This window comes from Clostridium sp. Marseille-P299 (assembly GCF_900078195.1).
Taxonomy (GTDB): Bacteria; Bacillota; Clostridia; order Lachnospirales; family Lachnospiraceae; genus Lachnoclostridium.
In genome coordinates, this window is the sequence record NZ_FJVE01000004.1 from 1 (window position 1) to 57,671 (window position 57,671).

47 protein-coding genes, 2 tRNA genes, 1 rRNA gene and 1 riboswitch (1 of these 51 running past the window's edge) are annotated in these 57,671 nt (G+C 33.1%); of the genes, 1 reads left to right on the forward strand and 49 read right to left on the reverse strand.

Annotated features, from left to right (window positions below; all coding sequences use genetic code 11):
• The 25 genes from BN4220_RS00075 to ftsH all read right to left on the reverse strand — a co-directional run.
• Positions 1-222 (reverse strand): 16S ribosomal RNA (locus BN4220_RS00075); the annotation flags it as partial.
• A 532-nt stretch (positions 223-754) separates the two neighbouring features.
• Positions 755-843, reverse strand: a tRNA-Ser gene (locus BN4220_RS00080).
• Positions 844-994: 151 nt separating this feature from the next.
• Positions 995-1,080, reverse strand: a tRNA-Ser gene (locus BN4220_RS00085).
• A gap of 89 nt (positions 1,081-1,169) precedes the next feature.
• Entirely contained in the window at positions 1,170-1,868 is a 699-nt protein-coding gene (gene ispD, locus BN4220_RS00090) for a 2-C-methyl-D-erythritol 4-phosphate cytidylyltransferase (RefSeq protein WP_347477039.1), read from the reverse strand.
• Positions 1,869-2,322: 454 nt separating this feature from the next.
• Entirely contained in the window at positions 2,323-3,345 is a 1,023-nt protein-coding gene (gene tsaD, locus BN4220_RS00095) for a tRNA (adenosine(37)-N6)-threonylcarbamoyltransferase complex transferase subunit TsaD (RefSeq protein WP_347477043.1), read from the reverse strand.
• Positions 3,346-3,445: 100 nt separating this feature from the next.
• Positions 3,446-4,033: a DUF6715 family protein gene (locus BN4220_RS00100; RefSeq protein WP_066711873.1), complete on the reverse strand. Its 588-nt coding sequence runs from the start codon at positions 4,031-4,033 to the stop codon at positions 3,446-3,448.
• A 64-nt stretch (positions 4,034-4,097) separates the two neighbouring features.
• The gene (locus BN4220_RS00105) at positions 4,098-5,012 is read right to left on the reverse strand and encodes a ribonuclease Z (protein WP_066711874.1); all 915 of its coding nucleotides are present in this window, start codon (positions 5,010-5,012) and stop codon (positions 4,098-4,100) included.
• Between the two features lie 129 nt (positions 5,013-5,141).
• On the reverse strand, positions 5,142-5,387 hold the full coding sequence (locus tag BN4220_RS00110; RefSeq protein WP_066711876.1) for a hypothetical protein: 246 nt from the start codon (positions 5,385-5,387) through the stop codon (positions 5,142-5,144).
• A 63-nt stretch (positions 5,388-5,450) separates the two neighbouring features.
• Positions 5,451-5,885: a ribosomal protein S18-alanine N-acetyltransferase gene (gene rimI / locus BN4220_RS00115; RefSeq protein WP_066711877.1), complete on the reverse strand. Its 435-nt coding sequence runs from the start codon at positions 5,883-5,885 to the stop codon at positions 5,451-5,453.
• Between the two features lie 14 nt (positions 5,886-5,899).
• Positions 5,900-6,616: a tRNA (adenosine(37)-N6)-threonylcarbamoyltransferase complex dimerization subunit type 1 TsaB gene (tsaB, locus tag BN4220_RS00120; protein ID WP_066711880.1), complete on the reverse strand. Its 717-nt coding sequence runs from the start codon at positions 6,614-6,616 to the stop codon at positions 5,900-5,902.
• Between the two features lies 1 nt (position 6,617).
• Entirely contained in the window at positions 6,618-7,052 is a 435-nt protein-coding gene (gene tsaE / locus BN4220_RS00125) for a tRNA (adenosine(37)-N6)-threonylcarbamoyltransferase complex ATPase subunit type 1 TsaE (protein WP_066711881.1), read from the reverse strand.
• A gap of 15 nt (positions 7,053-7,067) precedes the next feature.
• Positions 7,068-7,574 (reverse strand): YcxB family protein, encoded by a 507-nt coding sequence (locus BN4220_RS00130; protein ID WP_066711883.1) that lies wholly within the window; start codon positions 7,572-7,574, stop codon positions 7,068-7,070.
• A 282-nt stretch (positions 7,575-7,856) separates the two neighbouring features.
• Positions 7,857-8,618, reverse strand: coding sequence for an ECF transporter S component (locus BN4220_RS00135; protein WP_082811919.1), 762 nt, complete (start codon positions 8,616-8,618; stop codon positions 7,857-7,859).
• Between the two features lie 202 nt (positions 8,619-8,820).
• Positions 8,821-8,938: riboswitch (FMN riboswitch) on the reverse strand.
• Positions 8,939-9,244: 306 nt separating this feature from the next.
• Positions 9,245-11,605 carry a Tex family protein gene (locus tag BN4220_RS00140; protein ID WP_066711884.1) on the reverse strand — a complete coding sequence of 787 codons (2,361 nt, stop codon included), beginning with the start codon at positions 11,603-11,605 and terminating at the stop codon, positions 9,245-9,247.
• Between the two features lie 216 nt (positions 11,606-11,821).
• Positions 11,822-13,576, reverse strand: a complete 1,755-nt coding sequence (locus BN4220_RS00145; RefSeq protein WP_066711886.1) for an ABC transporter ATP-binding protein — start codon at positions 13,574-13,576, stop codon at positions 11,822-11,824.
• A gap of 67 nt (positions 13,577-13,643) precedes the next feature.
• Positions 13,644-14,633, reverse strand: a complete 990-nt coding sequence (gene pfkA, locus BN4220_RS00150) for a 6-phosphofructokinase (RefSeq protein ID WP_066711888.1) — start codon at positions 14,631-14,633, stop codon at positions 13,644-13,646.
• A 99-nt stretch (positions 14,634-14,732) separates the two neighbouring features.
• Positions 14,733-18,248, reverse strand: a complete 3,516-nt coding sequence (locus BN4220_RS00155) for a DNA polymerase III subunit alpha (RefSeq protein ID WP_066712768.1) — start codon at positions 18,246-18,248, stop codon at positions 14,733-14,735.
• A 400-nt stretch (positions 18,249-18,648) separates the two neighbouring features.
• Entirely contained in the window at positions 18,649-18,903 is a 255-nt protein-coding gene (locus BN4220_RS00160) for an HPr family phosphocarrier protein (protein ID WP_066711890.1), read from the reverse strand.
• A gap of 15 nt (positions 18,904-18,918) precedes the next feature.
• Entirely contained in the window at positions 18,919-19,860 is a 942-nt protein-coding gene (gene whiA / locus BN4220_RS00165) for a DNA-binding protein WhiA (protein ID WP_066711892.1), read from the reverse strand.
• A 6-nt stretch (positions 19,861-19,866) separates the two neighbouring features.
• Positions 19,867-20,724, reverse strand: a complete 858-nt coding sequence (gene rapZ / locus BN4220_RS00170; protein WP_066711894.1) for an RNase adapter RapZ — start codon at positions 20,722-20,724, stop codon at positions 19,867-19,869.
• Positions 20,725-20,770: 46 nt separating this feature from the next.
• Positions 20,771-21,700: a UDP-N-acetylmuramate dehydrogenase gene (murB, locus tag BN4220_RS00175; RefSeq protein ID WP_066711896.1), complete on the reverse strand. Its 930-nt coding sequence runs from the start codon at positions 21,698-21,700 to the stop codon at positions 20,771-20,773.
• A 136-nt stretch (positions 21,701-21,836) separates the two neighbouring features.
• Entirely contained in the window at positions 21,837-22,784 is a 948-nt protein-coding gene (locus BN4220_RS00180; RefSeq protein ID WP_066711898.1) for an ROK family glucokinase, read from the reverse strand.
• Between the two features lie 27 nt (positions 22,785-22,811).
• Positions 22,812-23,738: an HPr(Ser) kinase/phosphatase gene (gene hprK, locus BN4220_RS00185; RefSeq protein WP_066711901.1), complete on the reverse strand. Its 927-nt coding sequence runs from the start codon at positions 23,736-23,738 to the stop codon at positions 22,812-22,814.
• 362 nt (positions 23,739-24,100) lie between these two features.
• On the reverse strand, positions 24,101-26,005 hold the full coding sequence (gene uvrC / locus BN4220_RS00190; RefSeq protein WP_066711902.1) for an excinuclease ABC subunit UvrC: 1,905 nt from the start codon (positions 26,003-26,005) through the stop codon (positions 24,101-24,103).
• Between the two features lie 132 nt (positions 26,006-26,137).
• Positions 26,138-28,180 carry an ATP-dependent zinc metalloprotease FtsH gene (gene ftsH, locus BN4220_RS00195; protein ID WP_066711903.1) on the reverse strand — a complete coding sequence of 681 codons (2,043 nt, stop codon included), beginning with the start codon at positions 28,178-28,180 and terminating at the stop codon, positions 26,138-26,140.
• A 406-nt stretch (positions 28,181-28,586) separates the two neighbouring features.
• Between ftsH and BN4220_RS00200 the strand changes: the two genes are divergently transcribed.
• Positions 28,587-30,191 (forward strand): CTP synthase, encoded by a 1,605-nt coding sequence (locus BN4220_RS00200; protein WP_066711904.1) that lies wholly within the window; start codon positions 28,587-28,589, stop codon positions 30,189-30,191.
• 217 nt (positions 30,192-30,408) lie between these two features.
• Here BN4220_RS00200 and BN4220_RS00205 read toward each other — a convergent pair whose 3' ends face one another.
• The 24 genes from BN4220_RS00205 to flgK (BN4220_RS00320) all read right to left on the reverse strand — a co-directional run.
• Entirely contained in the window at positions 30,409-30,855 is a 447-nt protein-coding gene (locus tag BN4220_RS00205) for a signal peptidase II (RefSeq protein WP_066711905.1), read from the reverse strand.
• Between the two features lie 28 nt (positions 30,856-30,883).
• A complete protein-coding gene (locus BN4220_RS00210) occupies positions 30,884-31,324 on the reverse strand; it encodes a hypothetical protein (protein ID WP_066711907.1) in 441 nt (146 codons plus the stop codon).
• A gap of 96 nt (positions 31,325-31,420) precedes the next feature.
• Positions 31,421-32,440: a tetratricopeptide repeat-containing glycosyltransferase family 2 protein gene (locus BN4220_RS00215; protein ID WP_066711910.1), complete on the reverse strand. Its 1,020-nt coding sequence runs from the start codon at positions 32,438-32,440 to the stop codon at positions 31,421-31,423.
• Positions 32,441-32,802: 362 nt separating this feature from the next.
• Positions 32,803-34,290, reverse strand: a complete 1,488-nt coding sequence (locus BN4220_RS00220; protein WP_066711912.1) for a hypothetical protein — start codon at positions 34,288-34,290, stop codon at positions 32,803-32,805.
• 181 nt (positions 34,291-34,471) lie between these two features.
• The gene (locus BN4220_RS00225) at positions 34,472-35,281 is read right to left on the reverse strand and encodes a hypothetical protein (RefSeq protein ID WP_066711914.1); all 810 of its coding nucleotides are present in this window, start codon (positions 35,279-35,281) and stop codon (positions 34,472-34,474) included.
• Complete coding sequence (locus tag BN4220_RS00230) at positions 35,281-36,372, reverse strand: hypothetical protein (protein ID WP_066711916.1); 1,092 nt, start codon at positions 36,370-36,372, stop codon at positions 35,281-35,283. Before BN4220_RS00230 ends, BN4220_RS00225 begins: the two co-directional genes overlap by 1 nt.
• A gap of 112 nt (positions 36,373-36,484) precedes the next feature.
• On the reverse strand, positions 36,485-37,228 hold the full coding sequence (locus tag BN4220_RS00235) for a class I SAM-dependent methyltransferase (RefSeq protein ID WP_066711918.1): 744 nt from the start codon (positions 37,226-37,228) through the stop codon (positions 36,485-36,487).
• Positions 37,229-37,297: 69 nt separating this feature from the next.
• On the reverse strand, positions 37,298-39,397 hold the full coding sequence (locus tag BN4220_RS19660; protein WP_082811921.1) for a glycosyltransferase: 2,100 nt from the start codon (positions 39,395-39,397) through the stop codon (positions 37,298-37,300).
• 12 nt (positions 39,398-39,409) lie between these two features.
• A complete protein-coding gene (locus BN4220_RS00245) occupies positions 39,410-40,429 on the reverse strand; it encodes a class I SAM-dependent methyltransferase (protein ID WP_066711920.1) in 1,020 nt (339 codons plus the stop codon).
• 21 nt (positions 40,430-40,450) lie between these two features.
• Positions 40,451-41,545 carry a DegT/DnrJ/EryC1/StrS family aminotransferase gene (locus BN4220_RS00250; RefSeq protein ID WP_066711922.1) on the reverse strand — a complete coding sequence of 365 codons (1,095 nt, stop codon included), beginning with the start codon at positions 41,543-41,545 and terminating at the stop codon, positions 40,451-40,453.
• Positions 41,546-41,580: 35 nt separating this feature from the next.
• Entirely contained in the window at positions 41,581-42,633 is a 1,053-nt protein-coding gene (locus BN4220_RS00255) for a glycosyltransferase family A protein (RefSeq protein ID WP_066711923.1), read from the reverse strand.
• A gap of 19 nt (positions 42,634-42,652) precedes the next feature.
• Positions 42,653-44,950: a glycosyltransferase gene (locus tag BN4220_RS00260; protein WP_066711925.1), complete on the reverse strand. Its 2,298-nt coding sequence runs from the start codon at positions 44,948-44,950 to the stop codon at positions 42,653-42,655.
• Between the two features lie 2 nt (positions 44,951-44,952).
• On the reverse strand, positions 44,953-45,405 hold the full coding sequence (locus BN4220_RS00265) for a hypothetical protein (RefSeq protein WP_066711927.1): 453 nt from the start codon (positions 45,403-45,405) through the stop codon (positions 44,953-44,955).
• A 76-nt stretch (positions 45,406-45,481) separates the two neighbouring features.
• The gene (locus tag BN4220_RS00270) at positions 45,482-46,534 is read right to left on the reverse strand and encodes a glycosyltransferase (RefSeq protein WP_066711929.1); all 1,053 of its coding nucleotides are present in this window, start codon (positions 46,532-46,534) and stop codon (positions 45,482-45,484) included.
• A gap of 319 nt (positions 46,535-46,853) precedes the next feature.
• A complete protein-coding gene (locus tag BN4220_RS00275) occupies positions 46,854-47,666 on the reverse strand; it encodes a flagellin N-terminal helical domain-containing protein (protein WP_066711931.1) in 813 nt (270 codons plus the stop codon).
• Between the two features lie 187 nt (positions 47,667-47,853).
• Positions 47,854-48,333, reverse strand: a complete 480-nt coding sequence (flgN, locus tag BN4220_RS00280; protein ID WP_066711933.1) for a flagellar export chaperone FlgN — start codon at positions 48,331-48,333, stop codon at positions 47,854-47,856.
• 54 nt (positions 48,334-48,387) lie between these two features.
• The gene (gene fliS, locus BN4220_RS00285; RefSeq protein ID WP_066711940.1) at positions 48,388-48,756 is read right to left on the reverse strand and encodes a flagellar export chaperone FliS; all 369 of its coding nucleotides are present in this window, start codon (positions 48,754-48,756) and stop codon (positions 48,388-48,390) included.
• Positions 48,757-48,867: 111 nt separating this feature from the next.
• Positions 48,868-51,018, reverse strand: a complete 2,151-nt coding sequence (gene fliD, locus BN4220_RS00290) for a flagellar filament capping protein FliD (RefSeq protein WP_066711942.1) — start codon at positions 51,016-51,018, stop codon at positions 48,868-48,870.
• Positions 51,019-51,054: 36 nt separating this feature from the next.
• Entirely contained in the window at positions 51,055-51,468 is a 414-nt protein-coding gene (locus tag BN4220_RS00295; protein ID WP_066711948.1) for a flagellar protein FlaG, read from the reverse strand.
• A 383-nt stretch (positions 51,469-51,851) separates the two neighbouring features.
• A complete protein-coding gene (gene csrA / locus BN4220_RS00300) occupies positions 51,852-52,073 on the reverse strand; it encodes a carbon storage regulator CsrA (protein ID WP_066711949.1) in 222 nt (73 codons plus the stop codon).
• A complete protein-coding gene (locus tag BN4220_RS00305) occupies positions 52,067-52,540 on the reverse strand; it encodes a flagellar assembly protein FliW (RefSeq protein WP_066711951.1) in 474 nt (157 codons plus the stop codon). The genes csrA and BN4220_RS00305 overlap by 7 nt, the downstream gene beginning before the upstream one ends.
• A gap of 114 nt (positions 52,541-52,654) precedes the next feature.
• Entirely contained in the window at positions 52,655-54,190 is a 1,536-nt protein-coding gene (gene flgL / locus BN4220_RS00310) for a flagellar hook-associated protein FlgL (protein WP_066711953.1), read from the reverse strand.
• Positions 54,191-54,292: 102 nt separating this feature from the next.
• Positions 54,293-56,131 carry a flagellar hook-associated protein FlgK gene (gene flgK, locus BN4220_RS00315; protein WP_066711955.1) on the reverse strand — a complete coding sequence of 613 codons (1,839 nt, stop codon included), beginning with the start codon at positions 56,129-56,131 and terminating at the stop codon, positions 54,293-54,295.
• A gap of 28 nt (positions 56,132-56,159) precedes the next feature.
• On the reverse strand, positions 56,160-57,671 hold the 3' portion of the coding sequence (gene flgK, locus BN4220_RS00320; RefSeq protein ID WP_066711959.1) for a flagellar hook-associated protein FlgK. The gene runs 354 nt beyond the window's last position; only the last 1,512 of its 1,866 coding nucleotides appear in the window; its start codon lies beyond the right edge, outside the window — the gene reads right to left on this strand; its stop codon occupies positions 56,160-56,162.

Consider the following 57,671-nt stretch of genomic DNA (forward strand, 5'->3'; position numbering starts at 1 on the left):
GACAGTTGTGTCATGCGGCACTACTGTTTTATGCGGTGTTAGCAGTCGTTTCCAACTGTTATCCCCCTGTATGAGGCAGGTTACCCACGCGTTACTCACCCGTCCGCCACTAAGTCACTTAAGCTTCTCCCCGAGGGGATCCACTTAAGTGCTTCGTTCGACTTGCATGTGTTAAGCACGCCGCCAGCGTTCATCCTGAGCCAGGATCAAACTCTCAAAAAAAGTTTAATCTTTAATTCAGAACAATGCTGACAAAGTTTTATTTTCATAAAACTCACTAAAAAGTTTAGCTTGCTTCTATCTCTAGAAGCTGTCATCTTGTTTCCGTTACTGATTTTAGGGTTGTGTCAGATCTTGCGATCCTCCACAGTTCTATACCAAACATCTCTGTCTGGATTTTTATTCTCAACGAATTTCAAGGTTGTTTCACTGTTCAGTTATCAATGTTCTTTATATGAATGATCATTTTATCAACTTCTCATTCATACTTTATACTAAAGATTAGCTCTAGTATTTTATCATCATTTCAAAGGCTTGTCAAACATTTTTTTATTCATCCAAAACTTTTGAAATCTTACTGATTTAAATCAGCTTTGCAATTATATCATATCGTTTTCCGATTGTCAACTGCTTTTTTCAAAGTTTTTCGTTTTGTTTGAATTGTTTGAACTTTTGAAACAGCTTGTATATTTTAGCACGCTTTTAGCGGCTTGTCAACTACTTTTTTCATCTTTTTTCAGACTACTTAGTAGAGCGGAGAAAGAGGGATTTGAACCCTCGCGCCGCTATTAACGACCTACTCCCTTTCCAGGGGAGCCCCTTCAGCCTCTTGGGTATTTCTCCATTTTTATAATTCTAATGGCAATCTAGAATTAGTCTTTTTTTGCGTTTTGTGCAAACAAAAAACCACCTATAGTTCTCGGCGGTTAAGTTTACTTAAAACAAAACACTTCAATATAATGTTGGATAACTCACAAGGTTTTGTGAATTATAGCGGAGAATGTGGGATTCGAACCCACGGTCCCTTTCGGAATCACTGGTTTTCAAGACCAGCCCCTTAAACCACTCGGGCAACTCTCCGTTCAATGCTTGATTAGTTTAACATATACTTTTTATCCTGTCAAGCACTTTTGATCATTTTTTTTAAATTTTTATAACAATATGTCAAATTACATTTTTTTACGAAGAAAAACCTCAGCAATGCTTATATCTTCAGGCGTAGTTATCTTTATATTTTGATAGCTACTTTCAACGATTTTAATAGGTATATCAGTACATGTTTCAACTACCATAGCATCGTCTGTAACTATAATATCTGTTCTCTTTAATATCTCTTGATACGCATCCATAAGTACCCTATAAGAGAATGCCTGTGGTGTTTGAACATTGTAGACATACTTTCTTTCTGGAGTCATCAATACTTCTTTATTGGAGTTCACAAGTTTTATCGTATCTTTTGATGGTACAGCAAGTATACATGCAAATGATTCTTTTACTTTCGCAACTATTTTTGATATAAGCTCAACTGTAATTAACGGCCTTGCTCCATCGTGTATTAAAACATATTTACTATCTGTTAATGCTTTCAATCCCTCAAATACGGACAAATAACGTTCCGATCCGCCAGTTACGATTTTAGTAACTTTATGAAAACCATATTTTTCTACAATTTCAGATTTACAGTACTCCTCTTCACCATTCCCAACCACTAATACCACTTCGTCTACAACACTATTTTCAAATGCATGCAGAGAATAATAAAGCATAGGTTTCCCCAATAACTCCATATATTGTTTTGGTGTAGTGGTATTCATTCTTGTTCCTTGACCAGCAGCAAGAATAATTGCACTTACTTTCTCATTTTTCATCATTGTCCCCATTTAACACAATATTTATTAATAAATCTCTTTTAATCTATCTTCTTAACATAATTACGTTTACACAATATAATTAATTTACCTTGAACATCAGCTTTTTTAAGGTTGTACAATATTTCATACAGACTTGAACAACAGCTTATTTTGTGTTGTTCCATATTTTATACAGCCTTAGACAACATCTATTTAACGTTGTTCCATATTTTATACACTCTTAGACAACATCTATTTTGCGTTGTTCCATATTTTATACACTCTTAGACAACATCTATTTTGCGTTGTTCCATATTTTATACACTCTTAGACAACATCTATTTTGCGTTGTTCCATATTTTATACACTCTTAGACAACGTCTATTTTGCGTTGTTCCATATTTTATACAGCCTTAGACAGCGTCTATTTTGCGTTGTTCCATATTTTATACAGCCTTAGACAACGTCTTATTTAACGTTGTCCAATCTTTAAATTAGGAACTGCATTTAAATCCAGTCCACTACGTTTACCGTTTTTATAGTCATAATAAGCTGCAGTACCAATCATAGCTGCGTTATCTGTACAATACAGAGGAGAAGGATAAAATAATTTTAACCCTTCCTTATCACAAGCTGCTTTCATAGCTGCCCTTAACGCCGAATTTGATGCAACCCCTCCAGCGATAGCAACCTTATCCATGCCATATTCTTTCGCTGCTGCTATTGTTCTAGTAACTAAAACATCCACTACCGCTTCTTGAAAAGATGCTGCTATGTCTGCTTCATTTATCTCTTCCTTCTTCATTTTACACAAATTGATATGATTTAATACAGCTGATTTTAAACCACTGAAACTAAAATCAAAAGGTGAGCCTTCAATATGTGCTCTTGGAAATGCTATCGCATCTTTATTACCTTCTTTTGCTAACTTATCAATTTTAGGACCACCAGGATATCCTAGACCAATTGCTCTTGCCACTTTATCGTATGCTTCACCTGCAGCATCATCATGAGTTCTTCCTATAATTTCATAAGTACCATATTCTTTGACTAAAACTAAGTGTGTATGGCCACCTGATACGATTAAACATAAAAACGGAGGCTCTAACTCTTTATTTTCAATATAATTAGCTGAAACATGTCCTTCTATATGATGAACTCCTACAAGTGGAATGTTTGTTGCATAACTAATTGCTTTTGCCTCTGCAACTCCAACTAATAAAGCACCCACCAACCCTGGACCATAAGTTACACCAATTGCATCAATGTCTGTAAGTTTTACATTTGCATCAATAAGTGCTTGTTCTATTACTTGGTTTATCTTTTCAATATGTTTACGTGATGCAATTTCAGGCACAACTCCACCAAATAATGTATGCAAGTCTATCTGTGAAGAAATTACATTGGATAATACTTCTCTACCATTTTTAACAACTGCTGCTGCTGTTTCGTCACACGAAGATTCAATTGCTAATATTAGTACATCTTCTTCCATCATTTATTTCCTTTCTACTATCTACCATATAATTAGGGTTGTTGTATGATTTATAAAATAGTTCATCATACTACAACCCATGCTTTAGACATTATTTTAATTATTTAGGCTCGTCTGATTCTACTTCACGAAAACCTACGATTTTCCATTCAGAGTTTTCATCCTTCCTTAAAAGGAACTCTTCATACGTTTTAAAATAAGATGAACCTTCTTTTGTTGTATAGGATACACTCATCCTAGCGTAATCAATTCCATCTTCCGTCCATGTAACGGCACTATTTGAAGAATTTACTTTATAACTTGTAATTTTCCTGTCGTAAGATCGATAATCGGCAATATCTAGCTTCAAATCATACAGATATTCCTCCAACGGATTATTATCAAGTAATTCTTTATCATACATGATACGTACTTGATTTACTAACTGTTCAATCTCTTTATCATTCACATCCCCACTATACAAGCACTTTGTGTATCTGCTATATAATTTAACTACCTCTTTTGGCGTTGCAGGATATGATGTTTTTAAATCTTTACTAATTAAATGCTCCGCTTCCGTTTGATTGGCTGCCGTATTCTTTGCACTTTCTGTTACTTTTGATATAAAAAAATAACCGCCGATAACGATAATACCAACAATCATAAACGCAAGATAATTTTTCCCTGTCTTTCGTTTTTTCTTTTCCATACCATCTACCCCTTCCTATTGGTATGAAGTTTCTTACTCATCCCTCAATTCGTAAAAAACTTTATTACTCATTTTTATCAAATTCTAAAGTAATACTCTTCTTATCTTTCCCCGCTTTCGCTGCTGCAAAGATTTCTCTTGTATCCTTCATAAACTCCTCAGGATATATTAATGATGGGCTATAGTGAGTTAACCATAACTCCTTAACATTCGCTCTCTTTGCCAAATTCGCAGCTTCATAAAATGTCATATGCTTATGTTCTAGCGCTTTTACTTCTTTTCCTTTTTCTCCATACATGCCTTCGCATATAAACAAGTCCGATTCCGCAGCATTCTCAACAATTGCGTCAACAGGTCTTGTATCTGTACAATAAGTAACCTTTATTCCTTTTCTTGGAGGTCCTAAAATTAAATCTGGCGTATAAACTTGTCCATTTTTTTCTATCGTAGCACCTTTTTGTAACTTACTCCATAGTTCCTTTGGCACATTGTTTTGTTGTGCTTTTTCAGGTAAAAATCTACCTGCTCTTTTTACCAATAGACTGTAGCCATAACAAGTTACATTATGATTCACTCGAAAAGCTTCTATCACATAATCTTTTATCTCAATTGTCTCATGAGATTGTGTTAACTCTATAAATTTAAGTTCAAATGGTAATTCCGGTGCAATAACGCGAAGTGCATTTACCACACGTTCTAATCCCTTTGGACCGATAACTGTTACAGGCTCTGTTCTTTCTGCATTGCCCATTGATAATAATAATCCTGGTAATCCACTAATATGATCACCATGGTAATGAGTAAAACATATTACATCTATAGAATGAAAGCTCCATCCTTTTTCTTTGATTGCAATCTGTGTACCTTCTCCACAGTCAATCAAAAGACTACTTCCATTTAATCGTGTCATTAATGCGGTCAACCATCTTCCTGGTAACGGCATCATTCCACTCGTTCCTAACAAACATACATCAAGCATTCATTTTCTCCGCATTTTCTCTTATTTTCTATGGTCTATATTAGCATATTATGTATCGTTAAGCAAGAAATAATTCCTACCTAACAACCCTGTAAAAATGCTCTGAGGCCTTGAACATGCCAGTACATGTTACAAGACCTCTGTTTTTTTTGAAACTCTTATTGGTATTTTAAATTGTGCTATCATATGTTCATAACAAGGCTCACAAATCGTGAATTTGTGTATTTCTGTATCTCTATTCGAAAAATATCCCCACTCTTTCGTTGCTTCAAAGGCATCTTCCATTAAGATTCCTTTTTCCATCCGTAAGTTTCTTCCACATACATTACAAACTACCGTATTTTTTATTATCCGACCCTTCGCTAACCTTGGCATCACGAAACCTCCTTAGCATTATAATATCAAACTTGGTCTAACTTTCACAGTGGTAATGTTACCCTATTCCTGTAGCCACATGATAACTGCATTTTCGGTTGGCTTAGTATAGAAATCTTTTCGTCCCCCTACAGAGTTAAACCCTAGAGATTCATAGAGATGAAGGGCACTTTTATTACTTTCTCTCACTTCTAGTGTAAAAGACTCCATACCCTTTTCTCTAGCTAAGTGAATGAGTTGTGTCAACATTAACTTTCCTATTCCTTGATTTCTATTTTCCTTACGTACTGCTACATTGGTTATTTGCCCTTCCCCTGCAATCCCCCACACACCGCAATAGCCAACAACTTCATCATTATCCACTACCACTAGATAAAGATTATTTTCACTTTTCGTCTCATTTAAAAAACTTTCAGCACTCCAAGGACTAGAAAATGTATCATTTTCTATTATAACTACTTCTGGGATGTCCCTCTCTTCCATTCTACGAATTATCATAACACACCTTCTATCTAATTCCCTGACTCATTCTTTTGTTTTTCCGCTAATTCTCTCTCAGCTTGGGAAAGTCTAAGATAGGTTGGAACATGTCCCATTGCTGTTTTCATCGTATTTTCATTGTAATACTTAAAGGCAAGAGCTCCAACAGAACCCGCTCTTTGTTTTGCAACATGGCTAGGGGCAAATAAATGTGGAACTGTAACTAATTCTTTGATTTGTTCTTTATAAGCATCTACACCATCTCCGAGAAAAACAACTCTTTTTTCTAATTTATTTACCTTATCTATAATCTCTGGTAATTCTACAACACATTGCTCTTCTAAAACTGTAAACTCACCTTCTTTAAACGCATAAAGGCCAGTATAAACTTGATTTCTTCTGGCATCCATTAACGGACAAATCACAGTGTCAAGAGAAAAAACATTATATGCTAAAGCATCTAATGTAGGTATTTCTATAATTGGTTTATCAAGTGCTAAACCAAGTCCCTTTGCGGTTGCAGAACCAATTCTTAATCCTGTAAAGGACCCTGGCCCTTTGGCAATTGCTATTGCATCTATATTTTTTAGATCTATCTCTAACATTGTTACTATTTCATCTATCATAGGTAATAATGTTTGAGAATGTGTCTTTTTATAATTTACGGTATATTCAGCCAGCATAGCTTCCTCTGTCATAATAGCTACAGAGGCAACAAGACCTGAGCTATCGATTGCTAGTATTGTCATTTTAGTTTCTCCCTTCCTCTTCGATTACTATATTTCGGTAATCAAACCCTTTTGTTAAGTCTTTTTCAATTCGTATATTAGTTCGTTTCTTCGGTATCAATTCTTCGATTAATTCCGCCCATTCTATAAAACAAACACCATTTCCATAAAAATAATCTTCATATCCGATCTCATCCATTTCTGAAAGATCAGAAATACGATAGACATCAAAATGATAAAACGGTATTCTACCTTCATGATATTCTTGTACAATAGTAAATGTAGGACTACTTACTGGCTCATTTATACCAAGCCCTTTTGCGAAACCTTTTGTAAAAACGGTTTTTCCAACTCCTAAGTCCCCATCTAAACAATATATCTCACCTGGCTTTGCCTCTACTCCTAGACGAAACCCAAGCTCAAATGTTTCAGTTTCATTATAACTTTCAAAATTCATACGATCTTTTCACCTCTAATTCCTTAATTTACAATGTTTATCCGCTACGTGCTTCCTAATAAGGTCTTTCACCACTTCTACTTTATCCTCATATTGTTCTTTCGGTAAAATATAGGCTCTCGTAGGTGATAAGTAAATGTAAAAATCTTTTTTTGTCTCTATCACTTTACGTATCTGTTCCCACTCGATCGATAATTTTTCTTCTCCTTGACTAACGAAAACCCCTGGATCATTTATTTTATAATCTAACGGTTTTAAAAACATTGGTGTCAATTTTACCTGTTTTGCTGCCTTATAGTATAAATAAATAGGATTAATAATCGTAAATAGTGCTGCTACTATTAAGAGCATTCCATTACTAACCTTAGAATTACCTCCAGCACCCATTAAATATAAAACAAAGGCACCGCCGCTAATAATAAGATTAATGACACCTGAGATTCCAATATAGGCATGTCTCATAAGAAATCGGTACATATCTTTAACGTTCATCAGTATTTGAAACTTAGCTTCCTGATTCATTCAATCCTCCATGCTGCTGTTAAGCAGATTATTTTTTAGGAAAAGCAATCTTTATGCACCTTCCATATGATAGCATATATTCTTTTATATTCTATCACAATTTTTTTAAATTTTAACAGTTAAATTAAATTTTATTGAAAATACATTCCTAATATACAGTATCTTACAATATTGGCAGATTTATATATAGATAGCAAATTAATTTGGATTTAATTTACTAAAATTAAAAAAGCAGGAAATTAAGAGCCTTTTTCTGCACTCTCAAAATTCCTGCTTTTCATCTTATTTACTCTTTAAGATATAGCTTATTTTTTTATATATTATCATAGTAATAACACTTACCATTGCATATTTAAAAATATTAAATGGCGTTACTCCAAGTAATATAAACGATGACATACCGCTTATTAATTGGTTCTTTTCTGTTCCTGCATCAATAAATGTTGATATTGGAGTCCCCATCACTTCTGCATATTTTGGCAACAACATGTATGCATTTAATATTCCTCCAGCAACAGCAGCAATTAACGTACCAATTCCTAGACCTATGATTGCGTTCTTTCTAGACTTTTTTAAATAATAAACAAAAGACGCAGGTATGACAAATGCACAACCAATAATGAAGTTCGCAAATTCACCAACAAATGCTGTGTATGTTCCATTGATTAGTAGATTTAGTAATATTTTAATAAATTCAATTACAATACCAGCAACAGGTCCTAATGTAAATGCACCAATAATGACTGGTAGTTCACTAAAATCAATGGTGTAAAAAGATGGAACAAACCATAATGGAAATTTAAATAGCATTAATACCACGGAAATCGCTGCTAACATTGAAATTATGGTCATTTTTCTAACTTTTTGACCTTTCATACTGCCTTTCGTACCTGTTTTTTTCCCAATCAAGACTTCTGCTGCGTATGCCGATGCTAACAGCACTACAACTACTAAGACACTTAGTAAAAGGAAACCCACATTACTCGTTGCTACCTCTGCTAAATGGTTTAACTTCTCGCCTACAGATTCAAATACATTTTTCATACTAATATTCTCCCTTTTTTACAAAGGATTTTCCTCGATTTCGCTTTTACAAGTGTACAAAACAAAGAATTTATGTTTTATTTTCCATAAATAAAAAGCCCTAGATATACTCTAGGGCTAAATGATTCTTTCTTCATACATAACGATTATATTAAATATCCTATTAAAACATAGAATATTGATATAAGCGTTCCATGTAAAAGCGTTTCTTCTCTCATCCAGACTATACTGTCGGTTTTGGAATTTCACCAAATCAACGAATAAATTCGTTCGCGGACTATACCGCCGGTCGGGAACTACCCCCTGCCCCGAAGAATTTCCTTATTTATTTTGACACTATTTTATTCCATTCAATATGAAAAGTCAATAGCGTTTCTGTTTAAATCTATGACCATAGTTACTACCCTTAGTTATTATCTATAGCAGAAACTATGAGTTATAGCATTGCTATTACCTTTTAGCTAATAGCTGTTAACTAATAGTTGTTAGCTAATAGCTGTTAGCTATTGCTTTTCCTATTGTTATTCTATTTCTATTGCTATCGCTAGTGATAGTGATATTACTATTACTATTACTATAACTATTACTATTTCTATGAACTATAATATTATATCGTTTACTCCAAATTATAATATCATAGACAACTGAATACGTTTCTTGGCTAAATCTACACTTAATACTTTAACTTCAACAATGTCACCAACGCTTACAACATCCAGTGGATGCTTTACATATTTTTGTTTTGACATTTGTGAAATATGAACTAGACCATCTTGGTGTACCCCGATATCAACGAATGCACCAAAATCAATTACATTACGTACGGTTCCTTTTAAGATCATTCCATCTGTTAAGTCTTTCATATCTAAAACGTCTGTACGTAAAATAGGCTTTGGCATCTCTTCACGAGGATCTCTTCCTGGCTTCTCTAATTCTTTTACGATATCAAATAATGTGATTTCACCAATTCCTAATTCAGAGGCAAGCTTCTTTTTATCTTTGATCATTGTACTTAATCTAGATAATCCTTCATCTTTTACTTCATTGTTAGAAACCTCAAGTGCCTTTGGTGTCTCTTCTTGCTTTACAATAGAACCACCATCTTGGATTGCTGCTAATAAAGCTTGGCCCATTGCAGTATTGGTATTCTTTAAGCGTATTCCTTTATCATTTCTTTTTCTTTTTGGAGCTTGTTCTTTTGTCTCCTTTTTCACATCATTTGATGCTACTTTTTGTCTTGCTTGTAAAGATTTAATATCTTCTAGCTCAAATCCCAATGACTGCAATAATTTTTCTGCGGCTTCATAAGACTCTGGATGCACGCTTGTTGAATCAAGTGGATTCTCACCATCATTAATACGTAAGAAACCTGCACATTGTTCAAATGCCTTTGGTCCAAGTTTAGATACCTTAAGTAACTGCTTACGGTTCGTAAATTTACCATTTTCCTCACGATAAAGAACTATATTTTTCGCAACCGTCTTTGAAATTCCTGATATATATTCAAGTAAGGATGCAGAAGCAGTATTTAAATCTACACCTACTTTATTTACACAATCTTCTACCACACCACTTAATGCATCGCTTAATTTCTTTTGATTCATATCATGCTGATACTGTCCAACACCAATAGACTTTGGATCAATTTTTACAAGCTCTGCAAGTGGATCTTGTAATCTTCTAGCAATAGATGCAGCACTTCTTTGGCCAACATCAAAATTTGGGAACTCTTCCGTTGCAAGCTTACTAGCAGAATATACAGATGCACCAGCTTCATTTACTATGATATATTGTACTGGCTTATCTATTTCCTTTAACATCTCTACTATGATTTGCTCGGATTCACGAGATGCTGTTCCATTACCAACCGAAATTAATGTGATATTGTACTTATCAATTAAATCTTTTACGATAGCTTTTGTTTCTTCTACTTTCTTTTGAGGAGCTGTAGGATATACCACTACCGTATCCAATACTTTTCCTGTTGCATCTACTACTGCTAATTTACATCCTGTACGGAATGCAGGGTCCCAGCCTAAAACAACTTGTCCTACAATTGGAGGCTGCATTAATAACTGTGTGAGATTTTGACCAAATACTTTAATTGCGCCATCTTCTGCTTTTTCTGTTAAATCATTACGTAACTCTCTTTCAATGGCAGGACCAATTAAACGGTTATAACTATCTGCAATTACCTTTTTTAATACCTCTTCCGTATTTTCATTTTTATTGGTAATTACTTGTGCTTCTAAGTAACTTAGTATTTTATCTACAGGAGCATTTACTTTAACCGTAAGTATTTTTTCTGCCTCACCACGATTTAATGCAAGTACTCTATGCCCAGCAATCTTACTAATCTTTTCTTCAAATTCATAATACATTTCATAAACAGATTCTGTTTTCTCATCTTTTGCACTAGAACTTATACTACCTTCTTCAGAGGTTACTTTTCTAATATGAATACGATAATCTGCCGCATCTGAAATATTTTCTGCAAGAATATCCATTGCCCCAGCTAATGCTGCTTCTGCTGTTGGTACTTCTTTTTTCTCAGAAACGAATGCTAATGCTTCTTCAAGAAGTGGTTTTGTTGTCTCTTGTTTTAAAATGATTTCAGCAAGTGGTTCCAATCCCTTCTCTTTTGCTATTGTAGCTCTCGTTCTTCTCTTTGGACGATATGGACGATATAAATCTTCTACAACAACTAATGTAGTTGCGGCTAAAATTTGTTCTTTTAACTCTTCTGTAAGCTTACCTTGTTCCTCGATACTTGATATTACCTGAGTTTTCTTATCCTCTAAGTTTCTAAGGTAAGTCAAGCGATCATTTAAATCACGTAAAACCTCATCATTTAAGGAACCAGTTGCTTCCTTACGATATCTTGCAATAAAAGGGATTGTATTTCCCTCGTCAATAAGTTTCACTGCTGCTTCTACTTGTTCTAAACGTATACCAAGTTCATCTTTCAATTGATTAAGAATATCCATACTAACCTCCTACTGCCGTTAGACAGCTTAATTCTTTTAGTAAAAAGCACTCTCGGTGCTTTTTGTTGGTTGAAATACAATTTCACAGTTGAAATACAATTTCAACTTAATCTCTTTCTATTTTTTTGTCTCTATCGTCAAAAGTCTTCTAAGATTAATTTCTTAAAAGACTCTTGATTTAGAACTGTGTAATAACTTTTATTTTAATTCTTTTGTTTATTCAATAATTTCGCTTTTGCTAAAGTTCATATTATAAAGAGATGCGTAAACTCCACCCTTTTCTAATAATTCAGTGTGTGTACCTTTTTCTTTGATTCCTTCTTCTGTTAAGACAATTATATTCTGAGCATTTTTAATCGTAGATAAACGATGCGCAATAACAAAAGTGGTTCGATTCTTCGCTAAACGCTCTAAGGATTCTTGAACTACCTTTTCACTTTCATTATCAAGGGCTGATGTTGCTTCGTCAAAGATTAAGATTGGAGGATTCTTAAGGAAAACTCTTGCTATACTTAATCTTTGTTTTTGTCCACCAGATAGTTTTACTCCTCGCTGTCCGATATCTGTATTATACCCATCTGGCAATTCCATAATAAAATCATGAGCATTTGCATTTTTTGCTGCTTGTACAATTTCTTCTTCTGTAGCACCTAATTTACCATAGCCAATATTATCCGTTACAGTACCTGAGAATAAGTAAACATCTTGCTGTACAATACCAATATTTTTACGAAGTGATTTTAAAGTGATATCTCTAATATCGATACCATCGATTGTAATGTTACCACTGGATACTTCATAAAATCTTGGTATCAAACTACACATAGTTGTTTTACCAACACCAGAAGAACCTACAAGTGCCACATACTCTCCTCTTGCTACATCAAGATTAATATCTTTAAATACTTCGGATAAAGATTCATCATATTTAAAGGAAACATCATGGAAAGAAATATCACCCTTTACATCTTTTAATTCAATTGCTCCATCTTTATCAACAATGTCTGGGTTTGTCTCCATGATTTCCATGAATCTTGAGAATCCAGTAATACCATTTTGGAATTGTTCTGTAAAGTTAATTAATTTTTTAACTGGTTCGATAATGCTATTTACATAAAGTAAAAATGTGATTAAATCGCTAAGTACAATAATGTTGTCTGCAATCATTAATCCACCACCAACAATAACAGCCACATTGATTAGGTTTGTAAACAATCCAAGTCCTGAATGGAAGGTTGCCATTTGCCAATATGCATGACTCTTACTGTTAACAAAACGCATATTACCTTCACTAAACTTTTCAATTTCTCTTTCTTCATTTGAGAATGATTTAACAACACGGATACCAGATAAGTTGTCCTCAATTTGAGCATTAATATCAGCAATTCGTTCACGATTTTTACGAAATGCCCTGTTCATTCTTCCCTTCATAAAATAAGCAAAAATAAACATGAGTGGAAGGAATGTAAATAATATAAGAGTTAAAGCCCAGTTAATTTGAATTAATATGATAAATGCACCAATGAATTTGATGATAGAGATAATTAAATCCTCTGGACCATGATGACAAAGTTCTGTAATATCAAATAAGTCATTCGTAATACGTGTCATTATTTGACCAGTCTTTTGATTGTCATAATAATTAAATGATAGTTTTTGGAGATGCTCAAAGATTTCATTTCTCATGTCAAATTCCATCTTTGCGCCCATGATATGCCCTTTATAGGCAATAAAAAAGTTACAAAATAGTTCGATTAATGCTAAGCCTACCATTAAAACAGCTAGTTTAATAATTACTTGCACTGCTGTATTAATCTCGTAATTTGGTAACACCGTATTTGTGATATAACGTACAATCATAGGATATACCAAGGAAATACCTGCTGCAACTAACGCACAAAGCATATCTGCAAAAAACAGTCCCTTATACGGCTTGTAATACGATATAAATTTTTTTGCTCGATTATTCATTTCTTTTCCTTTCGCAATAAAAGAGCGTATCCCTCTCCATAAGTACCAGAGAAACACGCCCAGTTTATTATCTAGATAATTTCTTTGACATTTCGTATAGATATTGATTTAAATCTTTTGTCATTGCAAGAGCCTCATCGATATCATAATCTACGAATTCGCCATGTTTATATGCCACAACACGATTTGATCCTCCATTTGTTAAAATATCAACAGCCTTTGAACCCATAGCTGAGGCATATACTCTATCCTTACATGTTGGACTTCCACCTCGTTGAATATGACCAATAATTGTTGCCCTTGTTTCCATTCCTGTCGCTGCTTGGATACGTTTTGCCATTCCATAAGAATCGCCTACACCCTCAGCATTTACAATAATATAATGTTTCTTTCCGCTTTTTTTCTTTTCTATTATATTTTTTATAATTCTCTCTTCATCGTTGTCGAAACGTTCTGTTGTCAATATATCTTCTGCTCCATTAGCAATACCGCACCATAAAGCTATATACCCTGCTTTTCTACCCATAACCTCAATAATACTACAACGCTCATGAGAGGTTGAAGTATCACGAACCTTATCAATAGCCTCCATTGCAGTATTGACAGCAGTATCAAAGCCTACCGTATAATCTGTGCATGCAATATCAAGATCAATTGTACCTGGAACAGCTACTGTGTTGATTCCTCTTTTAGCTAATGCCTGAGCGCCTTTAAAGGAACCGTCACCTCCAATTACAACTAAACCGTCAATCCCATGCTTTTTACAGATTTCTGCCCCTTTATCTTGTCCTTCCTTAGTAACAAATTCAGGACAACGTGCTGTATATAGTATTGTTCCGCCTCTTTGAACGATATCAGCTACGGATGCACCATCCATATCTATAATATCTTCTTCTAATAAACCAGTGTACCCTCTTTGAATTCCTTTTACCTTTAATCCGTAAGACATTGCTGTACGAACTACCGCACGAATTACTGCATTCATGCCAGGGGCATCGCCTCCGCTTGTAAGTACCCCAATTGTTTTTACTGTCTTTTCCCTGTTTGCCTCTACCATAGTAATTACCTCCAGAAGAATATATTGTTAAATATTTGACATACAATTAATTAGTTACAAAATTCTACGAAAATTTTAATATTGACTATTGTAACCTTTTTACTTCCTTTTTTCAATACTCTTTTCAATAACTCGGACGCTTTCTTTTGAAAACTTCTCACCCAGCCTTGATAGTAGATCGGTATTTACTTTAATATTTTTACTCTTAGGCAATCTTTTTATAGCTTTTTCGCCTTCACAATAGATTACAACCGAATCATTTCCGTCATAATCTTCTAAAATACGATAAAGGTTTTGTTCATTTTGCATAAAGTCATTTTTATCAGCAAATCGTATCCACACTTCTTTTGGTATTTCTGAAAAAGGTATAACTTCTGTGCATATTAATTTAGCAGGTTTATCTTCCTCCATAGCAACTTTTCCCTTAATTAATAACTTTTCATCCACATCAATCATGTATTTATACTTTTCATAATCACGTGGGAAAATAATTATTTCAAGAGTTCCAAATAAGTCCTCGATCGTAATAAATGCCATAACACTATTGGTTTTAGTAGTCTTTAAGGTCTTTGATACAACCATACCACCAACTACTTCGTACTCACCATCCGATACTTTTATCTCGCCCGTTTCCTCATCCATTGCAAAGTCTAAGGTAGAAGCGGTAGTATTTTTCTTAATTAGGTTTTCAAATGCTTCTAACGGATGACCACTGATATAAATACCAAGTACTTCTTTTTCAAATGCCAATAATTCATCTTTGCCGAATTCACCAACATCCGGTAATTGGTATTCGTAGTTGATTTGTTCTTCTTCTGGTGCAAAGTCAAATAAGGTCATTTGCCCAGTCAGTGCTTTTTTCTTTTCCTGATTAACACTGTCTAATACACTTACATATACTTGCATTAATTGCTTACGTGTACCTGGAATACTATCAAACGCTCCCGATTTTATAAAGCTTTCTACCGTACGCTTATTTACTTCTTTTCCAGACAAGCGTGTTGCAAAATCACTTAAACTTTTATAATTTCCATTTTCATTGCGCTCTTTTACAAGGGCTTCAATGACTGGTCTTCCAAGTCCTTTTATCGCAGATAATCCATAGCGAATATTATTCCCTGATACGGTAAATACAGCATCTCCTTCATTGATATCCGGTGGTAAAATTTCAATTCCCATCTGTCTACATGTATAAATATACTCCGCTACCTTTGTTGGGTTATCAATTACCGATGTCATAAGTGCTGCCATAAATTCTACTGGATAATAGCACTTTAAGTATGCTGTTTGATAGGATACAACAGCATATGCTGCTGCATGTGATTTGTTAAACGCATACTTTGCAAAGTCTGTCATTTCATCAAAGATATGATTCGCTACAGTTTCTGAAATACCTTTTGCAATACAACCTGGAACGCCTTCTTCCTTGTTACCATAAACAAAGTTTTTACGTTCCTGTTCCATAACGGAGGCCTTTTTCTTAGACATTGCACGGCGAACCAAATCACTTCTACCATAACTATAACCTGCAAGATCTCGTACGATTTGCATAACCTGTTCTTGGTATACAATACATCCATAGGTTGGTTGTAAGATCGGTCTTAATTCTTCACACTCATATATAATACCGCCAGACTCATTCTTTCCTTTGATGTACTTAGGAATGAAATCCATAGGTCCTGGACGATAGAGTGAGATACCTGCGATAACATCTTCTAGACTCTGTGCTTTTAATTCCTTCATGAAACTCTTCATTCCAGCACTCTCTAACTGAAAGATTCCTTCTGTCTTACCAGAAGCAATTAATTCATAGACTTTTTTATCATCGTAGTCAATCTTATCAATGTCTAGCAATTCTATCTCATCTTCATTGGTTATACCCTTTAAGGCAGCTTTTCTTCGAATATCTTGATTAATTAGTTCCACTGCATTTTGGATTACCGTTAAAGTTCTAAGACCTAAAAAGTCCATCTTTAAAAGACCAAGTTCTTCTAAGGTCGTCATTGTAAACTGAGTTGTTATGGTATCATCGGATGCTCTTGATAATGGTACATATTCATCTGCTGGGGCATTACTGATAACTACACCTGCCGCATGCATTGATGTATGTCTTGGAAGTCCTTCTAGACGTCTTGACATATCAATTAATCGCATCACGTCATTATCTCTATCATATAGTTTTTGTAAATCAGGATTTGAAATCAAGGCTTTTTCAATTGTAATTCCAAGTTCCGTTGGAATCATTTTCGCTACGGTATCCACTTGTGCATAAGGCATATCTAGAGCTCGCCCTACATCACGAATAACTGCCCTTGCTGCCATGGTTCCAAATGTAACAATCTGAACCACACGGTCCTTACCATATTTCTTTACTACATAATCAATAACTTCTTGTCTTCGTTCAAAACAAAAGTCAATATCGATATCCGGCATTGTTAATCTCTCTGGATTTAAGAAACGCTCAAATAAAAGATTATATTTAATTGGATCGATATTGGTAATCTCTAAGCAATAGGATACGATACTACCTGCCGCACTACCTCTTCCTGGTCCAACCATAATAGAATTATCTTTTGCATATTTGATAAAATCCCATACGATTAAGAAGTAATCAACAAATCCCATACTATGAATTGTTTCAAGTTCGTATTTTAAACGCTCTTTTAATTCCACCGAAGGATTGTCATATCGTCTGTTAAGACCTTCTTCGCATAATTTGCATAAATACTCCCATGCGGTAAAACCTTCTGGCACATCATACGTTGGTAACTTATAATTTCCAAATTCTATATCCACATGACAACGCTGAGATATCTTATATGAATTTTCAAGAGCTTCTTGCGCATATGGGAAAAGCGCATACATCTCTTCTTTCGATTTCATATAGAATTGGCCACCTTCATAGCGCATGCGATCTTCATCTGTCACTTTTTTCTGTGTTTGTATACATAGCAAAATATCATGAGACTCAACGTCACTCTCGTATGTATAATGAACATCATTAGTGACAACTAGAGGTATTCCTGTCTCTTCACTTAAGCGAAGCATTCCTTGATTCACAGATTGTTGCTCTGGATAACCATGGTCTTGTAATTCCAAGAAGAAATTATTCTCTCCAAAAATATCCCGAAAGCGAAATGCTGCAACTTTTGCTTCTTCATAAAATCCTTTTCTTAAATTAACTGAAACCTCTCCTGCTAGACATGCTGATAAAGCGATAATCCCTTTTGAATACTGTCTTAATACTTCGTAATCGACTCTAGGTTTATAATAGAATCCTTCTGTAAACCCTCTTGAGACAATTTTCATTAAGTTGTTGTATCCTTCATTATTTTCTGCCAAGAGTATCAAATGGTAATAGCGATCATCCGATACACTACCTTCTTTTGAAAATCTTGAATTCGGTGCAACATAAACTTCACACCCAATGACCGGATTGATGCCTTCTGCATGGCAAGCCCGATAAAAGTCAATGACACCATACATTACTCCGTGGTCTGTAATTGCAAGACTATCCATTCCAAGTTCTTTTGCCCTTGCAACCATTTCTTTAATTTTACCGGAACCGTCTAATAAACTGAACTCTGTATGAACATGCAAATGTGTAAAATTCATAACCATCCATGCCTTTCTATAAAACATTGTATTCGCATTTAAATAATTTATCCTATATTTTTATTTTTCTTATATGCTAATACAATGAAATTCGTAAATTTATAACAGTATTCGTTGTATTCAATCATGAAAGTATACATTCATGATCTTGTTACCTTAGTCCACTTTCATTATAACATAATTCTTGTTTCATTCCTAATGTTTTTCGAAATTTCCAAACTTATGTTTGTTTTAAGGAGATATTATATCAATAATTAGATTACAAAAATCTTATTTCATGCACTATTATAGCGATTTGTATAAAAAGAAAAACTTAATGGTTAATAGCCCCTCTACTAGCTTGCTATAACCATTAAGTTTTATATATTGCAAATATCTTTCATCAAATGTAATCTAAACTTTATTCCCCACATAAATACTTTTCAATGTTCAACATTGCTACTTCTTCATCTACACCATCAACGATTACGTTAATTTCTTCTCCTGCTGGAAGTCCAAGGCTCATCATACCCATAATACTTTTGGCATTGATTTTCTTTTCCTCACATTCCACATAAACATTACTTTCATACTGACTTGCAACTTGTACCAATAGGGCAACTGGTCTTGCCTCTAATCCAGTAGGTATTTTGATAACAATCTTCTTTGATAACATAGCTTGTCTCCTCCTTTACATCCTCAAACCATCTGCAATACAACTTAGTTTCTTTAATCTATGATTTACCCCTGATTTTCCAATTGGCGGACATAACATATCCCCCAGTTCCTTTAGCGATGCCTCTGGATAAGAAATTCTAAGTTTTGCCACATCCTCTAGTCCTTCTGATAAACCTTCAAAACCTATGGTTTCCTTTATAAAATTTATATCATCAATTTGCTTGGTTGCTGCCATTACTGTCTTATTAATATTTGCCGCCTCGCAGTTCACCTGCCGATTGATGGAGTTGCGCATTTCTTTTAAGATTCTTACATTCTCAAAATTCATTAACGCATTGTGTGCCTCCATAATATTAAGTAAATCTACTATTTGTGAACCCTCTTTTATATATACAACGTGATATTTCTTTCGAACTACTACTTTTGCATCTATAAAAAAGGAATTGATAATGTCAATTAACTGATTTGCTCTTTTACTATCTGGTAAAACGATTTCTAAGTGGTACGCCTTTTCCGGGTCACTCATAGATCCTGCTGCCAAGAATGCTCCTCGTATAAATGCCCTCTTGCAACAAGTATTTTGAACAACCAAATGATCCGTGTAAAGTCCAAGTTCCTTGTTCTCTAATCTATAACAGGAAAGTTTTGTGGTCAACAATAATCGTTCTACTTCTCGGCCTTCCATACGCAAAATATATAAGTTGCTATGTTTCGCCGACATGTTTTTTCGAATTTGAATATCCGTATTAATATTAAATGTTTTTTTCACTAATGTAAAGTATTTTCTTGCAACCATTATATTTTCTGTTTGCAATACAAGAGTTTTTATTCCAAAATCATCAATGATTAATTTCCCACATACACTTAACATCGCTGCTATTTCAGCAATACAGCAATGTCTTGCATTCGAAGATTGTCTTGATAACTCTTCTTTAATAATCTTTGAAAATGTCAACTTACTCTACCCTCTCTGTATGTCCCTATGGTCAACCTTAACTCCATATTCTGTCTTAGCTAAACGCTTCATAAGTTCATTTGCTAATGTCACAGAACGGTGTTTACCTCCAGTACAACCAATGCTAACAACCAGTTGATTTTTCCCCTCTGAAATATAATTTGGTACCAAAAAAAGTAGCATATCTTCTAGTTTATCTAAAAATGTCTTAGCTTCAGGCAATTCCATGACAAAATCTCTAACCGGAGCATCATTTCCTGTCTTTTGTCTTAACTCTGGTATATAGTATGGGTTATGTAAAAACCGTACATCAAATACCAAATCTGAATCTGCTGGTATACCATATTTAAAGCCGAAGGTCAAAATGGTTATATAAAAATTGTGAAATGTTCCATTTTGAACAAATATATTATCAATCTGAAGTTTTAATTCTCGAATTAACAAGTGACTTGTATCAATAATATAGTCTGCCCTTGTCTTTAGTACCTGTAATTTTTCTCTTTCAAGTTCAATTCCTTGATCAATACGGTTTAATCCTGATAAAGGGTGAACCCTTCTTGTTTCTTTATAACGTTTTACTAATACATCTGTGCTTGCTTCTAAAAAAAGGATTTCAGATTTATAACCCAATTTATCAAGTTCTTCTAAACTGTTTGCTAAATCGCCAAAGGCTTGTCCGCTCCTAATGTCGATACCTAGCGCTACCTTATTGATATTTACACTTTCCTTTATTGTAAGTCTAGCGAAGGTTAAAATTAACGGTATTGGAAGATTGTCTACACAAAAGTATCCTGCATCCTCTAACATTTTTAATACCGAACTTTTCCCCGCTCCAGACATACCCGTTACAATAACAAAGCGCATTACAAACTCCTATCTGATGAATGTCTATCGACATGCTATCATTAATTTAATTGATAATTCGTACTTCAGGCTCTAACGTAACACCAAATTTCTCTTTTACAATTCGTATTACATCCTGTATCAATTGCTTAACATCATCTGCAGTAGCATTTCCAACATTAATGACAAATCCACAATGTTTTTCAGATACCATAGCATCTCCAACACGGTATCCACGAAGTCCAGCATCCATAATTAATTTTCCTGCAAAATACCCTTCTGGACGTTTAAATGTACTTCCTGCACTTGGATACTCAAGAGGTTGCTTGTCTTTTCTACGCTGATTTAAGTCATTGATTTTATCTATAATTTCTTCTTTGTTGCCATATTCAAATGCGAATGTGACATCCATAACAATATAGTGCTCTTCTTGGATTATGCTATGGCGATATGATAATTGTAACTCTTCTTTTGAAAGAGTTTTTATTTCACCATCTTTGGTTAACACCGTTGCACAAACGATGCAATCCTTCATTTCGCCACCATAAGCTCCAGCATTCATAAAAATTGCTCCACCAAGGCTTCCTGGTATTCCTGCTGCAAATTCAAAACCAGTCAGACTTTTTTCTGCAATTATCATTGCAAATTTTGAAAGAAGGATTCCTGCAGAACCAGTTACATAAACCATATTATCTTTTTCTACAAATTGAACGTCATCCTTACTTTCTTGTATCTTAATTACAACGCCACGATACCCAGCATCTGAAAATAATAAATCACTACCATTTCCAAGAATAAAGTATGGAACTTTATACTGATTTGCTAATAGAATAACATTCTTAATTATTTGAACATCGGAGGTACTCACAAAATAATCTGCTGGTCCACCAATTCGAAAAGTCGTATGATTTCGTAATGGCTCATCAATTGTTATTTCTATTCCTTTAATTTTCTTCAATTCATCATAGAATTGATTTAGATAATTCTTATCTTCCATGTTGAAATCCCTCTAACTCATTTCTTTATATATAGCTAATGTCTATGAAACTTAACTAAAATTCATTCTTAAAATTTTAACATCTATCTCTTAAATTCTCTTATACGAGTATATCCAATTTAATCAATTTCACAAATTACGAAACTCTACTTAATATTAACTTAGCACAACCATAAATTCCTGCATCGTTACCTAGTTCCGCAAGTCTAAATTCTTTATTCGCTAAAGCAAATATTATATTCTTGTTATAATGTTTCTTAATAGCATCGATTAATATTTCACCTGCTTTGGAAACGCCGCCCCCAATAACAAACACTTGAGGATCTACTGTTGCTGCAACATGTGATAATGCAAGACCTAGATATTTACCAAGATCATCTACCAAGGATAATGCAACTTCATCGGAAGCTTTTGCATGTTCAAAAATATCCTTTGCTGTTATTTCAGGCAAATCTGCAAGGGATGTTGGGATTTTAGTTGTCTTAATTTTCTTTTTGGCTAGTCTAACAATGCCTGTTGCCGAGGCGTATTGTTCTAAGTGTCCATGTCCACCACAACCACAAATGTCTTCTTCATTTGGATCTATTGTAATATGTCCAATTTCACCACCGGCTCCGTTACTTCCCGCAACCACTTTACCACCGATAATGACACCGCCACCAACACCAGTTCCTAAGGTAACCATAACAACATCACTGTATCCTTTGCCTCCGCCCATCCACATTTCTCCAAGAGCTGCGACATTGGCATCATTTGCTGCTGCTACCTTTAATCCTGTAACTTCCCCAAGCTTTTCATTTACATTAAAAATGTCCCAGCCAAGGTTTGCACATTTTAAAACAGTTCCATCTTCGGTAATTGGTCCTGGAACTCCAATACCAACTCCAACCACTAGTTCTTTTTCAATACCTTTTTCCTGCATTTTTGAATGAATTGTTTCAGCAATATCATAAGGAACTTGTTCGCCCTTGTTTTGGGTTCTTGTTACAATCTCCCATTTTTCAAGTAAAACTCCGCTTTCTGTGAATAGGCCACATTTAATCGTTGTTCCACCAATATCAATTCCAAAGCAATACTTCTCCATCTTCTTTAGCCCCCACTTTTTAAAGTACTATTTCTTTTTCATCATATTGTTTGTAACTCGGTTATATAACTCTTGAGCTGCATTATATCCCATTTTCTTTTGACGATAGTTTACTGCTGCTGACTCACAAATAACAGCCAAATTACGACCAGGACGGATTGGGATACTATGGCATACTACTTTATTTCCTAAAAACTCAGTATATTGTTCATCCAACCCTAAACGATCGTATTCCTTATCTTTATCCCACTCTTCTAGTTTTATTACTAAATCTATAGACTGTGTATTCTTAACGCTTTCTACACCAAATAAGGTTTTTACGTCAATAATACCAATACCCCTTAGTTCAATAAAATGTCTTGTAATATCTGGTGCTGTACCGATTAAAGTTTCATCACTTACTTTTTTAATCTCAACAACATCATCCGTTACTAGTCGATGTCCTCTTTTTATTAACTCAAGTGCAGCTTCGCTCTTACCAATGCCGCTCTCTCCCATAATTAATATTCCTTCGCCGTAAACGTCCACTAATACACCATGAATCGAAATTCTTGGTGCCAATTCAACTTTTAACCAACGAATTACTTCTCCCATGAAGGATGACGTTGTTTTTTCAGTACGGAAAATAGGTACTTCAGATTCATATGCTAGTACTTTAAATTCCTCAGATACTTCTATTCCACGGCAAAATACGATACACGGCATTTTAAAACTCATAAGTTTTTTCATAATTCCAGTACCGTGATCTTTCTCCATCTTTTGCATATATGCATGTTCTACATTTCCAATGATTTGAACACGATCAGAATCAAAATAATCAAAAAATCCAGTCAATTGTAGTGCTGGACGATTTACTTCTGGTTGAGTAATCTTTATATTACTAATATCGAGATCTGGAGTACAATTCTCTAGCTTCATCTTTTCCACTAATTTTTCTAAGTCAACTGTATACATAGCGCTCTCCTTCTCTATCCTAAAATTTCTATTATAGAAACCGAAAAATATTCAAATGTTTCTTTAATAGATATTATTAAGAAGTTCTATGAACTTCTTATCATTTAATTTGTGACGCATACAGCGCACCTTTTATTCGAAGTTAAAAAGCAACTTCTAATAACTATCCTCTAAGAAGTCCTACAAACTTCTTATCATTTGATACATGGCGTGTAAAACACGCCTTTTATACGAAGTAAGAAAGTTACTTCTGATCAGCTATCAAACAGAACAAAAAACGTTCCATTATATAGAAGCATTATTATAAACTTCATGATAACATATTCGACTTTTAGGTGCAAGTTTTTAACAATCGTGGATTGCTAAATATTCACTTCATTATTTACTTCTTTATTCTTATTTCTACTATCGATACGAAAGAAGTTATATACTTCCTCAGCAGCTAATTGATTCATTGATGGAATACTCGCTAACTCTTCAACAGTGGCAGCTTTAATTGCCTCTAGTGATTGATAATGCTTCATCAAGGCCCTTCTTCTTGTTGCACCAATTCCTTTAATATCATCTAAAATAGAGTGAACTTGTGCTTTTCCACGTAAAGAGCGGTGATATTCAATGGCAAATCTATGGGTCTCATCCTGGATTCTGGTTATTAATTTAAAGCCTTCACTATGGGTGTCGATTGGTATTTCTACGTTATTAAAGTAAAGTCCTCTAGTTCTATGGTTATCATCTTTTACCATACCACATACCGGAATGTTAAGTCCTAACTCCTCTAATACTTCTAGCGCAATATTTACTTGCCCCTTACCACCATCCATTAAAATAATATCCGGATATCTCGTAAAGCTACCATGTTCCAATCCGATATTTCTTTTCTGAAGCTCTAACGCTTCCTTTTGTCCATGAGTAAAACGTCTTGTTAGAACTTCATGCATGGAAGCATAATCATCTGCTCCTTTTACCCATTTTATTTTAAATTTACGATAATCATTTCTCTTTGGTTTTCCTTGTTCGTAAACAACCATGGAGCCTACTGATTCAAATCCATTGATATTTGAAATATCGAAGGCTTCAATACGTGAGATTGGAGAGAGATCTAACCATTCCTCTAACTGTTTCATGGCACCGATTGTTTTTGCTTCTTCTCTCATTATCTTTTCAGAATCTTGTTGTAATACCAAGGAGGCATTCTTTTCTGCTAACTCTACAAGACGCTCTTTCTCACCTTTTTTCGGCACAATAATAGAAACTTTTTGACCACGTTTTACAGTTAACCATTCTGCAATCAATGACTCATCTTCCACAGGTTCTCCAAGAATTAATTCTTTTGGAATGTATGGAGTGCCTGAATAAAACTGCTTTACAAAATTGGTCATAATATCGCTTCTTGTTTCATTTGCAACGCCTGTCAAGTGAAAATGATCTCTACCAAGCATTTTACCACTTCGAATGAAGAATACCTGAACTACAGCCTCATCTCCTGCAGTTGCAAATGCAATGATATCACGGTCCGTACCATTGGTATCCGTAGCTTTTTGTTTTTGTGATAGTTTCTCTACACTCAATAATAGATCACGATATTCTGCCGCAGTCTCAAACTCTAAGTTTGCAGATGCTTCTTTCATCTTTGCTTCCAGATTCTTCGTTACAATTGCATAATTACCATTTAAAAACTCAATTACTTCATTAATGGATTTCATGTACTCTTCACTGCTAATATACCCCTGGCAAGGAGCATCACACTGCTTTATTTGATAATATAAACATGGACGCTCCTTTCCTATGTCCTTTGGTAGATTTCGATTACAGGTTCTAATGCGATACAAACGTCTTAATAATTCCAAAATGTCCTTCACAGCACCAGCACTGGTATATGGCCCGAAATACTTAGCCTTATCTTTTTTTTGCATTCTTGCAAATAATACACGTGGAAAGTCTTCGTTTATTGTAACTTTAATATATGGATAACCCTTATCATCTTTTAGCATTGTATTATACTTTGGATGATGTTCTTTAATAAGATTACACTCTAACACCAAAGCTTCCATTTCAGAGTCTACAACGATATACTCAAAATATTTAATTTGACTTACCATCTGACGAATCTTAGGAGTTAGATTACGACTACTTTGAAAATATTGTCGTACACGATTTTTTAGACTAATGGCTTTGCCTACATAAATGATGTTATCTTTACTATCGTGCATTATATAAACCCCTGGCTTTGCAGGCAGTTTTTTTAACTCTTCTTCTATATTAAACATAATACCCTCCATGCCATTTGGCAGCTTTGTCATAGGTTTAACTATTGTTTCAACCTATCTTCTATGCCTTTTAGCGTGTAAAAGGGGCCCTGTGTTGTTATATTCACTTTTAACACAGCACCCCTTGAATTATTATAAATCTAAGTTTATTTTTTCAATTACATCTTCTTTTTTATTATTTTGTGAAATTCCATCATCTTTCATTGGGCCTTCACTTGCTTTTCCGTCGTTAATTTCGACATCAATTCTTTCTGTCTTAGAAGCGTTATCTTCTTTTTCAGAATCCAAAACTTCTTTGTTAGAACCCATTCTCTCTTCCTGAACTTCATTATAGATACTCATGAATTCTTTTCCAGTAATTGTTTCTTTTTCAACTAGGAATGCAGCAATTTTATCTAATACATCACGATTGCCAGCAAGCAATTCTTTTGCTTGTTCATAGCATTTCTTTAATAAGTCCATGACCTCTTTATCGATTTCTGCTGCAGTTGCATCGCCACAATTTAATACTGGTCTACCATCAAGGTAGCGATTTTCAACTGATTCCAAACCAATTAATCCAAAGCGATCAGACATACCATATTGAGTCACCATTGCTCTAGCAAGTTGAGTCGCTTTTTCAATATCATTGGATGCCCCAGTTGTTATAGAATTAAACACCAATTCTTCCGCAGCTCTACCACCGTATAGAGTAACGATACGTGTCATTAACTCATCTTTACTCATTAGATATTTTTCTTCCTCTGGAACTTGCATTACATATCCTAAGGAACCCATAGTTCTTGGAACAATTGTAATCTTTTGAACTGGTTCTGCATGTTTCATTAATGCTGTAACTAACGCATGACCAACTTCATGATATGCAACAATCTTTTTCTCTTCTGGTCCAAGAATGCGATCTTTCTTTTCTTTACCTGCAATAACAACTTCTACAGATTCAAATAAATCATTCTGTGTTACTACAGTTCTTCCTTCTTTAACGGCTAAAATTGCAGCTTCGTTAATGATATTTGCTAAATCAGAACCTACTGCACCACTGGTTGCAAGTCCGATTGCTTCTAAGTCAACAGAATCATGCATTAATACATTTTTCGCATGAACTTTTAAAATATCAACTCTACCTTTTAAATCTGGCTTATCTACAATGACACGACGGTCAAAACGTCCTGGACGTAAAAGCGCTTTATCAAGTACTTCTGGTCTATTTGTAGCCGCTAAAATAACAATACCTTTTGATGTATCAAAACCATCCATTTCAGATAAAAGCTGATTTAATGTCTGCTCACGTTCATCATTGCCACCACCATAGTGGTTATCTCTACTTTTACCAATTGCATCAATTTCGTCGATGAATACGATACATGGTGCTTGGCTTTGTGCTTGTTTAAATAAATCTCGAACTCTGGATGCACCTACACCAACGAACATTTCAACGAAATCGGAACCGGATAAGGAGAAGAATGGAACTTTTGCTTCACCCGCAACTGCCTTAGCAAGCAATGTCTTACCAGTACCTGGAGGTCCTACAAGCAATGCACCCTTTGGTAGTTTTGCACCAATACGTGTATATTTACCAGGGTTGTGCAAGAAGTCAACAAGCTCTGTTAAAGATTCTTTCGCCTCTTCTTGGCCTGCTACATCTTTAAAGGTTACACCGGTTTCTTTTTCTACATATACTTTAGCGTTGCTCTTACCAACGCCACCCATCATTCCGCCACTATTTTTAGTAATCATACGGAATATGAACCACATAACACCATAAATAAGTACGAAAGGTAATACATAAGCTAATAAAATATCAACAATTGTTGTACTTTTATCGACAACTTGACGGTCAAGCTTAATATCCTTCTCTTTTAAGGTTTTAATTAAGTCCTCATCATTAATATATCCAGTATAATAATATTTTTTATATAGTCCGTTATCACTTTCTTCGATAGGCTCAATTACAATTCTGTCTTTCTCTAATTGTAACTCAACAGATTTTACCTTATTATCATCAATTAAGGTTAAAAATTCTGTATATGAGATTTGTGTCAAGCTACTTTCTTTTAACTGCTGTGTCATGTATGAAAACATTAAGACAAGCATTAAAGCAGCCAACAAACAAAAGACCCAACCCTTTTTAAATGGATTGCTTTTTTTGTTATTATTTCTATTGTCTCTATTATCCATGGGTACCTCCCTTTTTATATTGCAAATACTAATTCTTTCGTAAATCAATATTCTCAATTCTCATATAGATATTATCATTATAATGATACTTAATTCATAAATCAAGCTATTAAGTTCTGAAATTTTTGTGTCTATATTATAAACAATTCATAGTATTTTATAATTTTTTTGATGTATTGTTTTTATATGGATTATTTTTATTTTTAATTACATTATGTGCAAGTTTTACTTTTTTAAAAGTTTCACTGGATTTCTTTTAGAACAAGTAGTATAATTGTCTTTGTTTTTTTAATATTACTAACAAAGAAGTTAGCGTTTAAAATCTGAATTAGGCCTAGTTTAAGTGACTCTATTAGCCGGTTTGTTTAGATTTTAAATGCTTTTTTTATTTTAGGAGGATGTTTTCATGGGCGTTAAGTACGTATTTGTTACTGGAGGCGTTGTCTCAGGTCTTGGAAAAGGTATCACTGCAGCTTCACTTGGCCGCTTACTAAAGGCAAGAGGTTATCATGTTACAATGCAGAAATTTGATCCTTATATTAATATTGATCCAGGTACAATGAATCCAATTCAACATGGTGAAGTTTTTGTAACAGATGATGGTGCGGAAACTGACCTTGATTTAGGACATTATGAACGTTTTATCGATGAGAGTTTAACCAAACAGTCCAATGTAACTACAGGAAAAATCTATTGGTCGGTTCTCTCCAAGGAACGACGTGGTGATTTTGGCGGTGGTACTGTTCAGGTAATTCCGCATATTACAAATGAAATTAAAAACCGTTTTTATCGTAATGATGGTTGTGATGAAACTCAAATTGCAATTATTGAAGTTGGTGGAACCGTAGGTGATATCGAAAGTCAACCATTCTTAGAGGCTATAAGACAATTTCAGCATGATATCGGTCATGAAAATGCAATTTTAATTCACGTTACTTTAATTCCGTATTTAAAAGCCTCCGGTGAAATGAAAACGAAACCTACACAAGCAAGCGTTAAAGATTTGCAAGGTATGGGAATTCGCCCAGATATCATTATGTGTCGTACAGAATATCCTTTAGAGCCAGGTATTCGTGATAAAATTGCACTATTTTGTAATGTGCCTAGTAGGCATGTATTACAGAATTTAGATGCTGAAACTTTATATGAAGTTCCACTCATGATGGAAGAGGAACATTTAGCCGATGTTGCTTGTGAATGTCTACACTTAGATTGTCCTGCTCCGGATCTTAGCGATTGGGAAAGCATGGTTCATGCCCTTAAAAACCCAACCAGAGAAGTTACCGTAGCTTTGGTAGGCAAGTATACGCAATTACACGACGCTTATCTTAGTGTAGCTGAATCTTTACGTCACGGTGCTGTTGCACACAATGCTTCTATTAAAATCAAATGGGTTCCTTCCGAATCCGTTACTAGCGAAACGGTAGATGAATTATTATCGGATGTCAGTGGTGTTTTAGTACCTGGTGGTTTTGGTGATCGCGGTATTGAAGGTAAAATACTTGCAATTAAGTATGCAAGAGAAAATAACATTCCATTCTTAGGTATTTGTCTTGGTATGCAGCTTGCTCTCGTTGAGGTAGCAAGACATATGCTTGGGTTTACCGATGCTCATAGTGCTGAGCTAGATCCTAGTACAACGCATCCTATCATCCATTTAATGCCTGAACAAGATGGTATTGAGGATATTGGCGGAACTTTAAGACTTGGATCTTATCCTTGTATTTTAGATAAAGATAGTAAAGCATATGAAATGTATGGAACTGATATTATTAAGGAAAGACACCGCCATCGTTATGAAGTAAATAATTACTACCGTGAAGATTTTAAACGTTGTGGGGTAAAATTATCAGGTTTATCTCCAGATGGAAGAATCGTTGAAATGATTGAATTATCAGACCATCCTTGGTTTGTTGCAACACAAGCTCATCCAGAGTTTAAATCAAGACCAAATCGCCCACATCCTTTATTTAAAGGGTTTGTTGGTGCGGCACTTGATTGTACTAGATAATTAGAAATTTTGAATTAACTTAAATAGTGGATATTTATTAATGAGAGATAATACAATATTCTTACATGCAATAGGTCATTCTAAAATATAAATGTATAACAAATTGTTAGTTTTGGCTTATCAGCTTTTATAAATACAGGTTGTTATAAATGATTTCTATGTATCAACTATTACTTAGGATTAACATAGATCCCCCATTTATAACAACCTTTATAATTTAGTTTCCTTTACAAATAGAAATAATTAAAACTAAAAAACACCCTAGAAATATAAACAAATCAGATATATTGAAAATTACTTTCTTTAAAAAAGAAAAACTAAAGTAATCAACTACATACCCACGTTTGATTCGGTCATACAGGTTATTTGCAGCTCCACCAACAATACATGAAATTGCAAATTTAAGTACTTCTTTTCTTCTTTGAGGTAATAATATAACAAAAAATATAAGTACCATTCCAAAGAGTATGCCAGAAATTGTGACAACAGTCTCTTTTCTATCCTCTAGGAAATTAAGAAATGCGCCTTTGTTATAATATTTTGTGACAATGATTTTTCCATTAAGAATTTCTTCATCGGCCCCAAGTTTTTTATTCTTTTCAATATAATCTTTGATAAAATAATCTGCCAAAAAGATTACCACTACCAAAATCAGATAAATCATATGACCTCCTCTTTTCTAGAAACCCATATCATGCTTCAACTGCCATAGCACAGGGGACATAATTTAGCAACATTTCCTTCGCTTCTGACATTTTTACATTACGTAAGGATGGATAGTGAATGCATACCTTATCACATTCCTCTAATTGCTGTAATCGTTTTTTTATCCTAGTATATTCAGGATCATAAAACAATTTTACATTCTCATACTCTAGTAATGCCGTCATTTTAGAGAATGCACAAGAGAGCTTTAATATATTCATATCGCTTTCATAAATTTCGATGTTAGCATCTGGCGCTAAATTTAAAAGCTCTCTAATATGATAACCCAATCCATACCCATAAACAATATATGTATTTACTTTCTCACTATACCATTTTTTTGCCTGTAAAAATGCTTCTTTTCCTATAATATGATTCGAATGCATATAAAACTTTGTGCCGTTCGCATCTTTTGCTCCAATTGTCATTGCACCTGATGTTGTAAACTCCAGCTTTCTCTGTTTGTGTCACCAATTCTCTATTTTGCTCAAATATCTTTTGTATTGTACCTAACATAGTTTGACTCACCCCTCTATCATCCATTCGTCAGCTAATTTTCTATAGAGTTCTTCCTGCGTTATATCACCAAGCATATGATAACAATCTGCTAAACGATTTAACGGATAATCTCCACCATAATGTATGTTTAAGTCTGGAGTTGTTTCATAGGCTGCATTATAGTACCACAACGATGCTTCTATGTAATCATTCGCTAAGTAATAGTACTCTCCAAGTTGATAACATATTTCAGAAGAGGCCTCGTTTAATGCTACGTTTTTTAAACATACTTTGAAAAATTCGTGAAAATCATGGCGAGCTAAGCAAGCCTTTGCAATTACACATTGATATTTCTTTATTTCATCGATATCTGTTTCTTTCTCCATTATTTCTAAAAAGTAGGGCTCTGCTTCTTTAAAATCTTCAACGTCACCAGCAATATATAATTCTCTTGCGTACATACCGTTTAGTTTTTTTGATAACATTTTATGTTTTTTAATCGCTTCTTTATATATATGAAAGTCTCGTTTTACATGATTGCTGGTAGGCATGTGAATGATTTCAATATCGCTATCAAAAATTACTGGTTCGAGCGACACCATTTCATGCAACGGATCTACCCATAAAAATGTCCTTAGTCGTTTATAAAGCTTCGGACGATATTCCGCATCGTAATTATATGTTGTATTATGTAGGAGCTGATTTGTGTATAACATTTGAACAATATCAAATTCTGGTATCAATGTCTCTTTTAAAATTAAAAATTTCTTTATATTTTCTTCATCAATGACCTCATCTGCATCCGCCACATAAATATAATCCTTTGTTGCTTTTGAAAAGGAAAAATTTCTAGCTGCTGCAAAATCATTGACCCATTCAAAATCGTAAACATTATTTGTGTACTTTTTTGCTATTTCTTTCGTATTATCACTAGATCCAGTATCTACGATAATAATTTCATCTACAATTGTTTGCAAACATTGTAGGCATCTTTCAAGCACTTGTTCTTCATTTTTCACAATTAAACATGCACTAATGCTTACCATAATACCACTCCCTTTTTATCGATATGTTCATTTTTTACACAAAAGAAAAATAGAACCAGCCTCGCAACTGGTTCTTTTAATAATTACATTGAATTAACATGTCTATTAATCACTTTTTTCAGATATGAACAATTTAGTGGTACGTTTTATAAAAATCAATCTTGGTTTAAAACACCACTCTTAATCTTTAAGCGAATACAGGGTATAACCTAAGTTCTAAGATTAAGCTGCTCATATTACACCTTTGAACCATATCCGTTGACTTCTAATTTTTTACTGAGTAGTTAATTTATACCACTTATTTGCAAATTCGTCAATGTATTTTTCTATATGTAAAATTTAACGTTATATTTTTAAACTGATTACTGAGTTACACTTTCATTTTTAACCTTTGGCAAACTTACTTGCTCTGCTTTTGAAACGACTCTAAATTCAATTTCTTCAGTCTTTGAATCTTCATTTATTTGAGATAAACGATAAATAATGATTCTATTTTCTTTTAAGATATCTTCATATTTATAATTGTAAATATAGGTACTTCTTGGGTTTACCACTGCCGTACCTTCATTATTATATGTAGCTTCTTTTACCGTTTTCCAATAGATATCTTTATTTTTAATAATCTTTTCCTCATCCAATGCATTGTTTGTCATGATACTTTCATCTGTTTTATCAATTATCGCTACATCAAATGAATACTTTGAACTATTTGTAATTGTTAAACCACTATTTTCATCATTATCTGTTTTGTAACTAAACGCTAGTAAATCATTATCAGCATCTGTATCATCAAGGCTTGCAAGTTCCTTGGCATCTCCAGTAGATAGTAAAATAATTGCTCTTTCCTTAGATGCTACCTTCTTATTATTTGCTGCAATTCTTACATTGACTGTAAAATCAGTGTTTGCACTATAAGAAACTTTGGTGTTTATATCTGGGCTAGTGTAGTTTGTATAAAGGTCAAATAATGTAATGATACCAACTTTTCCTTTCGCATCACCATGGGCTTGGCTTACATCAATCCAATCACCATTATTTACTTGATACTCCATTCCACTCTTTAATCCTAGTGTATATGTTTTTTGATTTACCTTTATGCTAGGTTCTCTTGTTATACGAGATATTGTTACTTTGCTTTCTTTGGATGCTCGATTTCCATCGGTTACATAAACGTCATCTTTTAATGTAAGGGTTGTTGAATCTACTGCCTTAGTTCTAAAATATAGTGCTGCTCCTTTACTTATATAACTATTTAAAGTCAATGTATCGTAGTTATACCACTTACCAGTAGTACCTTTTTTCCACTCAATCTTTGATAGGTCGGTAAATTGCGTAAGTGTATCTCCTTTACCGATTGTAAAGTATACATAGCCACTATCTATTGCCGTAAAACTATTATCAGGGGTTAGCTTTGTTATTGCTGCCGTATCTTTAGATATCAAAATCGTATCAATGCCACTATAATACGCTTTCAATGTACCTTCTTCTGCATTCAATTGTATTGGATATATGGTGGCCTTTTCTGCGTCACTCTTTATGTATAGAATGACCTCTGACTTTTTCATCCATGAGATATCAATAACTGCAGTTTTCTTACTTCCTTCTGCCTCCGTAGTTACGCTTTCCCACTCTGTCTTGCTTGGATATTTTGTGTCTATTTTATCGGTAAAATAGATTATATTTGCTTGGTAATCTGAACTTACAGTTACACTTTCGCTGTCATAGTTTACTGTAATGTCTGTGATTCCAATATCCGTAGCCGTAGCTTTTACGACTTTTGATGTCTTGAGGACACCAATTATGATTGTTAATACAAGACAAAGAGAGAGAATTTTCTTGATGTGCTTCAAATTATTTTCCTCCCTGTTTCCTTACGTTCCATGCGGTGTCAAAGTAAGTGAAAGAACTGGCCGTACCAAGGGGCAGATCTTGAGTTGTATGTCACGTTACTTTTATTTACATTGGGTATATCGGAAGGTTTTGGGAGGAAGTTTAGCTTGTTATTACAAATATTTCTTTTTCTTTTATAAGCTATTTGTGATTTTTTATAATAAATAATGGGCGTTTATAAAACTCACTATTTAAATTCATAGAAAAATCATTAATAAACTTTTGTAATTGTTCTTTTGTAGATTTAACTGGAACATTAATATACTCTTTTTTAATGTTGTGATATAATCCTATATTAACTATCTCATATCCACTTTGTAAGAATATATCTTTTTGGTATTCAATCATTTCAGATATGTGATCAGGAGAAACAATTGGTGTACTTTTATTTCCACCCCAATTATAACCTATCTGAAAAACGATGATATCACACTTTTCTTTGCATTTCTTTAGGTACGTAATAATATAATTTTTTAATTCATTAGCATTTCCTACTCGACTATTTTCAAAATCCACTCCACTATGATGCAACACATTCATATTAAAAGCTATATCTAAGTTTGGTAACTTATCTATATTCTCCAAACCTGCTGATTCATTTATAACCTTTACATTATCAATATGGAACATATCACAAATCATCTTTATAAAATTTGCATTATTCTCATTTATTTCAATTGCCACAAAATTACTTTGTTTATTTTCCATTGCAAAATCAAGACAAAAACGACCAGTATTTGCACCTATATCTCCAACTATAGCTCCAATAGGAAATGTAATATTTTCTTTTATAAACTGATATCTTTTACTATCACCACGCCAATTCTCATCTTTTAATGCAGTTATCCCTAATTCTCTTGTTATAAAATTCGGAAAGTTTTGATAATTTGAGTGCTTACTCCCATCACTATAATAGTTTATAATCTTATCTTTCATTTCATGAGTTATCATTATATTCCCTCTTTAAATAGTTTTTCTGTATCTTTTCTATGATATATATCGTAATTTAATATTTCTTTCTGGTCTTTTTTTAATTTTCTATCATCATACCCATAATACATATTTCTATTATTACTAGAAATCCCATTTTTCCAAAAGTAATAAATGTTATTCTTTATTGTTCCTTTATCTACTTCAACATCAAATCCCATATCCATTAGATATTCCTCAAAAAAAGGTACATTTGCATCAACAAATAATTGAGAAGGACCCCACAATCTTGGATTTGCTTCTATCATATAATATTTATCATTGGATTTTTTTAGCTCTACCATTACCAATCCCTTAAAATCTTCTAATAAAAACATTTCTGCATACGCTTTACAAATTTCTGTTTTATGTAAATTACTACTTACTGCTAAGCAGATTGAACCTCCTGCTTCTTGTTGAATCAGGTTTTTTTGAGAAAAACAATCATAAGAACCATCTTTCTTAAAGTAATAAAGCAAATACCAGCTTTCTCCAATTATGTATTGTTCAATTGACCAATCTTTATCATTAACATTTACTAAACGATAATAGTCTTCTTTATTTTCTAGTAAAATTGGCTTACCCATATAAGATTCATAGGTTCTAGGTTTTAATATACATGGAAATATCGCATTCTCAATCGTTTTATAACTTTCAGGTACCACTAGCTTATATTTCCTACATAATTCATAAAATGAACTTTTATCAGATATAGTACAATAAAGTTCTTTATTTACTAATGGTATATGAATATTATGTTTTCTAAATTTATCTACATTGGAAATTAAATATCTGTTTAGATATTCAGTACTTGGTAACACAAATAAATCTTCCTTATTATATTTATCTTTAATAGTTAAGATTATAGATACTAGATTAGAAAGCTCCTTGCTTTTTCGCGTATATGCAACATGTTCTTTATATTGTGTTCTAAAAATAGGGTCTTGTTCGCTAGATGCAATAATATAAAAAGGAATATCATTCTCCATACACACTCGAATAAATGCAATTATTGCACGCAAATTATATCCTGATAAAATAATAATTGCTTTAGTATTATTAAAATCATGCATATTTTTCACAACCAATTTAAATTATTAACTAAATCATATTTTTCACACTTATGAATTTATGCTAATGTCCTCTCGTTATTTTTTAATATCTTTAATAAAAAGCTATCGTTTTTCATACTTTTTGTAAACATATATATATAGAACCAGATATCTCTGGATTTTTTTTGGCTAATTTTTGTAACCCCTCAAAATGGGATAAATTCAAAATATTTTTTTCTACCATCTCTTTTAATTGAAAATCTGCAAATGGTTTGACATATAGTCCTCCTTTTTCTATAACTTTGAACTTTGTATTTTCTACTTCTTTCAGAAGGCTATCCATATCAAAGACTCGCCTATGTCCATGTTTCAAATCATTTTCAGTTAATAAATATTCATCCTCTAGCAATCCCATTTCAACAGCCAATGAACGACTTAAAGCTTTTGCATTTGGAACCGTAATAAACAAATAACCACCAGATTTTAAAGCTGAATAACAAACATCTAATACTTTCTCTATATTTTCTATATGCTCGAAAATATAGTTTGCTGCTATAAAGTCATACTTTGAATTATCTTGAATATCTTCAAATAAACTGTATAGATATGTAATATTATTTAAGTTCGCTAAATTATTTTTCGCCCTATTTAAAAATATTTCACTCCCCTCACACACTACAACTGATTTGAAAAATTTCGATAACAGCTTTGTGCTATCTCCTTCTCCACATCCTAACTCCAAACATATTCCTTCTGATTTTTCCTGCATGTACTTTTCCATAACATTAATATTTAATTGTTTAATTATTGCAAGAAAATTACTATTTCTACATTCATAAGTTTGAGCCACTATGTCCAAATTATTGTTTTCGCTCATATTATAATCCCTTCTTTATGCTACTATTTCTTCACAAATTCTACTCTCAAGCACCTATTGGACCCGCCTCTAGTTCCTATCTAAATCCTTTATTGCAAAAATAAATGCATACAAACTTAATCCAAAATCAATTGTTTGATTATCTAAATCCAACATATATTCTAATATTTCACTTTCTTCTGGCATGTTTTGCAATATATCTTCTAAGCATAAATGATATACCAGCCCTCCAGTATTGATAATAGTATGATCTATGAAATATTTCTTCACTGCTGGCACAATACTTTCTGAGTCTGCTGCCTCGGAAGGATCGGTATTCATCATTTGTTGTATCGATGGAGCATTAAGAAATCTTGTAAACTTACTTCCATCTGCATTGTTAAAATAATCCTCTGCTAAATACAATCGGATTCCATTTACAATTGCCATCTGCATATCAGACCACTGAAACCTGTTATTTCCAATAAAGTCATTACAGAAAAATAGTCCACCTCGTTTTAGCAAATTGTACGAGATTTCTACTGCTTTATCTGCATCCTCCATATGATGTAAGCTATTATCCCAAAAGACAAGATCATAGTATGCATCCTTATCAGATAATGAATAAATATCTCCACACATAAACTCCATCTGATGTTCTACTTCATTCTTTCTGGCATTTTCTCTAGCTTTTTTTATCATTCCTTCAGCAATATCAATACAGGTAAAATGCTTCACAACACCTTCTTTTAATAACCTAATTTCCTTTTGTGCACTTCCACATCCAATAGATATAGCTCTTTCAATCCCTTCTACCGGAATTAAATTCTTTTCTTTTAATAATTCTATTGCTCCATTATTCCAACCATCAATCGCTTTACCACAAATCTTTTTATTATAATGACGAATTATTGTCTGAGACTGCCACCATCTAGTTCTATTTGGGTTCTCTTTATAATTTGACCAATAATCAGCTTCAATTCGTTTCCTAGTGATATATACATCTTCTTTATTCGTAATATTTAGATTTCTTTCCTCTATTTTCTTTGACATAGCTTCCATTATTCTTGCATTTTTATCTTCGTTTCCTAATCGATATGTCTTTTCAATCAAATCAAAAACAAACTTCCGTTCTGTTAAGTTGTGAATTATACTGATTATAATCTCCATAGGAGAAACTTTGTTTATATGTATCCACTTTAGAATATCTTCTATTTCAATCTTCTCTCTGATTTCAAGTCTTCGCAAGAAAAATTTGATCCTTGTATAACGTTCTAAAAGTTCTGATGTGGAAAGGTCAAGTTCCAATAATATCTCTCCACCCAGAGTTTCCCTCTCCAAATTTGATATTTCAAAAACTTGCCTTAATATCGGCATATTCTTAACCATCTCATTCTCATCGAAACTGCAAAGAAGTATTTCTGCCTCTTTATATCTTTTCTGATTAATTAAATTTTCTATTTCTACATAAAGTTGCTTCGTTAGTGAGTGTAACTCATAACTATAAATAAACGGATAATTAGTCCATTTTTCAGTAAGAAAATCTGGATAAGCGTCAAACATAATTTTTCTGTTATCATCGTAATTCACTAGATTACTATATCCGCAGTCATGAATAGCCCACGCAGGATCTTGAAAAGGAATTACAATACGATATCCCGCCCTTAAAAACTCAAAAGATTGAGAGATATCATAAAAATCCCATTGCTTTAATATATCCTCTCTCCATCTAATATCGTATTGTGTAGCCAATAGCATTCCGTCAAGGGCTTCAACATAGATGTATGGTTCTTTCTGATAGAAATGAATATCTAATGCCGAAGAATAGTCACTAGCAATCGTCCTACCGCAATTCCACGCGTTATAAATAACACCACTTTCAGGAATTTTTACTCCGCCAATTAAGCCCAACATTCCAATTTTATGATCTGTTCTAAATACATTTAACATATCAGATATAAAATTCTGATTGATAATAAAAACATCCTGATGCAGATAAACTTTATATTTTGCATCGCTACTTTCCATGGCTGCATTATAAGCTTCAGCCATAGACTTTGCTTCTCTTACTGTAATGATATCTATTTCAAAGTCCTCTGGAATAATCAATCGATTAAGATACCAATTGCACTCTTCAAAATAAAGCTCATTATTAACACATACAATAAAAGCTATCTTTTTACTATTCATATTTATTACCCTTTACTTTCTCAATACATAAAGTATAGACGTCTCCGAAAAACCATTATCCTTAAACAACTTAGCTCCAAAAAATTCTTTTCCTAAACATTCTAATGAAAATCCACTATCAGCAATCCTTTTTATAAAGTCCTGCTTCGCATATTTTCTCACATGATCTCCCTGACCAAATCGTCTCCAATTTTCTTCTTCTGAACAGCCTACTTCCTCATCTGTTGCCACCACATTTAGATCCAAAGGTACTAATAGAATACCCGTTCCATTCTTCTTTAATATTCTATAAAGTTCTTTTAATGCCTTCCTATCGTCTGGTACATGTTCCAATACATGAGAACAAATCCATATATCATAACTTTCATCAGATATCATACTCATGTCCTGTAAATCCAATTGAAAAGTTACATCTTCCATGTATAAATCTCCAGAAGCATAGTTTAGATTAGGGTAATTAGCAAATAAATACTCTTCCATTGCCTTTGATGGTGCAATTTGCAACATGCTAACTTCTGATGATTCTAAAATTTTGCTTTGCTCCAAATAGGAAACTATGAGTCGCTCTCTGTCTAGACTTCCACAAATTGGACAAATATATTCTTTCTCACTTAAGGTTTCTAATCTAGGTTCAGGAAGCTCGTACTTTTTTCTCATTTCATAATATACCTTCGGTAAAGGTAAATAGTATACTTTCTCCTTACACAATGAACAGTGTCTTATATTTTCATCATAATCTTTTATGTATTCCACTGATAGACTATAAAATTCTCGTATTACACTCTTAAAAAACTCTTCTGTTACCTGAACATCCCTGAAATTTGTATCATAATAATCATTTAAAAATGGATGACCCAATTTTACAAATATCTCAATCATGTCTTGGGTTATATTCAAAAAATCTCCCCAGTAGACTTCTGCATTTTCGTTGCTAATATGAGGAAATAATGCCTCTAAATATTCCTTGAATACCCCTATCTCTTCCTTATGCTGCGATAGTTCTCTAAATATGAGTAATGCCTTCTGATTCATTCTTACACTCCATTCTTATCACTAGATTAGATCACAAATTTTCTCTATTTCCGTTACATCCAAATCTGAATACATAGGTAATGTCAAAATTCTTTTTGATACGTATCTAGCATTTTTTAAGTCAATCTCCGTATATAAACCACGAAAGCACTGCTGATCCGACGTTATTGGATAAAAATATTTTCTTGCATAAATATTGTTCTCCGCCAATCTTTTGTAAACCGCATTTCTCTGTTCTTCAGAAGAAAACAGCACTGGATAGTACCCATAATTATAAACAATCTTTGGATCTCTTTTCCGTAATGTAATATCTTTTCTGTGGGATAAATATCCATCGTAATATAATGTCTTTTCTTCTCTTTTACGAATTTCTTCTCTAATATACTTTAGGTTGCACAACCCCATAACAGCACAAAATTCATTCATTTTTCCGTTAGCTCCAACTGCAACAACAGCCTCTTCAGAACGAATACCAAAGTTCTTAAGATTGTAAAGCCTATCGTATAATTTCTCTTCTCTAAAACAAACTGCCCCACCTTCAATTGTATTAAATACCTTGGTAGCATGAAAACTTAGAACAGATGCATCTCCAAGGCTTTCTACTGAGATTCCGTCTATTGTCTCTCCAAATGAATGTGCAGCATCATAGATTACCTTAAGTTTATTTCTTTTTGCAATTTTCTCAATTTGTAAATAATTACATATATTTCCATACACATGTACAGGAATTATGGCTACTGTCTTATCCGTAATTAAAGACTCAATTTTATTTTCATCAATTGTAAAATCACTAAGCTTTATATCACAAAATATTGGTATCATACCACTTCGAATAATAGCATGAGTAGTAGAAACAAAAGTGTAAGGAGTTGTAATAATTTCACTTCCCTTAGGAAATCCCATTGATTGAATCGCCATCTCCAATGCTGTATGTCCATTTACCATAAGTGAAATATGTGGTATATTTAAAAATTCCTTTAATTCGTTTTCCAACCTTTTATGAAATTCGCCCATATTGGTAATCCTATGGGTATCCCACATTGGTCGTATCATTTCTATGTATTCCTCGTAGGACGGCATAGAGGAATGGGTTACATAAACAGGTTTTTCTATCATTCTTCCTCCAATTCTATGTATCTACTGAATCGCCTTTATAAGTTAGCATCAATAATACATTGCCCCATTTCACGCATAATTTGATTTTTCTTTAATCCTTCTAAATATATTTTTGCACTTCCTATCTCTAACTCTAACTGAAAGAAATCTTTTTTCCCAAATCTATACTTTTCTAAAAAGCAATCCTGTACTCTTTTATCTTTAAAAATATCATAAAAATAAAAAATTGCAGCTTGGCGGGTTAGCTCTTCTTTGGCTCTAACCAGTAAAAAGAATTTTTCACACATAATCTCCTCTGGTGTCATTGCATCCTTATTAACAAACATATCGCCAAATGCAGCTCTAAAGAATTTTTCCTCCATGCCAGCTATAGTCTCATACCACATGTAACATTCTTCACTATAGTGTCTTGCGATATTCTCTGGAGATACGGCACTGACATTGATTGAGTTTCCTGATGAATGCCAACGAAAGGTCATCAGTTTTTCTTCAATAACATGTATCTTTCCCGTTAAAATTAGATTTACCCACATCTGAAAGTCTGGTATCTGACGAAAAGCCTTATTACCATTCTCTATAAGTTCTTTATAAATATTCGTCCGAATTAAAATAGAGGGATGCACAAGGCAGTTTCCATTTTCATAAAAATAGCGCATCCACTCTTCTGAACTCCTATTAGGTTGCTGAAATGCTTCTATCCCTACTACCTCGTTTCCTTTTTCATTCACTTGTCTAGACCAAGTAAAACAAGCAGCACAATCTGGATTACTCTCCATATAGCTCATCTGTTTTTTTAATTTATCTTCATGCCAGAAGTCGTCAGAATTTAGTAAAGCTGTATATTCATTGTCTACTTTACTACTTAAAAATCTAGTCAACCCTCCTTGATTCTCATCAAACAGATGAATTTCACGTAGTCTTTCGTCATATTGTATTAACTTCTCTCTAGTCCCATCGGTAGATGCATCATCTGCTGCATACACATCAAAATCTTGATAAGTCTGATTCAAGACACTATCGATTGCTTGTTCAACAAAGTCCACATGATTATAACAAGGGATGATTACCCCAACTTTTTTATTTGTCATCTTATTCTCCTTATTCATTTCAAGTCGATTTAACAGAAACCTTTAATATATAGTCTGCCTTCTTATCCTCAATAGCTTTAATAATTAAGTCAGAATGATTTTGTATTTTTTCTATTATCTGTTTTTCGGTGATAAAAGTTATTTGTTCATTTATTTTAATTGCCTTAGAAATACTAATTAACATAAAGCCTTTTTCTTTCAAATAGGGTAATAGTTTAAGAACTGTCTCTTTCGGTCGTTCAAGATATTCTAAGACATTGCCTATTATAATATAATCAAAACTCTTTTCTATAAATGGCAATTCTACCACCTCAATATCTCCTTGGATTATATTAGTAAGATTTTTTCCGATTATTGCTACTTCAACATTCTTTTCAATTCCATATACCTTACTATTTGGGAATATACTCTCTGCCTTGGCCATAGTCGCTCCGAGTCCACATCCCACGTCTAGTATCGAAATTTGTTCATCTGGATCTTTATCTATAAGCTCCAAGAGATCCGTTCTAACCCAACAATACTCTTCTACTGGTATTCCATGCTTTTCCTCTAACTTCTTTCGATTCCTTATCAAAAGTTCGTCAAAAGATTTTTGATTCTTCCTAAATCCCACACTTCCAAAATGATAAATGAAACTATTTTTACACAATAGTTGGGTATATCCTGCTTTTAGAAATCGGAATCCTATATCATTGTCCTCATAATTTCCTGGTGTGAATCTCTCATCTAGATAACCTACCACTTCCAAGGCTTTTCTTTTAAACATAATCGCAAATCCCATTAGCCAAGCCTTCTTCTCATAAGGATATCTCATCGGAATATTATGCTTAGTCCCATATATAAACCACTCTTCTATACTGCTTTTCTTTTCCTTAACCATCTGATCATTATTGGCATGGTTGCTCACACTTCCAACAGCACCAACTTTTTCATTTTCATATAATCCCATTCGAAGCCAAAAAATAGCATTGGGTGGAACTATCGTATCATTATTTAACAAAAATACATCATTCTCAGTCTCTGATACTCTAATACCCTGATTACAGCCTGCTGGAAAGCCCTTGTTCTCTTGATTATAAATCACTTTTAGATTGTCCATCCCAATCTTTTGCTTCCATCTTCTTTGATACTCTTGAATCCATTCTTGGCTTCCATCTTCAGATGCATTGTCAACTAAAATAAGTTCATAAGCCTCCGGAGACATACTTTGCTGAATACTATCAATACAAATAGAAGTCATTTCCTTTCCATTGTAAGAAAGAATAACTATTGATACAGGTGATACTGATACTTCATCAGAGCTTAGAAGGTTGTTTTTGACTTCTGTAAGAAAATATCGGTCTTCATTATTACAATAAAATTCTGCATTTTCATAACACAAAAATGCTTGATTTTTATTCTTATCTAAGTAATAATTACCCAACATAAAATACAATTCATAATTTTTATGATTATATTTAATTCCCTTACTAATACATTCAAATGCTTTTTCTTTCTCCCCTACGTTCAAGTAAATACTTGCTTCAAGAATTGCCATGGTATCATTATATATATTATTTATGACCTTATACTCTTTTAACAGTGTATTGGCCTCTTCCATTCTTCCGCCATTTATCAGAATACCTATTCTCTCTTCCGTCAACAAATCACGTTTGCCCAAATCTTGTCTATATTCTTCTAAGAAGGCTATTCTCTCTGCCTCATACCCTATATTAATATCCATACCACATTCATGGATTACCCATGGCTTGTCCTGATTTACAACTGCTGTTTTATATCCTTTTCTAGCAAATTCAAGACATTGAGAAGTATCATAAAAATGCCAACCCTTACAAATATCTTCCCTCCATGGAACATCATATTGAGTAATCATAATTTGTCCATCAATTGCTTGAACAAATTCAAAATCACCTTCCACTTTTCCTAATTCAAGAAGTTTTACAATTTGCAGATTATCTTCCAACGTCTTCCCAATACAGCCTCTGCCTTCCCACCATGTTCCGTCTTCAGGAAGATGCTTGCAGCCAATCACTCCAAGCATACCAATTTCAGGATGTTCAGTAAAAATTCGAATACAATTCTCAATTATCATAGCATTAACAATGAATACATCCTGATGCATATATACCTTATACTTCGCATCACTTTGCCGCATTGCTCTATTGTACCCTTCAGTCATTGAGACACCATCTTCAATAATAATAATCTCTTTTTCCATTCCTGTCGGTATTTTTAGAGAATTAATGTAGCACTTTGTTTCCTCCATTATTTCTTTACAATTAGAGCATAAAATAAATGCTACTTTCTTATAATTCATCTCTAACCCTCCATTACAAAGCTCCCTTTACACAAATATTCATGTAAAACGTGCTCCATCTCTTTATCTCCACGATTTTTGAAGTGTTTCTCCATATAAGTGGCTACTTTTTGCTTATTGCTAGAAAAAAGTGAAATCATCAGAATAAGCATATATATAGAAATATTCATACTTACAAAATCGATTGCATTACTAATCTCAATATCATATTCAATTCTGCGTAGATAATATTTTATACTATAATATAGCTTTACTAAATCATCCACACAATTACAGTCATTTCTCCAAAATAATCCTTTAATCCCATTATCCTCTTCTATTCTAGCAATCTTAAGAATAATAGAAAAAGCAATCATATCCTTAGATAACTGTTCTCTTTCGTCTAAACTCAAGTATAAATTTTCACAATTTTTCAAATCATGATTTTTTATATATAAATCTAATTTTTTTTTCAATAAATGCTCCTTTCTTTTATTCAAGAATTAAATTGTGTCTTTAAATTATAAGGTAATGTAAAAAAATTATCGATTTCTAACCTAATATACTATCTATACGTTGTTTTGCCATTTTATAATCTCCACATTTCTTATAATATTTTATGCTACTTCCTTTATCCCCAAGACATTCATAGATCACCCCAATATTATAAAAAGAAAGATACCCATTAACCCCTTCCATCTTGCATGCTTTCTTCCGGGTAGCTTTTAGAAATTCTTCTATTGCTTCTAGAAATTTACCATTGTTCATTAACACAAGAGCAATCATAAATATAAAATCAGCTGAATGAGCAAATTCGTCATATACATTTAATAATTGCATTGCAGCTTCATATTGCTCGGTGTTAAGGAGAGAGTATCCATAGCTTTCTATTAAATCTTGAACATATTCAAGTCTTATATCCAAATCATAACTTAGTACCTGCGAAAAATATGTACAAGCTGATTTATAATTTTCCTCCATGTAATAGCTTTTTCCTATTTGGTAGATAAGATAAGGATCTTCTGGATTTTTTTCCAACGCCATCCTTAATAACGTTATATTTCTATCTGTTTTTTTCTTTCTTAGGTCTAAGTTACCTTCATAACCAGAATGCTGTACAATCAACGGTATATCATAATAGTCTACTTTTGAATGATTAATAGGTACTAATTGTTCATGTATGACTCCTTCATATTTATAATATAACTTAGAAAAAAAGCGACCAACTCTTTCGTGATATTTATAAGCTACTGCTCCTCTTGAGTATTCATTCACTCTTAACAATCTTCCTACTTTCGTTGGACTTAAAACTATCTTTTGTAGTTGTAGCTTATCTATAGTTTCAATTACTTCATCTGCATCAAGTACAAGAATAAATTCATTGGTAGCTTTAGTAATTGAAAAATTTCTTGCATCACTAAAGTCATTCTTCCATTTATAATCATATACCTTATCCGTAAATTGTAACGCTATCTCTTTGGTTTTGTCAGTTGACCCTGTATCTATAATAATTATTTCATCAGCAATTTGAGTCGCGCTTAATAAACTTCTTTTTATATTTGCTTCCTCGTTTTTTACTATCATGCAAACACTGACAGTATTCATATTTAATCCTCCTACTAGAATGTCAAGACCGTATAGTTAGGTTTATTATTTTAATTCTGTTTAATTACGCATCTAATCATGATTTAAAGTCTATTCCAGTTATATATCTAATACTTTACTACATTTATCGACATTTTATTCTTATATAGTAATAGATATTATTAATAGTTTTTTTGTATATATTTATTTAAGTATTATTAAAAAAAGTTTCTATTTTAATTGTTAGAGAATGCCTTACATCTAGCAATTAAAACAAAAACTTTTTTTGAAATAAAAAAGGGTGACCTTAAGGTCAGCCCTCTTAAATTCATTAATATTATTATTGTAATAATGATAAAACACCTTGAGTAGATTGGTTAGCTTGAGCAAGCATAGATTGAGCAGCTTGTTGAAGAATATTATCTTTTGAGTATTTTACCATTTCGTCTGCCATATCTACGTCACGAATACGAGATTCAGCTGCTTGTAAATTCTCAGATGTATTATCAGCATTAGCAATTGTATGCTCTAATCTATTTTGTAATGCACCAAGATTAGATCTTTGAGTGGAAACTGTATCAATAGCTTTCTGAACATTTGTAGTAGCTGTTTCAGCCTTAGTGTGATCAGTTACATCTAAAGCATCAACACCTAATGTTGCAGCAGTCATATCACCAATCTGGAAAGTAATTTTCTGATTAGCATTTGCACCTACTTGAAGGTTTTTACCAGTAAATTTACCATCAAGTAATTTCATTGTATTGAATTCTGTTTGATCAGCAATACGTGTTACTTCTGAAGACAATTGATCTAATTCAGCTTTTATAGCAGTACGGTCAGCAGTTACGTTAGTATCATTGGCTGCTTGTACAGATAACTCTCTCATTCTTTGAAGAATTGAAGTAGTTTCATTAAGAGCACCTTCAGCTGTCTGAATTAAAGAGATACCATCTTGTGCATTTGTAGATGCTTGATCAAGACCTCTAATTTGTCCACGCATTTTTTCAGAAATTGTAAGACCAGCAGCATTATCACCAGCACGATTAATTTTGTAACCAGAAGATAATTTTTCTGTAGATTTTGCAAGGTTACCAGTTGTAATTCCTAATTGTCTGTTTGTATTAGCAGACGCCATATTGTGTTGAATTATCATAATATATTCCTCCTTGAATATACAGTAGCATCCATGCTACCATTGTCATTTTATTGTAGTATAATAAAATGTTATCTGACATATATAGGCCGTACGCTCCTATTATTCGCTTCCAGATAATATTTATCTTACTTATACTATATATCGGATAGAAAAAATAATACTTTATAGTGATTTATAATATTTTTTATTTTTTTTTGTCTAAAAAATAAGACTCCCCTTGATATTCACTCATCATATTTTTATAATAGTTACTAACAGATTGACTACTCACGTTATAATTTTTAATCTCCTGTTTTTGTCTCATTAGATAAGTCTCAAGCTTTGATTTAATAGCCTTCTCTTTCACTTGAAGATTCATACTTTTTTCAATAATCTTCTTGATTAGTTCTTGCATAACAACAATATCTGATTTATATTCAAAGGCATTGCGTTTTACCTCATCTTGAACCCTAGCATATATCATCTCAAAGCCATCATCTAATTGATCTAACTGTGTAATAAGTTTCTCTTTCTTATTTAAGGTTTCATCAAAACTATCTATATCGACTTCAATCGATGTTAATATATTTTCTTGTTTCTTATTTATTTCAATCAACTCATCTAAAATTTTATTTTTTTTTACTAAAGTATCTGTTAGTATTCTTATATAAGTATTAATTTCCATCTCTATCTCTTTCCTATTAATAGCTTTCTTAGATTCTATTTTACATAAAGTTACTTATTTATTATTCTTCATAACTTCTTTCCATGTATCTCGCATTACTCTAAGATGGGCTAAAACCTCATCCAAGATTTTGCTGTCTTTACTAATATTCGCTTGAACCATTCTTTGATATAAATAGTTATAAACATTATCAAAATCTTTAGCTACCCCATATTTAAAATCAAGCGTACTTTGTAAATATGTAATAATTTTTTCTGCTTTAATTATATTATTATTTGCCTTGCTTATATCTTTTTCTTCAATACCAATAAGAGCTATATTACAAAATTTTATTGCCCCTTCATATAACATTAGAGTTAATTCTGCTGGTGTAGCTGTATTAATTTTATTATTTTGGTATGCTGATGCAGCATTAAATGCCATCTTTATTCCTCCTGTATCACTAACCTACCATTTTTTATAATATTATAACAAATAAATAGCAAAATATATAGAAGAATATAATATCTTCCTAACACCTTATAATGCAATAACTTAGTTTGAGCTCGTACCCAACATACCTGCTAATGCATTACTCTGAGATTGTAATTTTGCCATTGCTGTTTCCATAGCAGAAAATTGTTGATAGTACTTATTTTCTAAAGCTGTAACCTTTTTATCTAATTCAGCAATTTTTTTCTTATACTCTGTTTGTTGATTAGTCATCAATTTATCATTATAAAACGTAAAGGCACTTCTAACATTAGGGATAGACTTTATATTTTTATCTATATCTTTGTATAAATTGCTAATAGTTTTAGAAAGCACTTCTGCTACTATATCAGGATCTGATTCCAGTGCATTCATAAGTTTATTCGTAAGGCTAGCAAAAGTTGAATCATCTGGATCTCCATCTATATGTAATAAGCCTTTTTCCGAATAATCTGAAGAAGTTCCTATTCCAAAGCTAGCTAACGAATATTTTTTGCCGTCACTTGCTTCAACACTTTGTGTAAGAGATGTTTTTAATGAAGTTATAACAGTTCCTATGCTAGAATCTCTTCTGAGCATAGAATCCTTTATTTTAGTCTCCCATTTTTCAATCTGTGCATCTGTCATGGCTTCTTTTTCATCATCACTCAAAGGATCATAACCACTTGCTGAATCTGCATAATATAAGGTATTTAATTCCTTTAAAATTTCATTGTAATTTTTGACGAAATTTTTTACTGCATCAAAGGTGGCTTGTGTATCATTGGACACTCCAAACGTAATACTTTCGTTTCCTGTAGTTGCACCTTTTAATGTAACAGTTAATCCATTAACCGTTACCGTATTAGAGCTACTCGTAAAAGTTACACCATTCATTTCAAATTTAGCATCTCTACCTGCCTTTACAACCATATCATTTTGATTTGAATTTGTTGAATCTACATTAGTAATTTCGCCAAGGCCTAATAATGCTAATGAACTAGTTGTTGAGGTTCCATATTTATGAAATTCTTCTACATATAACTTCATATTATTCTCAATCTCATTTAAGTTATTATTCGCATCATAATATGATTTATAGGTGTCAGCATAAGTAACCTTATATACTTGACTTTCCTTTACAACATTATCATACTCTTGTAATAAAGCAGATACTGAATATTCATCGATTTGTTTTTTAACTTCTTCTTCCGTTCCTTCTTCTGGAACTTTAATATTTGCTTTAAGATTACTTTCAACAGCCCTATACTTTTGTAATATTTTTATGCCTTCTGTTGCTAGTTCCTCATCTTTAAAACCTTTTGATTCTAAATAAGACTCGATCTTACTTTTATATTCTGATTGATTATAATCTTCTAATGTAACTGTGTAACTAGCTAATAATTCTTTATTCGCCATCTCATAGGCCTTCGTACTTGCTTCTTTAGTTGCTTCACTTTCAATTACTTTTGTCCTACTTTTTTGGGCTAATTCAACCAAGTACTTTAGATTTTCTTCATCTATTGTATCACTATTTCTAATTTGTTCTAATTTTTCATTAACCTTTAATGACTCTTCTTTGTCAAGGCTTGAATAATCAATCGCAGTTTTTATTGCATCTAAACTTTCCTTCGCTCCAGCACCATATTCTCTAATTGTAAATTGGTTTTCTTCACCACTTAACTTAGAACTAATAAAAATTCTTTTTTGTGAATTATCAAAATTAGCATTTAAACCTGCATTTTTACATTTAGTAATGAAATCATCAATTGTAGTATTTTCATCAACAACAAAACGCTCTTCTTTTGATCCATTAGTAATTACTATCGTACTGCCACTATTAGTACCTAAGCCCAAACTTTTTAGTGTATTAGAACCTGTTGTACTACTACCTAGCTTAGAACTAATGACTGATTGACTAGTTGCTGTAGTAATATTTGATATTGTTCCTGCCCCTGTTGGTGCTGAACCACTTGCTTTTATTTCAACCAATGACTCATTCGAGCTAGTCACTTTCTTCGTACTGTAAGAACTTTGTAGTCTTAACTTAGTTAAATCTTCTGAATATAATTTGTACAGTTTTGTATTTAATTCTTTTAATTTATCTTGCTTCCATTCAAGAATTTGCGATTTATCACTTACTTTTTTATTCTTTAGTTTCTGGGCATCTACAAGACCTTTAACGATACTATCTGTATCTAACCCTGAAATCATTCCTGATAATCTTAGTGCCATATGTAACCTCCCTCTTACTATTTATAATATTAACTCTTACCTTTTCTCATCCACTAACAATCCAGCCATTTCATATATTTTTTCTAATACTTTAATTGATTCTTCTGGGGGGATCTCTCTAACTATTTCATTGGTTTCTCTATCGCGTATTTTAATTGATACTCTATTCACTTCTTCATGATAGGAGAATTCACACCTTGTCTTTGTTGGCTTTAGTTTATTATTAACATCATTAATTACACTTTTAATCCGTGTAGCTTCTAATCTTTGTTCTTTCTGTTGTTCCGTATCATTACTTACACCACCGAATTCTACGGTAACTGATTTTGGCCCATTGCTCTTTCCACAATTCACCATTCCTTGTTGTAAATTTACCTCACTACTAGAATTTGTTGCTTTATCTGCTCCTTGATATGTTGCAACTTGGCTTACTATTCCTTTCACTGCCATACTTGTCCACCTCCGTGTGAATCTAGTTAATGTTCTAGGATATCTTATATTTATGTAATAGTTATCGTCATAATTTGAATAATGTTAATACTTTATATTATTGTATTGCCATTATTTAAGCAAATGATAAAGTCTATTTGAAAATCTTATCTTTTTTATAGTAAATGATAAAAATTATATGATAAAGTATTCTTTCGCTGATATCTTGTAAATATATAAATATATATATTATTTAATAAAATTCTCTTAAAAATGGGAGACTAATTTGTTCCCTAATGAAACAAAATTATCTCCCATCTATAATGTATACTCATACAAAATATACGTTAATATTTTAGAAATGACACCTTCGTTGTCTTTTATAGAAATCAATAAAACTTAAACTAGTCAAATAACTTCTTTAGAGCTTCTATACTATCTTCATTTTGCATCGTCTCTTTGTTCTCTTGTTTAATAGAAAGGTAGATTTCTTTACGATAAATCGGCACCGATTTCGGAGCTGATATTCCAATCTTTACTTGATCACCTTTAATTTCTAATATCGTTATCTCAATATCATTTCCAATCATCAAGGATTCATTTACTTTTCTTGATAGGGCTAGCATTCAGATTCCCCCTTTTCTTTCTTGTATTTCATAAAACTAGTATACACATTATGTTTTACTTCATACTCTGGGTTTTCTGCTATTACTTGACAACCTTTTTTCGTATCCGAATTAATGATAATTGGTGCTTTTAAATTACTTCTCACTTTTGTAATATCACTTGGAACCGTTAATGTAACAAATATTACAAGATTTTCTTCTGTAAGTTCTCCCAATGGTGCAATTAATTCGTCTTCAATTGTCGGATTGTATTCAGGAACAATCATTAACGGACTAATCACTGGTAATGCCAAAGCCACTTCATCAAGGCTTTGTAACCATGAAATAGGTGATCTTTCTTCCGATTCTGAATCGTATAGTATCGTATATCTTTTAAAGTCCTCAAAACCTAATATCCCATTTTCAAATGTTATAACTTTATTTTCATCTAAATCGATTTCTCCAAAGTGTTTTGTTTGTATTAACATTCTGTTCTCCTTCCGAGCTCATAAATAACTAATATGTATTCACAATCGCATAAGCGATTCGGCTCAATTATCCACAATGTTTTATATGTAATCCATACTCTATGTTATAACATCTTATAAGAAATCAAGCAATGAATTTTGTACGATTTTCGACGTTGCTGATAAAGAAGCATTATAAATCGTCTGCTGGGATGTCAATTTTATATACGCTTCCACAATATCTGCATCTTCATTGGTGGTTAATAAATCTTCAAAATCCACCTGTTCTTCCGACAATCTACTTTCTGTTAACTCTAGTCTTACATATCTACTACCTAAATCAGCTACCGCAGTATTTACAACATCTTGTTGCTTACTAAGTTTAGTAATACCCTTTTCAAATGTAGTTTGCATTACTTCTGATTTTAACGTTAACTCCGTATTTAATGTTTCTAACAATTCATTTAAAGCAGCGGTTTGTTCTGATGTATTCGAGCTACTCTCTAGCATTTTCTTAGTTTCTGTAATCTTATCTTCTACTACTGCGACTGCATTAATAGAATCTAAAATATCGTCAATACATCTTCCAATAGCATGGGTAATTGCATCGCTACCTTGAGTATTAATTTTTAATTTCTGATTAAAATTAACTTCATAACTAATATCCTGCTTTGATTTCGTATAAACTATAGGATCTTTGTCTGGATCAGTTAAGTCAGTTACTGTACAGTTAAAATAATTTTCAGGTCTTAATTCACCTTCCGTAAAACTGTCTTTTTCATAAGTAACCTTTATTTCAGGTAATTTCTTAAAATCACCATAAACATCCTCCGCAAATATCAGTTCTCCTGTATCAGCAATATACTGAATTTCACCTGGCTCAGGCTGATATGCATTGGTATCTGTTGATTTTACGGATACAATATTACCAGCAAAAGTATCATAGATCACATTTCCATCACTATCCAACTCATAATCACCATTTGTATCGAGTCTTGGGTATGATATATTAATCTTTCCGCCATCATCTACTGTTTTCAAATTAGTATAAGAAAGTTGTAAACGGTACGCGTCAATCATATTTGGTTTCGTATCAAGATTTGTGTTACCAGGGTTTGCTGGGTCATAATCACTTAAGTCATGAGAATTTATGGTTTTATTGACCATCTCGATTCCTGTACCTGATAGTGACTCTTCGATTTCATAATTATAATTGGTTTCTTTTTTATTAAAAACTAAGCTTGTATCTGTTTTATATCCAGTAAACACATATCTGCCTGCATATTGTGCATTTCCTTCGGCGTATACTTGCTTCTTCAATTCCGTAAGGTTCGTCACAATACTATTTCTATCTTCTTTTGTTAACGTATCATTTGATCCTTGAACGCAATAGGTGTTCATTTGCTTTAAAATATCATTTACATTATTAAGCGCACTTTCCGTCACATCCATCCAAGATTTTGCATCTGGTATGTTTTTCTCATAGTATTGATTAATTTCTGTAAGGTTTGTTCGTAACTTTAGTGCACGTACTGCAATGATTGGATCTTCAGAAGGTCTTTGTATCTTTTTGCCTGTGGAATACATTTGCTCTAATTTTGACATTGCATTTTTATTGGTATTGATGTTATAGAGCGCATTATTCGTCATCATTTTATTCGTGATTCTCATGGTATTCTCCTTACTCTAAGCCAAGTATCAAGTAGATATTCTCATTTTGCTAGCTCTACTTGCTATATCACCCTCATGAAGCCAAGGACATTCTTCATAAGGTTATACTCCAGTTTCATTTATCAACTTATTATAGATTTCGTTTAAAGTGGAAATTATCTTGGAAGAGAATTCATAGGCGCTTTTATATCGAATTAAATTCATTGCTTCTTCTTCGGAATCTACACCGCTTACGGACAATCTTTGATTTTGAACGGACTTTAAAATATTTTCTTGATTGGTTGCAAAATTTGTTGCTTTTGCAGAATCAATTCCCAATTCTCCGATTAAAGCATTTAAATACTGAGTCGCTGTTCCCTGTCTAAATAAAGTAGTATCGTCTTTTAACTCTAAGTATTTTGATACTAAATCCGCTGATTCAACACCGTTTGTTATATCCGTAGCTGTAACAAGTTTATTTGGATCTTTAATTATGTCTTTTGTTACTCCAATATTATCAATGGTCATAAAATAGTAAGAGCCGTAATTTGCATCTTCGCCATCTACCATATAATTTCCTGTTTTGGTTGTAAATAAATAACCGTCTTGTTTGTCAGTTTCAGAGGTTTCAAATACATAATTTTCACCAGTCACTGGATCAACTGCATTGAAGAAGTCTAATCCTGTATTTCCATACAAATCTTGTCCGCTTTTTGAAATCTCATTAAAAGCTTTTGCATAAGTACGGACAAACTGATTCATCTGAGACATATAGTATGGAATTCCCTTATAATCAATGTTTTTACCGATTCTTACATTAGCATCATCTACACTAGTTACAATGGCATCCTTTAATGAAAATTCATATACATATTCGCCGGTATCTTCATCTAAAGATACTGCAAAGCCATCATATGCATACTCTCTGCTGCCTATGGTGATAACACCACTTGATGACATTGTCATTTTTTCAACATCATTGATATTAGAAGCTGTAACTGAAATCGTTAAATCTCCAGTCTCTGCAGTAACTTTCCCAGTAAAGGCTTCATTATTATTACCATCCCTGATATCTATAATTGCTTGTAAATTTCCGCTTGTCCCTGTTATTCCTGTATTAAAGGTCTGTCCGTTCGCCCACTGAATATCATACAAACCATCTACGTCACTTTGATTGATTTTTTCTTCTCTTGGTACACAAACTAATGAATTGGCAGAATAATTATCCACTAGCACCTGCTGATTGATTTTAACCACATAGCTATTTACACCAACGCCATTTCCTACCACAGTTTCAGAGACAGAAACTTCTGCATAATTAGATAATTCATCTACTAGCAATTCACGTTGATCTCTTAAGTCGTTCGCAGTTCCTCCGCCAACTTCAAAAGTATTTATCTGTTTTGAAAGTACTGAAATTTGCTGTGCTAGGGAATTCACTCTACCAACTTGGGTATAAAGTTCAGTATTACAATTCTCCTGTATACTTTTTAAACTTGTTGATAAGGAGTTAAAATAATCGCATAATCCTTGTGAAAGGTTCGTTACTTGTGTACGTACTGAAATATCAGATGGATTTTTTGATAATTCTTGTATAGAGTCATACATTTTATCATAAGTAGTTGTAAATCCCTCTAACTTTATTTCATTAAAATAATTCTCTATTTCTGTCATATAGTAGGCTTTTGTGGAATACGTACCACTGATCGTACTATTAGTTCTATATTTCATGTCGTAATATTCATCACGAGCTTGTACAATTCCTGTTACACCAACTCCAGTACCAGCCATACCGTAGGAGCTGTTCACACGTAATGCTTTATTTGCTTGTTGGTTCACTACTTGTCTTGTGTACCCTTCAGTCTCTGTATTTGCAATATTATGAGCGGTCGTTGTAAGACCTGCCTGAGATGCATACAAGCCAGTTCTACCAATGGATAGCCCAAAAAATGTTGATGGCATATTGTGCTCCTTCCTTCAATCTTATGTATTATAAACGAGTTACGATATGTTCTAGCATTTCACTAACTACATTGATGTAACGTGAGGATGCATTATACGCATGTTGGTATTTGATAAGGTTTGTCAACTCTTCATCAGAAGATACTCCAATTGCTGATAGTCTCTGATTGTCGATACTATTAACCATGCTTTGCTGAGTGGTGGCAAGTGTGTTCATCTTCTCACCCACTGTAGCAACGCTACCAGTAAATGCTGTATAATAATCGCTAAAATTATATTTAGTAATGGAATTTGGATCTAAGGTTGCAAATGGATCTTGCCAAGAGGAAATTAATTTCTCTGCAGTTTCTATGTCAAATGCTCCTGTTCCATCATTGGAATTCATCGGTAACAATGTTGCATCCTCTAAAATACGAGGATTTATAGTAATTTCACCTAAAGTATATAAAGAATAATTGTCCTTATCTGATTCTTCATTATAAATTCTTGCTGTAATTGTCGTTCCATCGTCCAAGGTAATTTCCTGAGCATCCATATAACGAGGCATAGATTTTCTCGTAAACAATTCAATTCCCGCTTCTCCATTGGATGCAATTGGAGCTTTTTCTTCATCTAATATCTGAATAACTGTATCTTTGTCATAAGTATACGTATCTCCATTTGACAAAGTAACTGTTGTCCCTGCAGGCACTGTAACTTCACGATTCGGACATAACACATCATTGATTGTAGTAATAATCCCATGGATCAACTGATCAAATTTTGCCTGCGTTGACATAACAATTGAGGAATCAAGTCTTAAATTATACTCTTTTACTTCCTCGCCAAATTGTTTCGTTGCAACTGCAAAAGCGTCTTCATCTAGTACACCATACTCATCCGTATAATCTGCCTTACTTGGTGCGGTTGGTATATTCGTATAATTTGCTACTTTGGTACCTCTTGCTAATAACAGTCCCTTTAAGCTTCCTACATCAGAATCCATCTCAGCACTTGGAAGGGTGTCAAAATTAAATACTTGCATATTTTTAAATGCTGGCCAAACTGGCACTAGCATATTGGTATATTCGCTTTTACTATCTTTGGATGGGTCATAATTTGCACCTAGCTGCTGTTTTCTAAGGTCCATTACGGTCATTGTCCCCATCTCATAGACATTATTTTCTGTTACAAACGGTGTTTCTTCTATTGTAACTGATACACGACCTTGGGTATCTTCTTTGTATGAAATATCAACGATTTGACCAAGTTCATCAAGCAATGAATTTCTTTGGTCCCTTAAATCGTTTGCATTTTCAACATTATTGCTTTCATAAAAACGAATTTTGTCATTTAGTTTATGTATTTCTTGCCCTATCTCATTAATTCTATTTACTTTCGTTTCAATTTTTGTATTTAAACTAAGTTGATAGGAGCTAAGTTGTTCATATATATTCTCTGCACGTTCCATCAAACTAACCGATGTTTCTGCTAGTGTGGCTTTTGCAACTAAGCTATCTGGTTCTTTTGAAATTTCTTGCAACGTTGTCCAAAATCCCTC

What these genes read in the sequence shown, in the direction of transcription:
- ispD (WP_347477039.1), bottom strand. Translation starts at nt 1,868, where the DNA reads ATGAAAAATGAGAAAGTAAGTGCAATTATTCTTGCTGCTGGTCAAGGA.
- tsaD (WP_347477043.1), bottom strand. Translation starts at nt 3,345, where the DNA reads ATGGAAGAAGATGTACTAATATTAGCAATTGAATCTTCGTGTGACGAA.
- BN4220_RS00100 (WP_066711873.1), bottom strand. Translation starts at nt 4,033, where the DNA reads ATGGAAAAGAAAAAACGAAAGACAGGGAAAAATTATCTTGCGTTTATG.
- BN4220_RS00105 (WP_066711874.1), bottom strand. Translation starts at nt 5,012, where the DNA reads ATGCTTGATGTATGTTTGTTAGGAACGAGTGGAATGATGCCGTTACCA.
- BN4220_RS00110 (WP_066711876.1), bottom strand. Translation starts at nt 5,387, where the DNA reads ATGCCAAGGTTAGCGAAGGGTCGGATAATAAAAAATACGGTAGTTTGT.
- rimI (WP_066711877.1), bottom strand. Translation starts at nt 5,885, where the DNA reads ATGATAATTCGTAGAATGGAAGAGAGGGACATCCCAGAAGTAGTTATA.
- tsaB (WP_066711880.1), bottom strand. Translation starts at nt 6,616, where the DNA reads ATGACAATACTAGCAATCGATAGCTCAGGTCTTGTTGCCTCTGTAGCT.
- tsaE (WP_066711881.1), bottom strand. Translation starts at nt 7,052, where the DNA reads ATGAATTTTGAAAGTTATAATGAAACTGAAACATTTGAGCTTGGGTTT.
- BN4220_RS00130 (WP_066711883.1), bottom strand. Translation starts at nt 7,574, where the DNA reads ATGAATCAGGAAGCTAAGTTTCAAATACTGATGAACGTTAAAGATATG.
- BN4220_RS00135 (WP_082811919.1), bottom strand. Translation starts at nt 8,618, where the DNA reads ATGAAAAATGTATTTGAATCTGTAGGCGAGAAGTTAAACCATTTAGCA.
- BN4220_RS00140 (WP_066711884.1), bottom strand. Translation starts at nt 11,605, where the DNA reads ATGGATATTCTTAATCAATTGAAAGATGAACTTGGTATACGTTTAGAA.
- BN4220_RS00145 (WP_066711886.1), bottom strand. Translation starts at nt 13,576, where the DNA reads ATGAATAATCGAGCAAAAAAATTTATATCGTATTACAAGCCGTATAAG.
- pfkA (WP_066711888.1), bottom strand. Translation starts at nt 14,633, where the DNA reads ATGGTAGAGGCAAACAGGGAAAAGACAGTAAAAACAATTGGGGTACTT.
- BN4220_RS00155 (WP_066712768.1), bottom strand. Translation starts at nt 18,248, where the DNA reads ATGAATTTTACACATTTGCATGTTCATACAGAGTTCAGTTTATTAGAC.
- BN4220_RS00160 (WP_066711890.1), bottom strand. Translation starts at nt 18,903, where the DNA reads ATGTTATCAAAGAAGATTGTTATCAAAATACCTACTGGATTAGAGGCA.
- rapZ (WP_066711894.1), bottom strand. Translation starts at nt 20,724, where the DNA reads ATGCGCTTTGTTATTGTAACGGGTATGTCTGGAGCGGGGAAAAGTTCG.
- murB (WP_066711896.1), bottom strand. Translation starts at nt 21,700, where the DNA reads ATGGAAGATAAGAATTATCTAAATCAATTCTATGATGAATTGAAGAAA.
- BN4220_RS00180 (WP_066711898.1), bottom strand. Translation starts at nt 22,784, where the DNA reads ATGGAGAAGTATTGCTTTGGAATTGATATTGGTGGAACAACGATTAAA.
- hprK (WP_066711901.1), bottom strand. Translation starts at nt 23,738, where the DNA reads ATGTATACAGTTGACTTAGAAAAATTAGTGGAAAAGATGAAGCTAGAG.
- uvrC (WP_066711902.1), bottom strand. Translation starts at nt 26,005, where the DNA reads ATGTTTAATATAGAAGAAGAGTTAAAAAAACTGCCTGCAAAGCCAGGG.
- ftsH (WP_066711903.1), bottom strand. Translation starts at nt 28,180, where the DNA reads ATGGATAATAGAGACAATAGAAATAATAACAAAAAAAGCAATCCATTT.
- BN4220_RS00200 (WP_066711904.1), top strand. Translation starts at nt 28,587, where the DNA reads ATGGGCGTTAAGTACGTATTTGTTACTGGAGGCGTTGTCTCAGGTCTT.
- BN4220_RS00205 (WP_066711905.1), bottom strand. Translation starts at nt 30,855, where the DNA reads ATGATTTATCTGATTTTGGTAGTGGTAATCTTTTTGGCAGATTATTTT.
- BN4220_RS00210 (WP_066711907.1), bottom strand. Translation starts at nt 31,324, where the DNA reads ATGACAATTGGAGCAAAAGATGCGAACGGCACAAAGTTTTATATGCAT.
- BN4220_RS00215 (WP_066711910.1), bottom strand. Translation starts at nt 32,440, where the DNA reads ATGGTAAGCATTAGTGCATGTTTAATTGTGAAAAATGAAGAACAAGTG.
- BN4220_RS00225 (WP_066711914.1), bottom strand. Translation starts at nt 35,281, where the DNA reads ATGATAACTCATGAAATGAAAGATAAGATTATAAACTATTATAGTGAT.
- BN4220_RS00230 (WP_066711916.1), bottom strand. Translation starts at nt 36,372, where the DNA reads ATGCATGATTTTAATAATACTAAAGCAATTATTATTTTATCAGGATAT.
- BN4220_RS00235 (WP_066711918.1), bottom strand. Translation starts at nt 37,228, where the DNA reads ATGAGCGAAAACAATAATTTGGACATAGTGGCTCAAACTTATGAATGT.
- BN4220_RS19660 (WP_082811921.1), bottom strand. Translation starts at nt 39,397, where the DNA reads ATGAATAGTAAAAAGATAGCTTTTATTGTATGTGTTAATAATGAGCTT.
- BN4220_RS00245 (WP_066711920.1), bottom strand. Translation starts at nt 40,429, where the DNA reads ATGAATCAGAAGGCATTACTCATATTTAGAGAACTATCGCAGCATAAG.
- BN4220_RS00250 (WP_066711922.1), bottom strand. Translation starts at nt 41,545, where the DNA reads ATGATAGAAAAACCTGTTTATGTAACCCATTCCTCTATGCCGTCCTAC.
- BN4220_RS00255 (WP_066711923.1), bottom strand. Translation starts at nt 42,633, where the DNA reads ATGACAAATAAAAAAGTTGGGGTAATCATCCCTTGTTATAATCATGTG.
- BN4220_RS00260 (WP_066711925.1), bottom strand. Translation starts at nt 44,950, where the DNA reads ATGAATTATAAGAAAGTAGCATTTATTTTATGCTCTAATTGTAAAGAA.
- BN4220_RS00270 (WP_066711929.1), bottom strand. Translation starts at nt 46,534, where the DNA reads ATGAATACTGTCAGTGTTTGCATGATAGTAAAAAACGAGGAAGCAAAT.
- BN4220_RS00275 (WP_066711931.1), bottom strand. Translation starts at nt 47,666, where the DNA reads ATGATAATTCAACACAATATGGCGTCTGCTAATACAAACAGACAATTA.
- flgN (WP_066711933.1), bottom strand. Translation starts at nt 48,333, where the DNA reads ATGGAAATTAATACTTATATAAGAATACTAACAGATACTTTAGTAAAA.
- fliS (WP_066711940.1), bottom strand. Translation starts at nt 48,756, where the DNA reads ATGGCATTTAATGCTGCATCAGCATACCAAAATAATAAAATTAATACA.
- fliD (WP_066711942.1), bottom strand. Translation starts at nt 51,018, where the DNA reads ATGGCACTAAGATTATCAGGAATGATTTCAGGGTTAGATACAGATAGT.
- BN4220_RS00295 (WP_066711948.1), bottom strand. Translation starts at nt 51,468, where the DNA reads ATGGCAGTGAAAGGAATAGTAAGCCAAGTTGCAACATATCAAGGAGCA.
- csrA (WP_066711949.1), bottom strand. Translation starts at nt 52,073, where the DNA reads ATGCTAGCCCTATCAAGAAAAGTAAATGAATCCTTGATGATTGGAAAT.
- BN4220_RS00305 (WP_066711951.1), bottom strand. Translation starts at nt 52,540, where the DNA reads ATGTTAATACAAACAAAACACTTTGGAGAAATCGATTTAGATGAAAAT.
- flgL (WP_066711953.1), bottom strand. Translation starts at nt 54,190, where the DNA reads ATGAGAATCACGAATAAAATGATGACGAATAATGCGCTCTATAACATC.
- flgK (WP_066711955.1), bottom strand. Translation starts at nt 56,131, where the DNA reads ATGCCATCAACATTTTTTGGGCTATCCATTGGTAGAACTGGCTTGTAT.